The sequence below is a fragment of the Pseudomonas sp. B1(2018) genome (assembly GCF_003097365.1).
Taxonomy (GTDB): Bacteria; Pseudomonadota; Gammaproteobacteria; order Pseudomonadales; family Pseudomonadaceae; genus Aquipseudomonas; species Aquipseudomonas laurylsulfatiphila.
The window spans coordinates 1-57,671 of sequence record NZ_PYUK01000028.1 but is presented as its reverse complement, the minus strand read 5'-3'; the positions used below and the strand labels follow the sequence as shown (position 1 = coordinate 57,671).

Genomic DNA, 57,671 nt, shown 5'->3' with positions numbered 1-57,671 from the left:
GGGGCGCGTGGTATCCCTGGGGTTGGCCGAGCAGTTCGAGCCCCGGCAGCTGAGCATCGTGACGCGCCGCGATGGCGCTCTGAGCAATCCGGCAGTCTGCTTCACCGAGTGCCTGTTGCAGGTCATTCGGCGCCATGCGCGTTCGGCCAAAAAAGAAGACCGCGCGTTGTTTGAAACCTTGCGGCTGCGGTGAGGTGAGCCTGGCCGCGCTCAAGGCGTCATCGCAGACTATTCTTGATCTGGGTAACCCACCGGTCGCACCGAAGGAGGTCTCTCGTTGATGCACTGTGTCCTTTTCAAAATCCGCTGATCCAACGGTCTGGGGCACGGCCCCAGGCACCTTTGTCTGCCCCCTGAAACGGAGACGCCAGCATGAGCACCTTGCAACTTCACCCCGCACTGGACAATGGCATCCAACCCGCCGCCGCGAATTTCACCGGTGGCACCCTGCAATGCCTGTGTGCGACCGACAAGGTCGAAGTCAGGATCGACGCACAAACCCTGCATAACCACGCGTGCGGCTGCAGCAAATGCTGGAAACCACAAAACGCGGTATTCGCCGTCATCGCCGTGGTGCCTCGAGATAAGGTCAGCGTCATTGCCCACGGCGAAAAACTGGAGATTGTCGACGCAGCCGCCACCATCCAGCGCCACGCCTGCAAGCAGTGTCACGCCCATCTCTTCGGGCGCATCGAGAACAAGGACCATGCGTTTTATGGCCTGGACTTCGTCCACACCGAGCTTTCGCCACAGAGTGGATGGGCGGCGCCGGGATTCGCGGCGTTCGTGTCCTCCATCATCGAAACCGGCACACCGCCAGCGCAAATGAAGGCTATCCGCGAGCGCTTGCGCTCGATCGGCCTGGAACCCTATGACTGCCTGTCCCCGGACCTGATGGACGCACTGGCGACCCATGTCGCCAAACAGAGAGGCCTGCTGCCCGCCGCCTGATCGATCGGTCGCCGCGGTTTCTTTTCCGGACTGCGGCGCCGATTCACCTTGAGATTGAATCCAGTACCCCCGCCCCCGGAGGGACTCATATGCCCCCACCGATGTAACGAACTATTTCGTGGATATTTACCTATAGAGAGGATCCTTATACGATGAGGCCCGCATCCACTGCTCTCCCTCAGGCGCGAGTAAGCCATCTAAATTTAGTGCATGACAAAGCGACTTGAAAATTGAGCTTTACAGACGAAAAACATTGCGCGGGCAAATACGCGAAACCGGATACGGACTCAATCGCCCCCACCTATAAATACAATATCATTGAGCACCCGAACAATGAACAGCACTAGCCCCCCGACTGAATTCCCCAATAATTTCAGCATCGTCATCGTGAATTACAAGACACCGGAAATCACCAAGATATGCTTAGAGTTATTGCACCAGCACGTGGGTGGCCACAACGTCCCAGTCTGGGTGGTTGACAACTACTCGGCCGATGAAAGCACTGAATACTTGCGAACACTGGACTGGATCAACTTGATCGAGCGATCCGTTTCCGAACCGGAAGCAGGCCATATCGCGCACGGCAAGGCACTCGACATGGTGCTGGAGCGAGTCGACACCGATTACTTGATCCTGATGCATACCGACACGTTCGTTTTCGATAAAAATGTCTTTCCGATGATACTGAACAAGTGCATCAATAATAAAAAAGTCGCAGCCGTCGGGTGTGTAGAGCAATTAAATCGTGGCACCGCGAGAACGCTTTGGCGCTTTAGTTCGCGACTATTCAAACACCACTACAGACGCATTAAAACCTCCATGGGATTACGTTCCAGAGAACCAAAACCCTACAGGGAGGTCTATTTGAAGAGTTTCTTCACATTGTGGAACTGCAAACTCGTCAAACAGCACGGCATGCACTTCTCGATGGATGATCGTGTTCCTGGATATACCCTTCAAGACCGAATGACCCAACTTGGTTATGTCGTTGAAACTTTATCGCCACGTAAAATCTTCAGCTATCTCGATCATATCCAGGCGGGGACTGTTGCAGCGGCTGGCGGCTATGGAAAGACTCATAGACGAACCAAAATGTACAATAATATACTTAAGCGCCTGAACAAGGGTGACGGCAAGGCCTAAGCTACGCCGACACGTATAAGCCAGTCACCCGCAGGTCGTTATATCAAGTTATCGGAGCAATAATGGCAGTCATCACTCAGGCACTACCCATCACCCTCTCACCGGAGCTTGATTTCGACCAGAACGACGCCAGCGCCTTTGGTGAGTCATTGACTGGCCAATATGTACAGGCCACGCCATTTCCGCACATCGTCATCGACAACTTCCTGCACGAAGACCTGATTGCAAGCATTTGCTCGAATTTCCCGGTCGAGCCAACCAACAACGAAATGCTCTACGAGCGCGGCTATAAAGGGCAACGAAAGCGTCAAATCAGCCCCAACGAATGCTCTCCGTTTTTAAAGACTGTTTTCAATGCATTCAACTCGGCACCCATGTTGCAGTTTCTTGAGAAGTTAACCGGCATCGAAGGCTTGATACCTGACCCCTACTTTACCGGTGGTGGCTTGCATGAAACGAAAAGCGGTGGCTTCCTGGGGGTGCACTCGGACTTCAGGCTCAACAAGAAGCTTAACGTCGAGCGCAGACTGAATATCATTATTTATCTGAACGAAGACTGGAAAGACGAGTATGGAGGCAACCTGGAACTTTGGGATGTCAACATGAAAACCTGTCTTAAAAAGGTTTTGCCCATTTACAATCGCTGCGTCATTTTCAACACAGACAAAGACAGCAATCATGGGCACCCGGAGCCTTTGAAGACCCCAGAGCACATCACTCGCAGGTCTATAGCGCTTTATTACTATACCGCCGGCACCTTGGCGATCGATCCCGCGCAAAGAAACAAAACCCACTACAAACCAAGGCCCAAAGATCGTTTCAGCCTCAAGTACTACATGAACAAGTTAATCAAGAAGAAAAACTGAGCCATACCGCCAGACGATTGAGTTCGTGCTTTTCAGGCTTTAGCCCGATGCCCGGTCGCGATCAGCTCCGTCGGGCACCCGCACTCGGTGCACGCCAGCAAGCCGAAAGCCTCTGGATCGCTCCTGCTGCAAGGGTAACGGAACGGAAACGTGAACGAGGGTGTCAGCTGTTTAGACACCCCTGTTTCGTCCCTCAACCCAAATGAAGCGGTGAAGTCATGAACAATATCATCTACCTCGTTGGCGCCGTCGTGATCGTCCTGTTTATCCTGTCGTTTGTCGGCATGGTCTGATTCACACTGTCAGATGCCAAGGGCAAAAAAGCCCGCTCAATGGCGGGCTATCTGGAACAGCCCCAAGTAACCAAGGGCTCTCACCCCTGATGTCTCGAGGGGGCCTCGTTGTTTGGTGGCGCATACGTTCCCCTGTAGGAGCTGCCGAAGGCTGCGATCTTTTGATCTTGATCTTCAGCAATCTCCAGATCGCAAAAGCAAAATCAAAAGATCGCAGCCTTCGGCAGCTCCTACATTATCTGTTTTCCCCCGGGATGCCGTTACAAACCCTTGCGCAAATCGTCCTCCAGCTTTCGACAAACCTCTGCGATGATGCTTTTTCCGACTGCCGGGCCGGAGTAGCTCTCTATTTCCTCGCGGCATTGTTCGACGGCATCACGGGCCTGCATGCTTTCCCTGTCTTGCGATGTGTTGCTGACATAAAAGCCGACTGCCAGGTACAAGGTGATTGCGACAGTGATTCCGACGACGATCTTGCCGACCCGACCAATTTTCTTTTCTGACGGTATTGGCCATCCGGGCGAGATTCGTATTTTTTGCCTGAGGTCGGATTGGCAGTGTTTACATAAAATGGCTTCAGCCATGATGACTTCCGCGCAATAGGGGCAACTCTTTTTTCCAGCCTCCACAGATGAAACTCCTTTTTCAAAACGAGATTCTAACATTGGGTTCGGGGGCGAGAGACAGCGTTGCTGCTCACCCAAAGCGCCGGCATCTCCCCACCTGATTTTTTTGTTGAATAGTCTGTTTGAGGTATTACCGAGGGCTGAGTTTGATCAACCATGACGCCAGTATTTCCCCCACGTGTCTGCACGGTTGCTTCATCCAACAATCACAACGAGGCGCTTGATCGCTATGGAAAAAGTCATCTATCTGCTGTGGCGTGATGCTCAAGTCAGTCCTGATACCTTCAACCATCGCCTGCGCAGTGAAGTCGCCGGGCAATTGCTGGCACTCGGTGCCAGTAGCGTGCAACTGAACCTGTCCGATGTCGATGTGCAGCCCGCAGCCGGACTGCGCCAGGAAAACAACCGACCACTGCCCGATGCCAGCCTGTCGCTTTGGCTGGACAGTGCCAACGGGCCCGCTCGTCGTCCTTTCGACAGCGTCATCACGGCCGCAACGGCACGCATGGCTGCCTACCTGGTATGCGAGTCGGTAGCCATCGCCAATACTCGCTTCCCTTCAACGCCCGGTGAACGTACTCACGGGTTCGCCCAGTTGGCCCTGCTGACCCGACCTCCGCGTCTGACGCACGAAGCCTGGCTGGACATCTGGCGCAACCATCACACTGAGGTGGCCGTAGACACCCAGGACAACTTCCAATACGTGCAAAACCTGGTGGTGCTGGCGCTGTCGCACGGTGCGCCAAGGATCGATGCCATAGTCGAAGAATGTTTCCCACCCGCTGCCATGACCGATCCCCGGGCCTTTTTCGATGCAGTGGGCGACGAAGCGAAATTCCAGCGTAACCTGGCGACGATGATGGACAGCTGCAGCCGATTCCTCGATTTCGACAAGATCGACGTGCTGCCTACCAGCCAGTACTGTCTGTAGGCCCGACGCCGACTTAGGGCGAAGGGCTGATCTGCCCTTGGCCATCAGTCACCCATCGACCCCAGTAGCCACTGGCGAAATATCTCGGCGGAGGCAGAACGCTTGCGATGCTTGAGCGACACCAGGAATTCGCCATTGCCTGTCACGCATTCGAAAGGCGTCACTCGCTGCAATTCCCCCTTGGCCAGCGCCTCATCCGCCATGAACGTCCAGGCCAGGCCGATGCCCATGCCTTGTTGAACGGCCCGATACGCCAACGTCAGCTGGTTGAAGACCGGGGCTTTGTCCCGTGCGACGAAGTCGATACCAAAGTGGCCGAACCATTGATGCCAGTCCAGACACTGCCAGGCGCAGGTGTCGATCTGCACCAGGTTGGCTTGCGCCAATTGTTCCAGTGTCTCGACCCCCGAGACATCCAGTGAAGGATGAGCCACGGCGTAGACGATTTCCGGCAGCAGGAAATCGCTGTCCAGCGAGGGCCATTGGCCGGAACCATAGAGTACGCCCACGTCGAAATCATTGAGGCTGGCCTCATCGAACTCATTCATCGCGTGAACGTGCACGGCGATGTCGGGGTACGCCTTGTTGAATTCGATCAGTTTCGGGAACAGCCAGAATTGGGCCAGGGCATGGGTCGCCAGCACCGAGACGGCGTTGGACTGATGAACGTTGCGAATTCGCGTGACGCTTTGGTACATCGTGGTGAGGAGCACGTTGACCGTCATCAGCAGTTCATCCCCTGCGCTGGTCAACTTGACCCCTCGTGGTTTGCGCTCGAAGAGCGGGACGCCCATGCAGTCCTCAAGCTGGCGCATCTGTTTGCTCACGGCGCTCTGGGTCAGAAACAGTTCGCCGGCGGCGCCCGTGAAGCTGGCGTGTCGTCCCACGGCCTCGAACGTGATCAGGGTCTCCAATGGGGGCAAGGTACGCAGATAACGGTTGATGACGGTTCTCCGGGACTGGCGATTGCCGCAAGACATTCCCCTGCGGAATGGGTGACCAACTTTATATCGCAGGTGGCGCTTGTCTGCCATGGCTAGAATGCGGCTAAACAGCCTGCCAGAGCCGAGATGATGAACAGTGGAGTTGTATTTGCGATACTGGCGGGCGCCATCTGGGGTGGCGTGATTATCGGCCCTTCGTTGCTGCCGGAATTCAATGCCGTGCTGATCAGCAGTGTACGGTTTGCCCTGTACGGGATGATCTCGCTCCTCGTGGCCTTGCCCTTCGCGTCCCGCCTGCTGTCGCGTTTGACCCGCGGCGATGCCTGGATGCTGCTGCGTCTGTCACTGACCGGCAATGTCCTGAACTACGCGCTCCTGGGCGCTTCCGTACAACTGAGCGGGGTGACCGCGGCCGCCCTTATCAACGGCATCATGCCGGTTGCCATCACTTTTCTGGGGCGTAGCGATGCAGGGTCCCTGCCCCTGACCAGGCTCAAGCTTCCCCTGCTGCTGGTATTCCTGGGCATCGTATCGGTCAGTCTGGAACATACCGGCGTGCAGGTGGCGAGCACCTCGCTGTCTTCCCGGTTGCTGGGCCTGGCCTGCGGGTTCAGTGCCGTGGCCTGCTGGTCGTGGTACGCCACCCACAACGCCCGTTATCTCAAGCAAAGCCATTTCAACAGCAGCGAATGGTCGACGCTGACCGGCATCGTGACGGGCATCGTGGCGATCGTGTTCGGTATCGCGGCCTTGATGCTGTTCCCGAACCTGGTGCCCGCTGAAGTTGAAAGCAGCCGCTGGACGACTTTCCTGTGGGTTTGCCTGTTCCTGGCACTCTGTGGTTCATGGCTGGCCAATGGGCTCTGGAATGCTTGCTCGCGTCGCATGCCCGCGTCGTTGAGTGGCCAGATGATCGTGTTCGAAACGCTGTTTGCCTGCGTTTACGGCTTTCTGTTCAGTCAGCGAATGCCCGGCTTGATGGAAGTGGTCTCGATCGTGTTGCTGGTGGGCGGAGTCGTATGGGCGGCGAAACGTCATCGGATAATGCCGGTGAAACAGGCTGAACCCTGCGAGTGACACCCCATACCGTGGCGCAACGACTTCGAGACGACGGTCAAGGCAGAGGTTGCAGGCTGGTCTTGAAGGCCGTGACCACACGGTTACGGCCTTGGTGTTTCGCGTGATACAGGCGTTGATCGGCGGTACGCAGAATCGCCTCGATGGTGTCGCCATCGCGGCCGGATTGCGAAACGCCGATGCTCACTGTGACCACGGTTGGCCGCTGCAGGCCATGAAAAGAACTATTGGCCACGGTGCTTCGCAGACGCTCGGCGATTTCGTGCGCGCCTTCAAGTGAAGTCTGAGGCAGCAGTATCATGAATTCTTCTCCGCCCACTCGGGCTACGCCGTCATACGGCCGGATCGAATCGAGGCATTTCTCCACGAAACTCTTCAGGATGTCATCGCCCACCTGATGCCCGAAGCGATCGTTGATGGACTTGAAATTATCCAGGTCCAGTGCCAACACGGAGAACGGCGCATCGCCGCGTTTGGTCCGGCCAATTTCGCCTTCGACCCGCTCCATGAACCGACGCCGATTATCAGCGCCTGTCAGTGGATCGGTCGCCGCAAGGTGCCCCAGTTCCTGATTGGTGCGCTGGAGTTCCTGCAAGGCGTTCTCGGCATACGCCATCGCTTCGGCAAGACGCACCATCAACTCCTCCTGGCTGTAGATCCTGGAAAACGACCGCGTGGTGAGGAACGCTTGCACGACTCCATAGCTCAACATGAAGAACCCACCGGCGAAGATCGCGTGCGCGAGCCACCACATATGGTTCCACGGACGTGCAAGGATGAAGGCAAGGGAGGACAGCGCGAACGCGGTGACCGAGATGATGAAAATGCTCATCAGCGGCGAACGGATACGGCGCAGCAGAAGTATGGTCACGGTCAACGTGGAAAGAACGAGGGCTCCCCCCTCCATCGACAGGCGCACCGCGAGATTGCCGGCGATCGGCGAATTGGCGACGTACGCCACTGCTACGTCAACCAGCAGGAACAGTCCTATCCAGGTCAACCACGGGCGGGCCTTCATTCGCTGGTCCGCGGCATCCGGTGGGCGGTGGTACGACAGCATTCCGATCAACAGCAAGATCGACATGACCAGGCGAGAGGCCGGTCCATAAAGCAGGAAGAGCCAGATATTGTGGTGTGCAAGCCCGGTGAACGCACCATGCAACGCGTAGATCACGACAAAGCCGAGAAATCCAAGCGTCATCCATCGCAGCAGCGGCTCTCCGGATGACTGATAACAGCGCCACGTGACGTAAGTAACAAACAGGCCTGCCAGGGTGGCTGCCGTGATCGCAAAGATATGGAACAGGTGATTCTCGAATAAAAGCGTGGGGTCCTGAAAAAAGTACAAGTAGCCGATCAGATAGGCCGGAACCAGCGCAAACCCTGCGAGCAGCAAGCAGGCGTAAACCTTGACCATCAGGCGAACGGCTTCAGGTGGCTCGTCGGTGGCGATGAGATTGCTCATGGGTCCCTCCGGTTTCGATCCATTCATAGTTTTTTCAGGAAGCCCAGTAGCAGCTCATTGACCTCTGTCGCGCGCTCTTGCTGTATCCAGTGGCCGGCACCTTCGAGGATATGACACCCGCGCAGTTCCGGCAGTGTCTGCGCGAAGGCTTCGATCTGCCGCGGGGAACTGGGAAACTTCAGCACGGCGTCGCGGCTGCCGGCAATGAACATCGACGGCTGACGGATAATGCAACCGCGCCAGGGTGCCAGCAGTGCCCATGAGCGTGTCATGTTGCGGTACCAGTTCAACCCGCCGCGAAATCCGCTGCGGGTGAATTCGCGGGTGTAGTAGGCAATATCCTCCAGGCTTAGCCAGCCTGGCAGGGTTTCGGGCTCGATCATCGCGCCCAGGAAGCCCTGGCCCGGCTGCAGCCGGCCGAATACCAGCCCCTCGGGGCCATCCCCCGAGCCGCTGAAGTAGATGCGCCGGATCGACGACTCGACGTCCCTTTCCAGCTCGGCCTCGGCCACACCCGGCGCCTGGAAATACTGGATGTAGAAGTCGCTGATCCCCCGCGAGACCAGCGCACTGAGGAGCTCCACGCGCGCCGGCGGCGAGAACGGAACGCTCATGCCGACCACTGCGCGAAACAGATCGGGTCGCAGCAAGCCGGCGCTCCAGGCCACCTGCGCTCCCCAATCATGACCGACAATCACGGCTTGCCGTTCGCCGAGTGCGTTGACCAACTCGACCATGTCGCCTACCAGGTGCAGCGTGGTGTAGGCGTCGGGTTCGGCCGGCGCGTCTGTGCCGCCATAGCCGCGCATGTCGGGCGCTACCGCCCTGTAGCCGGCGGCCGCCAGCGCAGCGAGCTGGTTGCGCCACGAGTACCACAGCTCCGGAAAACCATGGCAGAGCAAGACCAGCGGGCCGCTACCTTGCGTGGCTATCCGCATGCGGATGCCATTGATGTCGAGCAGTTCGAAGTGTGGCTCGTTCATGTGCGCTTCCTGCGATTCAAGCGATGGCCTCCAGCAACCGTGGCAAGTTCGCCAGCGCCTGCTGCCTGCTGACGGAGAGCTGATGCAGCTGTGCCAGTTTCTCGGTGTCGGTTTCCTTAAGACCCCTGACCACCGCTGTCATAAAGAACAAACGCGACTGCTTGATCCAGCGGGACAAGCCTTCATGCTCTCCCCAGCGTAGCTGGTTACCCAGGTGGACCGCCCAGATTCTGATCCAGTCCGTGGGGAGGTGAGGCGCAGGGACCATCTTGCACAGCAAGTTCATTTGCGCTTGATCGACCAGGTGGCTTTCCACATAGGCAATCAAGGCGGCGCTGAACACGGGTTGGCAGCTGCTGACCATCAACAGGTTGATCTTGCCGCCGTCGAACACCTTCATTTCAGGCAGTGTCGGGATGGCACTGGCGCTGCAATCAATGTGCAGAGCATGTGGGCTGGTGGCGATGCTGCCCTGTTCGAACACGATGCGCGTTGGCTCGATAGCGCGCACTCTTCCCAGGCGCACGACGTTGTCGATGCGTCGAAGCTCGCATAATTCCGCTTGGGTGACGGTGGCGCAGCGGTACGCAGTGGGTTCGACGGACTTGTCCAGGCGCAAGAGCTGGCCCGTCGCCTCAAGCCTTAAGAACAGGTCCGGGATCGAGTCTGCGGCGGCGATGGCCTCGAACTGTGCCCTGAGGCCGCCGATGGTTTGTTCGAAGCTGTCGAGGCCGGGTTGCACATTGGCCCGGTCGATCAACCACGGATCGTTCGGCATGATCCAGCAGATGGTTGCGGGCGCAACACCGTTTTGCAGCAACCACAGGCAAGCGTCGATCCCGGTCTTGCCCGCCCCTACCACGACGTAACTGGCGTATGGGTGGCGGATTTTCGGCAAGTCGTTCAGTGGCACGCATTGCACGCCGGGTTCCACCCTGTACCTGGGCGGGTGGGTCGAGGGCACTGCGGTCTGGACATGGGTGGCGTCCACCACCTTTTTGCACACCCGCACCTGATAGTCTGCGCCGCTGACGAGCGAGGTAAACCGGTGATCGTCAAGGCGGTCGCCGGTGTAGTTGCACATGGGGAAAAAACGGACTCGCCCTGAGGGCAGAAACTGCTGATTCATCACCTGATCGAAGTAGCTCACCACCTCGGCGCCGGAGGCCAGCTCATACAAGCCCTCGTTCAGTGCCGTCGTGTCCTTCGTTCCACTGCCCAGCTCCCGTGAGTTGACGCCATAGCAGGTCGAGGGTTGGTGTAACCGTACGAACGGGTAGGCATCATTCCAGTGCCCGCCAGCTCGATCGTGCCGATCCACCATCACGATGCGTGCATTGGTTTCCTTGAGTAGCGTATCGACGAAGGCCATGGCCATCGCGCCAGCACCGATGACCAGGTAATCGGTTTCGATCGGATTTTCGTCCATACGGCTGCACCTTCCTGAAGGTTGCCCTCCTTCAACCTCCGTAGATTAGCCACCCATGCCACGGGCAATAGAACGAATGCTTCTGACCTCCATAACCAATGGAATTAATGGCTGCAGCCCGCATGCCAGACGGATGCCCCGCCAATTGCCGGGCTCTATGGTGGTGATCACCGGTTGAATCCACAGCCGATTGTGCCTGTCACGAAGGACTCGGCCGACTGACTTGAAGGCACTGATTCACCCTGCTTAAAAAATGGTTCATCACGCAATCCCGGGGGGGAATACGGATAACGAAATATCTGTAGGAGCTGCCGAAGGCTGCGACCTTTTGATTTTGCTTTTGCGATCTGGAGACTGCTGAAGATCAAGATCAAAAGATCGCAGCCTCCGGCAGCTCCTACAGGGATTTTTGTCCGTCCACGATATTCGCGGTGTACCCGGTCAATGTAGGAGCTGCCGAAGGCTGCGATCTTTTGATCTTCTTGCCCCCTCACGCCCTGAGCCTGTCCGTCAACCTGTGACGACCTCCATCGGCGCTTCTACCAACGTCGACCGGCTGCTCCTACAGAAGAGAAAGAGCAAAAAAAATCCGTCATGACATGTTATGACCTCCTTCAAAAACGGACTTTAACCAACAAATTCAGGGGTTTTAGGACGAATGGTCGAGAGGCGTCAAGCGCGGGGAATTGCAGAGAGTTTGCAGCCACTACAGGCTTTTCAGACGGGCACGTTCGTCGTGGTGAAGTGAACTTCACTTTCATCACGTGTCACATTAAGTCCTTGTCAAGTGAACTTCAGTGGAGGTACAGCCTTATGAGCATGGCCACGATAGTCAGTGCCGTGATTTCCAGTCTCGCACCCAGTGTCTTTGACCAGAACAACCTGCAAGACCCCGGTGCACATGTCTCAGCCGTCGAATACCACTACGGTATGGACATCGATGTGAAACGGGTGCTGCAGCGCACCGATACATCCGACAAGACCGGCGTCGTACCGGTGACCCTGGTCTACGAAGACAGCGAGGGCGAGATTCACAAGATCCGTTTCCTCGAATGGGGTGGAAGCCCTGCCGCCGAGCCTGCCAGCATTGCCTGATCAACGCGTCGATCGGGTTCCGGGCGTAGCCGCCCCCCAACAAGAAGCGGAAGTTAAACCTCCAGTGCACTCAGTGCGATTGAGGTTTTGTGTTACCTGAAAATGGACATATTCGAATGACTGAAAGTTCATTCGCGAAACTCACTATTATCTTGGCGGCGTATTGCCCCAGGATTAATTGATAACAATGGCTGGATCTGAATGGCAGTCAGCAACGGTAATCAAGCCGTGCCAAGAGCCAAGTTGATTCACTATTGAATAAAAGAGGTCACCATGGAACTTAGTATGTTTTCTTCGTCCACCGTGGAATATGTGCGTTTGGGCGTTGTCTATTTTCATCTCATCGCCTGTTGCGTGGCAATCGGGCTGGTCTTGACCAGTGACATTGCAATGGTCAAGCAACTCCTGAAGGGGGATGCGTCGGGTCACCACGATGACGCGCACATGGAAAGCCTTCAAAAAACCGTATCGCTTGCACTTGTGGCGCTTTGGATTACGGGCATTGGTATCGTCGGGATCGATTATGCCGGTAAGGGGATGGAGTATTTCCTCAATCCAAAACTGCAAGCCAAAATCGGCATCGTAGTGCTGTTGACCTTTAACGGCTTCCTTCTGCATAGCGCTGTATTGCCGGCGCTGAAAAAAGCCGGTTCGTTACTCAAACTCTCCTTCAGCCTGCGCATGCTGGCGCTGTTCTCCGGCGCACTCTCCGCCGTGTCCTGGTTCTATGCCGCCATGCTCGGTGTCGGTCGTCCGCTGGCCTGGAAATACTCGCTGGTCGAGTTGCTGGCAGCCTATCCGGTTCTCATCGTCGGCGGTTTCGGGATGATGGTCCTGCTCACTGCCTGGGCAAAAGACAGAGACACCGAAACGCGTATGGAGCAAGGCTTCAGGACTCCAGGAAACGCCGCCCTCGCTGGATGGTAAAACCAGGCTGAACAAGGACGTTCAGCTTTAGCCAATAAAGCCTGCTGTCAGTCAGCCGTTCGAAAACGGTGCTGCCAACGCCTCTATCGCTTCCCCTTCATGCAGACCACGGAAAGATAAGCCCCCCACAGAACACCACCCAGGGCAAGTATCAATTCCGGATTGAAAATACTCTGTTCAACCGGCGCCACCAGGATTTCGCTGTAAAGGCACATCGCGCCCGCGATCAATGCAATAAAGTAGCCCGTCCGGTTTCTGGTCCGGCGCAGCAGCAGAACCTTTTTCAGACCCTCTTCTTTCCATTCCTGACGGGGTATGAGTTGGATTTCCTCCAGCAGCACCACACCCCACAGCAATGCGCATAACCCATAACCTACCATCATGATGCCCTTCAGTTTGAACGTTGATTCAACATGACTGCAGCGTGCACTCAGTACTCAACTTGCGAATATCCATTGCGGAGTCTTTTCCCACTTGTTGACGAAGACAACGTCATTGAGCGGATCAAATTTTTCCGAGGGGTAAATATGCTTGATTGGGACGGCCCCCGCTATCGACGTTAGCAGGAGTTCCTTGTGGAGATATCGACCAAAAGTTTGTAGTGATTCCACTACAAACAGTCACCCTAGGTTAACAAGCCGTTTTCAAGTGCATAGCGGGCCAGTTTCGCGTTACTGTCCATCCCGGTTTTTTCCAGGATGCGTGCCCGGTACGTCGTGACGGTACTCGGGCTCAAGTGCAGTATCTCGGCGATGCGCACAATTCTTTCGCCTGCAGCGAGGAGCTTGAGTACTTCCAGCTCCCGGTCGGATAGCGCTTCGTGGGGTGCCTCGTCGCCTCTGCCGATAGCGTTGACCAGTTTTTCTGCCAACTCAGGGCTGACGTGCTTGCCGCCTGAGGCCACCTTGCGAACGGCCGCCACCAGGGTGGCGGCGGAAATATCCTTGGTGAGGTATCCCGCTGCGCCGTGCTTGATTGCGCGCAACGCATAGGCCTCGACCGAATGCATGCTCAACATCAGAACGGCGAGTTTGGGCTTGTGCGCACGCATGAGTTTGAGAAGTTCGAGGCCGTTCTTGTCGGGAAGCTGAATATCGACCAGCGCCACGTCGAACTCCTGCTCGCGGACCAGGAGCATGGCGTCTTGTGCCGTCTCGGCTTCCCCCGTTACGTCGATCTCGCCGGCTGTCTCCAGCATGCGTCGCACGCCGCTTCGCACGATGCTGTGATCATCCACCAGCAAGACTCTGATTTTGTGGTCAGTCATCGGTCTTTTCCATTCGCACCCGCAAGGCCCCGGCCGTATCGTGTCTCGATGTACAGATGATGTCGAACCCGCCGGCCCCTTCGACACAAAGGCGCGCGCTCATGCTTTTCCACACTCATCCTGCGGCCAGTGGCCAGCAAGCCAGGGAATCTGCTGCCGGGTTCTACGTTAGCAGGTCGGGATTGCACTGCAAGATGACAATTCCCCCCAGGATCCGGGGCATTGCGCCAACCTTGCTAGTATTTCGTAAGCCAGCGCTCAGTGTTCGACAGGGTAAACACTGCGAAGCCGGCTCCTGCGGCAAGGGTTGATGTCTTGCCTGCGGCATCCATTTTGACTGGACACAGACATGGCCACAGTGACGACACCGATCGAAGTATTGGACATGAAGACATTGCTGGCAGCGCTGAAATCGTTGCGCAAAGGTGACTTCACCACGCGTATGCCGGAAGACTGGACCGGCATGCCGGGCAAGATCGCCGACACGCTCAACGAGATCATCGACATGGCGGCCGAGACCACCACCGAATTCGAACGCGTGGCGCAACTGATCGGCAAGCAGGGCAAGGTCGACGAGCGTATCCAATTGCCGATGATGAAAGGCTCGTGGCAAAAGATCGTCAACTCCAGCAATGCGCTCACCAGCGACCTCATCAGCCCGATGAACGAGATCATTCGTGTGGTCGGTTCAGTGGCCGAGGGCAATCTGAGCCAGCAGGTACCGCCGGTACTCGACGGCCTGAAACTGCGGGGCCAGTTCCTCAAGTCCGCCGAGATCGTCAACACCATGGTGACGCGCCTGGGTTCCTTCGCCTCCGAGGTCACCCGCGTGGCGCGGGAAGTCGGCACTGAGGGGATTCTCGGTGGGCAGGCCAATGTCAAAGGGGTGTCCGGCACCTGGAAAGACCTGACCGACTCCGTCAACGACATGGCCGCCAACCTGACCACCCAGATGCGCAACATCGCTTACGTGACCACGGCAGTGGCCAAAGGCGATCTGGGCAAGACGATTACCGTCGAAGCCCGGGGTGAGATTCTCGAACTGAAAAACACCATCAACACCATGGTCGGCCAGCTCTCGAGTTTCGCCGCGGAGGTGACCCGCGTGGCGCTGGAAGTCGGTACCGAAGGCAAGCTGGGCGGTCAGGCGGAAGTCCGCGGCGTCTCAGGCACCTGGCGCGACCTGACCGAATCGGTCAACGGCATGGCAGCCAACCTGACCACCCAGGTGCGCAACCTCGCCCAGGTGACGACGGCGGTGGCGCGTGGCGACCTCGGCAAGAAAATCACTGTTGAAGCCAAGGGCGAGATTCTCGAACTGAAAAACACCATCAACACCATGGTCGACCAGCTCTCCAGCTTCGCCTCGGAGGTGACACGGGTCGCGCTGGAAGTCGGTACAGAAGGCAAGCTGGGCGGACAGGCCGAAGTGACCGGCGTGTCCGGTACCTGGAAGGACTTGACCAATTCGGTCAACGGCATGGCGGCCAACCTGACCACCCAGGTGCGCAACATTGCCGACGTGACGACGGCGGTGGCCAACGGCGACCTGTCGCGCAAGATCACAGCCGAAGCCAAAGGTGAAATTCTCCAGCTCAAGGAAACCATCAACACCATGGTGGACCAGCTCTCGACCTTTGCCGACGAAGTGACGCGCATGGCACGCGAGGTGGGAACTGACGGCAAACTCGGCGGCCAGGCCAAGGTGACGGGCGTCGGTGGCACCTGGAAAGACTTGACCGACTCGGTCAACAGCATGGCGGCCAACCTGACCAATCAGGTGCGCAACATCGCCGACGTAACGACGGCGGTGGCCAAGGGCAACCTGGGGCGCAAGATCACCGTGGAAGCCAAGGGCGAAATCATGGAGCTGAAGAACACCATCAACACCATGGTGGACCAGCTCAACAGCTTCGCCGCCGAGGTGACGCGGGTGGCGCGCGAAGTCGGCACCGAAGGCAAGCTCGGTGGGCAGGCACAGGTGCAAGGCGTGTCCGGCACCTGGAGGGATCTGACCGAAAACGTGAACTTCATGGCGGCCAACCTGACCAGCCAGGTGCGAGGCATCGCGAAAGTGGTGACCGCCGTCGCCAACGGCGACATGAAGAAGAAACTGACACTGGAAGCCAAGGGTGAGATCGCCGAACTGGCCGACACCATCAACGGTATGACCGATACGCTGGCGCTGTTCTCCGACCAGGTGACCTCGGTGGCGCGTGAAGTGGGCGTCGAGGGCAAGCTGGGGGGCCAGGCCAACGTGCCGGGTGCTGCCGGCACCTGGCGCGACCTGACTGACAACGTCAACGGTCTGGCGGCCAACCTGACCAACCAGGTGCGTGCAATTGCCGATGTGGCGACGGCCGTGACCAAGGGCGACCTGACCCGTTACGTGGAGGTGGAAGCCAAGGGTGAAGTGGCGGAACTCAAGGACAACGTCAACGAGATGATCCGCAACCTGCGCGAGACCACGCGGCAAAACGCGGAGCAGGATTGGCTCAAGAGCAATCTGGCGAAATTCAACCGCCTGCTGCAGGGCCAGCGCGATCTGGCGGCAGTCTCCAAGATGGTGCTGTCTGAACTGGCTCCGCTGATCAACGCCCAGCACGGTGTGTTCTACATGATGGACGAGAACCCGCCGGATCCGGCGAAACTCAAACTGCTGTCCGCCTATGCGTACAAGGGCAACATCAATGTGAACGATGAGTGGCGGCTCGGCGAGGGTCTGGTCGGGCAATGCGCCTACGAAAAGCGGCGCATCCTGCTTACCGATGTACCGGCCAATTACGTCGCGATCTCATCGGGACTGGGTGCTGCCGCCCCGCTGAACATCATCGTGCTGCCGATCCTGTTCGAGAACAAGGTCAAGGCCGTCGTCGAAATGGCTTCGTTCACGCGCTACAGCATCATTCATCAAACCTTCCTTGATCAGTTGGCCGAATCGATCGGTATCGTGCTCAACACGATCGAAGCCAATATGCGTACCGAAGAACTGCTCAAGCAGTCGCAATCGCTGGCGCACGAACTGCAAAGGCAACAGGAGGAATTGAGACAGACCAACGAGGAGCTGGAGGACAAGGCCGGCCTGCTGGCGGAGCAGAAAGCCGAAGTCGAGCGCAAGAACCGCGAAGTCGAAATCACCAAGCTGTCGCTGGAGGAGAAGGCGGAGCAGCTGACGCTGACCTCAAAGTACAAGTCCGAATTCCTCTCCAGCATGTCCCATGAACTCAGAACGCCCTTGAATAGCTTGCTGATCCTGGCCCGGCAGCTCAGCGACAACGCGGAACACAATCTCACCCCCAGGCAGGTCGAATATGCCAAGACCATCCGCAGCGCGGGCAAAGACCTGCTGGAGCTGATCGACGAGATTCTCTACCTGTCCAAGATCGAATCGGGTACGGTCACACTGGATCTGAATGAAGCGCTGTTCGCCGATCTGCACGACCAGATCGAACGCACCTTCCGGCCGGTCGCCGAAAGCCGGGGCCTGACCTTCACGATTGAACTGGCACCTACCCTGCCCCCCGTCTTGTGGACCGACGAAAAGCGCCTGCTGCAGGTGGTCAAGAACCTGCTGTCCAACGCCTTCAAGTTCACTGAGCAAGGCAGCGTCAAGCTCAGCATCGAGCCCGTTGTATCCGGGTGGAGTGTGGATCACAGCGAACTGAATCGCGCCGATGCGGTGGTCGCCTTCGTGGTCACCGACACCGGCATTGGCGTATCGGCCGGCAAGCAGAAGCTGATCTTCGAGGCGTTCCAGCAAGCCGATACCGGAACCTCACGAAAATACGGTGGCACCGGCCTCGGCCTGTCGATCAGCCGCGAACTCGCACACCGGCTGGGCGGTGAGCTGCGGCTGATTCCCGGTGAGATTGGCAAGGGCAGTACTTTCGCGCTGTACGTGCCCTTGCGGACACAGGACGCCCAGCGTCAGACCCTGGACGAACCCGCGACAGAGACAGCACCTGGCCAGGTCAGGCGCGACCTCCTGTCAGGCCCGTCTGCACAGATACTCGACGACCGCGAGTCGGTCCAACCCGGCGACCAGGTGCTGCTGATGCTCGAGGGCGACGCCCGATTCGCCGGCATCCTGCTCGAGGCCGCGCACCAGAAGGGGTTCAGGGCTATCGTCACGACCCGTGGCGCGGATGCACTGGAGCTGGTCGAGCGCTTCAAACCCGCCGCGATCACGCTGGACCCGGGCCTGACGGACATCGATGGCTGGTTGCTGCTCGAGCAGTTGAAGGGAAATTTCGCCACGCGTCACATCCCGGTCCAGATCATCTCGAACACCGACGACCGCACACGCGGGCTGCGCTATGGCGCTTACGACTATCTGCTCAAGCCGGTCACCGCCGACGAGATTCAACATGCGCTGGTCGGCATTGTCGCATTCGCAGGGCGCAACACCAGGAGCCTGCTGCTGATCGACGGCGACGAAACGAACCGCGCCCGCATCCTCGATCTGCTCGGCAACACCGACGTGAAGATCGAAACGACCGCCAGCGGCGCCGAAGCCTTGAAGAAACTGGCAAAGAAACGCTACGACTGCATGGCAATCCATCTCGAACTGCCCGACGCCTCCGGTATCAAGCTCATCGAGGCGTTGCAACAAGACCAGGCCATGCGTGAGTTGCCGATTGTGGTCTACGGTGCAGAGACACTGACGAAGCCGCAACACGAGCGTTTCAGGACACTGCTGGGCACGGGCGTGATCAAGGCCGTTCAGTCTCCCGAGCGCATACTCGACGAAACCGCGCTGTTTCTACACCGTGTCGTCGACAGGCTGTCGCAGACCCAACGCAGGATGCTGGAAAAACTCTATGAGGGCTCGGACAGCCTCGAGGGCAAAAAGGCCCTGGTGGTCGACGACGACGTGCGCAATATCTTTGCCCTGACCAGCGTGCTCGAGAGCAACAACATGCGGGTGGCCACGGCCGAAAACGGCCGGACCGCCATAGAACTGCTGCAGCAGCAGCCCGATACCGACATCGTGCTGATGGACATCATGATGCCCGAGATGGATGGCTTTGAAACCATGCGCCAGATCCGTACCTTCAAGCGATTTGAAGCCCTGCCCATGATTGCGCTGACGGCCAAGGCGATGATGGGTGACCGTGAAAAGTGCATCGAGGCAGGCGCCTCGGACTATGTCAGCAAGCCGGTGGATACTGACCAGCTGCTGTCACTGATGCGCAAATGGCTCTACCGATGAAGCAACCTCCGGTATTCAAAGAGAACGCCCAGGTGCGGCACCCTGCCCCGCCGGATGGCGTGCCAGCCTCCGTGTTGCTGGTGGATGACAATCCCGCCAAGCTCACGGCGCTCGCCGCGGTAATTACCGACATGGGCCTCGATGTCGCCACGGCGACGTCCGGACGCGAGGCGCTGCGCCTGCTATTGCAGCGCGACTTCGCCGTCATTCTGCTCGACGTGAAAATGCCGGCGATGGACGGTTTTGAAACCGCTGCACTCATTCACGGCCGCCCGAAGTCGGCCCATACGCCCATTATCTTCGTCACCGCGGAGGCCGACACGGATTCCGAGCGATTCCGCGGCTATACGTCCGGCGCCGTGGATTACATCTTCTCGCCGATTGTGGCCGAAGTGCTTCGCGCCAAGATCCAGGTGTTTGTCGACCTGTTCTACTTGCAGCGCAAACTGACGATGCAGACCGAAGAATTGCTGCAATCGAAGCGGCAGCTGCGTGAGCTGGCCTCCTATCAGGAGCACCTCAAGGAAGAAGAGCGAAAGCGCATCGCCCGCGACATCCACGACGAGCTGGGACAGAGCCTGCTGGCGTTGCGCATCGATGTCTCCATGCTGCAGGCGCGCACCGGTGCCATGCACCCCAGGCTCAACGAAAAGGCCAGCGATGCACTGCATCACCTCGATACAGCCATCCGCAGTGTGCGCAGTATCATCAATGATCTTCGGCCACCCGTACTCGACCTGGGATTGCAGGCCGCGATCGAGTGGCAACTTGAAGAGTTCCGCCAGCGCAGCGGGATCGAATGCACGATGTCGGCCAAAGACGAAAATTTCCGCTGCGACCTGAATGAAAAATCCGCCACGACGCTGTTTCGCATCGTGCAGGAATCACTGTCGAATATTGCCCGGCACGCGCAAGCGACACAGGTGCACATCGAACTCTCCAGGGAGGGTCGCCGGCTTTACCTGCAGATCAAGGACAACGGCGTAGGCATGACGGATCGCAAAAAACTGAACTCGTTCGGGCTGGTGGGCATGAAGGAGCGCATCAGCATGCTGGGTGGGGATTTCACGATCGACAGCGCACCGGACAAAGGCACGAAATTGAGCATATCGCTGCCCGTCGACTGAGCTGGATGGCGTTCGGGGCTTTGCAGTCAAAGCGCCTGATTCTACGGGAGCCCTTGTACACACCGCTTAATCGCCCTGCCTGCCTGCCCATAGCGTTCGTGGGACACATACAGCCCCGTCCAGTAACAATCGGGCCGTTCTCATCAGGCCGCAACTCGTTAAACGATCATGTTCGAAGCGCAGCTCTACGGTGAACTCTCCCGTGGGGTGTTCAACCGAGAGTTGCCTGATGTCGCCCCCACCGACACACGCCACGCCTGCCGCCACGCTGCCCTCGATCAAGCAGGCAACCGCCACGCTCACCGCACCGAACACGCCGATGCTGGTGTGGCAGCGATGGGGGATGAAGGTCCGGGTGCTCAGTGCTCCACCCGCTTGCGCGGGTGCAATCAGGCACATCTTGGGCACATTGCGTTGGCTGACATCCCCAAGGTTCATGGGTGGGCCGGCCTGCAATCGGATCGATTCGAGTCTGGCCTTGATTGCGCTGTCGGCATCCAGTTGTTCAGGGCGTTCATGACCGCTGAGGCCGAGGTCTTCTGCGCGGATCAACACCACCGGCATACCGTTGTCGACACAGGTGACTTCAACGCCGTCGAACAAATCGACCACGTTGCCTGTCGGCAGCAACGCACCACAACTGGAACCGGCGATGTCCTTGAACTCAACGATCAACGGCGCAGCGCAGCCCGGCACCCCGTCAATGCGTGCTTCGCCGGAGTAGCGCACGGTGCCGTTCGGTGTGGGCACATGAGCAATCGCGATCTGCCCGGTGTTCTCCATGAAAATGCGCACCGGAGTTACATCCCCCGTCGCGGCCACCAGTGCGCGCTCAATGGCGAAGGGTCCGACACCGGCAAGAATGTTGCCGCAGTTCTGGCCATAATCGACCCGCGGTTCATCGACCAGTACCTGTGCGAACAGGTAGTCCACGTCGGCGTCGGCGCGCGCGGAAGGCTTGATGATCGCCACCTTGCTGGTCAGCGAGTCGCCGCCACCGATGCCATCGATTTGCCGCGCATCCGGCGAGCCCATGACCGCCAGCAATACGCGGTCTCGAAGCGCTTGCTCGTCGGGCAAATCGCAGGCCAGGAAGTAGACGCCTTTCGACGTCCCGCCGCGCATCAAGAGGCAAGGAATACGTGTCTGGTCCATGTTCAATCTCCGAGGTCATCGAGGCTGTCGACATAGCGCAGGCCCTTTTCCGCGAGCCGTTGGCGCATGTTGTAGATGTCCAGCCCCAACTCGCCCCTGGCCAGGCGCAAGGCCTTCTGCTCCTCCAGGTCGGCGCGGGCACGACTGGCTTCGACAACCTGCGCGACCTCGCCCCGACGCACGATGACCACGCCATCGTCATCGGCGACCACCACGTCGCCCGGGTTGATCAATTGACCGCCGCACACCAGCGGCAGGTTGACCGAACCGAGGGTCTCCTTGATGGTGCCCTGGGCACTGATGGCACGGGACCAGACCGGGAAGCCCATCTCGCGCAAGGTATGGGTGTCACGCACCCCGGCATCGATCACCAGGGCACGCACGCCGTGGGCCTTGAGCGAAGTGGCAAGCAGGTCCCCAAAGTAGCCGTCGGTGCACGGCGAGCTGGGGGCAACCAGCAGAATATCCCCGGGGCGGCACTGCTCCACCGCCACATGGAACATCCAGTTATCGCCCGGTGCAACCAGCACCGTGACGGCCGAGCCGCTGACGACCGTCCCTCGTTGAATCGGGGTAATCGAAGACGCCAGCAGGCCTTTTCGCCCCTGGGACTCGTGGATGGTCGCGACGCCGAAGCGCCCCAGTTCATCGACCAGGGCCTGCTCGGCCCTGGGGATGTTGCGCACGACAACACCGGTTTTCCCGATCAGTTCGCTCATGCCAGATTCTCCGTCACGCGGGGGAAGAGGCTCTGGTAGCCCTCGCCATAAACGATGTCGCGGCTGGAGGTGATGCCAACGTTGCGCTTGGCCTGAACACCGCGTTGCAGGGCGACGCGAGTGTAGTACTCCCAGAGGTGTTCCTGACCGGCCATGCACTGGATGGCGGCGTACTTCTTGTCCCAGACCGAAGTGATGTCCAGCAACACATCGGGGCGCCATTCGCATTGCTCGGGCTGGTGCGGCTCGAAGCTGTAGACCGGTGGCGCACCGACAATTTTCTCCCCCGGCCTGTAGCCTTCGGCCTGGGCGATGATGCGGGCCTCTTGCGTCAGGTTCATGGCCAGCGGGTGATCGTAGTTGTAAGGGTCTTTCACCGAATGGCTGAGGACGAACTCGGGCTGGACGCGACGAAACACATCCGCCAGGCGAAACAGGGTGTCCTTGTCGGCGCGCATCGGGTAATCGCCGATGTCGAAGAACTCAACGCTGGCCCCCAGGATGTCGGCCGCAGCCTGGGCCTCTTCACGCCGTGCGGTTTTGACTTTCTCTTCGCTCATCTGGCCCTTGCGCCACAGCTTGGCGGACTCACCGCGCTCGCCGAAGGACAGGCAGACGATGTGCACGGCATAGCCCTGTTGCGCATGCAGCGCGATGGCACCGCCCGCGCGCCAGACGAAATCGGCAGAATGGGCGCTGACGACCAGCGCGTTTTTCGGTGAATCGATCATTGCGGATACTCCTCCTGCGTTTGCAACGAGCATCGCATCGCGACCCGCCACAGGAGTAATGCGTTGAAGTGTTGCAGGTATGCGTTTTTTTTATTGCCACTCGATCAAGGCAGCGGCATAGTCCAACCGGAATGACCCTTTGCAGAGCCCACGCACCATGGAAGCCACAGAACTGCCCAGCCTGATGCACGTCCGCGCCTTCGTCCGGGTGGCCGATCACGGGAGTGTTTCCAGGGCCTCTGTGGCGCTGTTTCGCGCTCAGTCAGTAGTGACCCGGTCGATTTCCGAGCTGGAGGCGCGGCTCGACGTGCCACTGTTCGAACGCCACGCCAACGGTATGCGCCTGACCGATTTTGGTGAGCGCTTGCTGCCGCGGGCACGTCGTGTGCTGGCGGAGCTGGACAGCGTGCCGAGGTTGCTGGGTGGCGGGGACAAACGAGCGGTCGAGCCGCTGTACCTGTTCCAGGCCCGGCGCCTGCAAGTGTTCGTCAAACTCTGCGAAACCCGGCACATGCAGACCGTTGCCAGCCTGCTTGGCCTGAGTCAGCCGGCCATCAGCTCGACCATCAAGGTGATGGAAAGCGGTTGCGGCCAACCGCTGTTCGAGCGCACGCCTCGCGGCTTGCAACCCACCCGCGCCAGCCACGAAATCCTCTTTGCGATCCGCCGGGCGCTGAACGAATTGCGCCACATCGAGACCGATATCACCGCTCTGCACGGCACCTTGCAAGGCGTGGTGCATGTCGGCGCCCTGCCCTTGGGCCGCACCCGGATATTGCCCGAAGCCATGGTACGCATGATGGCCGAACACCCGGGCATCCAGGTGATCACCAACGAAAGTCCGTTTGATCTGCTGGCCACAGAGCTGCGTGCCGGTGACGTCGATTTCGTCTTTGGTGCACTGCGCCCGGAGGCCTACGCCAGCGACCTGGTGGGCGAAGCACTGCTCACGGAAGACATGGTGGTATTGGCGCGGCACGGTCACCCGCTCTGTTCGACAGCCGTGGCGCACGATGAACTGGGCGCCGCCCGATGGGTGCTGCCTCGCGCCGGCTCGCCGGCCCGACAAATGCTCGATGAGTGTTTCGCCCGGTTCGGCATTGCGCCGCCCCGGCCTGTTGTAGAAAGCGGCGACATGGCGATCATTCGCGGCCTGTTGTTGCGTTCGGACATGCTCGCCGCCGTGTCCGCCCATCAACTGGAACAGGAGATCGCCTCGGGCGAGTTGTGCATCCTGCCCCTGCAACTGAACCAGACCACCCGGGCTATCGGTCTGACTTATCGCAATGGCTGCCTGCACTCCCCGGTGGCCCAGGCCCTAATGGACATGATTCGCCGGGTGATCCGCGAGCAGGCAGCGCAGGAATAAGGTAACGGCTTAAAAAAAGATCGCAGCCTGCGGCAGCTCCTACAGGGATATGTGAATATTGGTAGGAGCTGCCGATGGCTGCGATCTTTTGATTTTACAGCAGGCTGATCGGATAGCTGACGATCACCCGGTTCTCATCGAACTCATTGGTGCTGAAGCTCTTGCGAATACTCGAGTTGCGCCATTTGACGTTGAGGCTTTTAAGCGGACCGCTCTGCACCGTGTAGGCCAGTTCTGACTCACGCCCCCACTCCTTGCCGTCGGTGATCGCGCCGGTGTGCACGTTATCGCCGCTGATGTAGCGGTTCATCAGGGTCAGGCCGGGGACGCCGAGGGCGACAAAGTTGTAGTCGTGACGCACCTGCCAGGATTTTTCCCGGGCGTTGTCGTAGCTGCTGTTGTAGCTGTCGTTGGCCAGTGTGCCGCCGCTGGTGCCATTGACCCGCATCCAGGCATCATCACCCGTGAGTTTTTGCAGGCCGACGTAGAACGTGCTGCCGCCATGCCGGGCCGATAGCAGCGCCGAGACGGTACGGTTGTCCAGGTCGCCGGCACGGGCACTGCCATCTTCACTGCCCCAGAAGTAGCCGAGGTTGGCGCCCAGCGTCCAGTCACCCATGGGCTGACTGTGGACCAGTTGCAGGTATTGCTGCTGATAGATGTCCTTGAGCTCGGCGTTCCACAGCCCGATCATCGTGCGTTTGTCGTTGAAGCTATATTCGCCGCCGACGAAGTTGAAGCGATCAGAGGTGAACGCGGTTTTGCCCTGCATGAACATGTCTTCCATGCTCGCATCGTTGCGTGGACTGTTCTGCCGGAACTGTCCGCCGTACAGGGTCAGGCCGTCGATATCCTGCGAAGTGACCTGGCCACCACGAAAGGTTTGCGGCAACGAACGACCGTCGTCGGAACGCAGGATCGGCAACACCGGCATCCACTCCCCGACCTTCAGTTCGGTCTTGCTCACTTTCATTTTCCCGGCCACCGCAAGGCGACCGAAATCATCGGCGGGACGCCCATCGCCATGGATCGGCAACAGCTGAGTGCCGCCGGTACCCTTGCCGCCATCGAGCTTGACCGAGTAGAGCCCCAGCGCATCCACCCCGAAGCCCACCGGGCCTTGGGTAAAGCCGGAGCGGACGTCGAGAATGAAATTCTGGGTCCACTCTTCGGCCTTGCCTTGCGGGTAGGCCGGGTTGGTGAAGTTGCGGTTGATGTAGAAGTTGCGCAGGTTCAGGTTGGCGCTGGCATCTTCGACGAAGCCTGCAGCGGACGCTTGCAGCGGGAGTCCACAGACAACAGCCAGGGAACAGACGAATCGGTGATCAACGGTGATTTTCATTGTTATTGTTTTCCGATTTTCGGGTAATGAAATGCCCTGCGCCCGCCATAACCGGGCACAGCAGGATCAAGAAGAAAAAGAATGGATAGCGGCCCGGGACGAGCCGCTGCACTAACCGCTAGAAATCAGCGTGGGCCTTTGCCCGCCACCGAGTAGAGCACCTGCTGGTTCCGGGTTTTCATGAAGGCTTCCAGGCTCTGTCCACGCATGGCGGCATAGACCTGCAAGTTGGGAATCCCGAGTACCGCCGCGAGTTTCTCCAGCACGAAGAAGATTGCCCCGTACTGGATCAGCCCGCGCCAGTCACGGCGGCGCAACAGATCCCGCTCTTCGTCGCTCAGGCCCCCTTCGTCGAACAACGCTTCCGGCGCCTCGAGAAAACGCTGGCGCCATTGCGGCTCGATCATGCGATGCAGGAACTTGTTCAGGCGATACCCCTTGGCGCTGCGCTCCAGGGTGAATGGATAGGTGCCCTCGAGTTTTTCGATGCCGGCCAACTGGTGCTGCATATGCTGCAGGTGGCGTGCATTGACCTCGGCAGGCACCGCACGGTCCTGGTTTTCCAGCAACAGGGTCGCAATACCGGTCATGGATGGCAGGTAATAGTCCTGATGCAGATTTTTCACCGTGGCCGACAATGCACCACGCATGATCAGCCAGGTGATCACCTCCGAGCCTTCCATCCCGCCCAGAGTGGCATATTCGGCGTGGGTCATCTCGGTCAGGCGCTGCGGGTCGTTGACCAGCAAATCGATGAACTGCTCATCCCACTGCGGGTTGTTGAAACCGCAACGCTCGCCATGCACCTGATGGGACACGCCGCCGGTTGCGACAATGGCTACCTTCAGGTCTTCGGGATAGCTTTCAATCGCCCGACGCAGGGCCTGGCCCAACTTGTAGCAGCGCAATGCACTGGGGATCGGGAACTGCAACACCCCCACCTGCAGCGGCACGATTTGCACCGGCCACGCCGGATCACAGGGCAACAGCGCCGACATCGGCGAGAAGAACCCATGGTCCAGCGGCTTGTCGCGGAAGAAGCTCATGTCGAACTCATCGGCCATCAGGCTTTGCCCAATGTGCCGCGACAGCGCCGCATGCCCGCCCACTGCGGGCAGCGAGCGCGGATTGCCGCCTTCGTCGGCGACCTCGTAACGCTCATCGACACCGAGGGAGAACGCGCCATAGTGGTCGAAGAAGAACGACGTCACATGGTCGTTGAAGATGTAGAACAGCACGTCCGGCTGTTGCTCCTTCAACCACACTTTGATCGGTTCGAAGCCTGCGAAAATCGGCGCCCAGGCCGCTTCATTCTGTTTATCGTGATCGACAGCGAAGCCGATGGTAGGTGTATGGGAGACAGCGAGGCCACCGATGATGCGTGCCATGATGAGTTCCTGTGTTCGAAAAAGTTTATTGCGCCAGCAGCGCCCGGCTGACCCGGCGCCGTGCAAGACCGTTGGCCAGGATCGCCAGGGCGGCGATGAAGGCCGGCACGCTCAACAGTGCGAACAGCAACGGCAGGCCCAACCCGAGACTGAGCACCGCACCACCGATGAGAGAGCCAAAGATACCGCCGAAACGACCGATGCCGAGCATCCAGCTCACGCCTGTGGCACGGAAATCCGTCGGGTAGTAACCCGGGGCAAACGCGTTGAGGCCCGTCTGCGCGCCGCTCATGCAGAAACCGGCGGCAATCACGCCAAGCGCCAGCAGGCTCGACTCCAGGCTGAAGGCCCCCAGCAGCAGGATAAACACACCACCTAGTGCATAGGAGGTGGCGATCACGCCGTTCGGATTGCGTCGGTCCATGATCCAGCCCACCACGATCGCCCCGACCGTACCGCCGATCTGGAACAGGCCGGTGATGGTGGCAGCGCGCTCGATGGACAGACCGCCTTCGCGCAACAGGGTCGGCATCCAGCCCATGGTCAGGTAGATCACCAGCAGGCCCATGAAATAGGTCAACCACAGCGCCAGGGTGCCGGCCCGATAACGTTCGGTGAACAGCATGCGCACCGGCGCCTTGTGCTGGGCCTGGGGTTCGGCGAGGGTGAAATTCGTGGTTGGCGAAAATTTGCCCCCAAGCTTGTTCAGTACTTTGGCGATCTGGGCAGCCGGCGCATTGCGCGCTGCCAGGAATCGCGCGGACTCGGGCAGCAACAGCCAGAGGAAAGGCAGCAGCACCATTGGCAGAATGCCACCGGCGAGCAACACCGATTTCCAGCCGTACAGGGGAATCAGCCAGGCTGCCAACAAGCCACCCAGCCCCGACCCCATGTTGAACCCGGTAAACATGATGGTGATGAACAGCGAACGATTGCGCTCCGGCAGGTATTCGGCAAGCAGCGTGGTGGTGTTGGGCATCGCGGCGCCCAGGGCCACACCGGTCAATAGCCGCAAGGCCGCCAGCTCATAGGGGTTATGCGCAAACGCACACGCCAGGCTCAGTACACTGAACCCTGTCACCGCCAACAGCAGCACTTTCTTGCGCCCCACACGATCAGCGTAAGGGCCGGCGGTCAGGGCGCCGATGGCGAGCCCGATCATCCCGGCACTCATGACCGGGCCAAATGCCGCTTTGGACAACCCCCACTCCTGAATCAGTGAAGGCGCAATAAAACCCATGACCGCCACATCCAGCCCATCGAATAGAACAATGAAGAAGCACAGGCTCATGATGAGCCACTGGTACCCGGCAACCGGTCGGTTGTCGATCCACGCCTTGATGTCGACCGCTTCGTGACTCATGTTTTCACCTTCTTATTTTTGTAGAGATAGCGAACGGCCTGGAGATCGCTGCAGGCCAGAGGCTGCCCGACAGCCGAACGCTGGGCGTGACTTTAAAGCCGCAGTCGTCTGCGCCGCCTCTGGGAAATCCTTAAACGGGTATCTGTTTTTCTTATCGGAGGATTTGCAGCGCCCAGGAGCCCAGTCACATGGAAATGCCCATAACAAAAACCGATACCTGCTTAACGACTTCACAGAGGACGCTTGGGAAGCGCTTGTTCTAAGGTCGACGCAACTGCCTTGACGGCGGTTGCAGTGATGGACGCTCTGTAGCTGCACACACTAAAAACAAGGGTTTGAACATGACCACACATCTCGATGACACGGGCTTGTCCCGCCGCTCGCTGCTCAAGAAAAGCTCCGTCGTGCTCAGCGCCAGCGCCGCGCTTGGCATGCCGGTCCTGAGCCAGGCCTCCCGCAACAGCACCATGCAGCGCGCAGTCAATGAAGGCACCGATCAATCGCCAGGTACGGTTATGGACTCCCAACTACTCAGTCTGCTGTCGCAACCCAAGATCGATTGCCACCATCATGTGATCGACCCTGTCCAATACCCTTATCCGGCTGACTCTACCTACCAGCCGGCAGGCCCTGAGATCGGCCCCGCGGCGTATTACGAACAGGTCATGCAGGCCTATGGGATACGCCATTCAGTGATCGTGCAGCCGACCTCTGCCTATGGCTACGACAACCGTTGTCTCCTGGACACGCTGGCTCGCAACAAGGGCCGTCATAAAGGTGTGGTCGTGGTGCCGAACGACATCTCCAGCGAGACGCTCGCGCAGTACAAGGCGCAGGGTGTCGTCGGTGTGGCGCTCAATGCTGCGCTGCTGGGTCCTGAGCGCTTTCTGAAGATCGACACCCTGATGGGACGCCTGGCCGATCTGGACCTGTATGCCCAGATCCAGGTCAAGGACGATCAGTTGCTTGCGCTGTTGCCGCTGCTGCAGCGCACGCGATCCCGGCTGCTGATCGACCACTCCGGCCGACCCGATGCCAGCGCCGGCTTGCAGCAGCCGGCTTTCCAGGCATTGCTGTCGCTGGCCGGCAACGGACGGACCTTCGTCAAACTCTCCGGGCTGTCGCAATACTCCAGGGAGAGTTACCCCTTTGCCGATGCCAAGCCATACCAACTGGCACTGCTGCAGGCGTTCACTGCCGAAAACTGTATGTGGGGCACGGATTGGCCGTTCTTGCGCGCACACCAAAACATGGAGTTGGGCACCGTCCTGACAAACTTCGGCGAGATGTTCCCGAATGCAAGCGACCGCCACCAGATACTGTGGGAGACCCCAAAACGCCTGTTCGGCTTTAGTGCCTGACCCGCAAGGTCTCGGATAAATCAGACTGATGCCGCAATAGCCCGCAGCGCATGGACGAGGCGGCTGATCCAGCCATCCACGAAACCTAAGTATGGTTGCGCGATACCCATGGACGATGGTGCGGGCTATTGCCTGGGAATAGGGTTTGCGGACCGGTACTTCGGCCTCAATGCGAAAAGCCTTGCGCACTTCGCGAGACCGGCCGTACCGGTCCTCATTCGCCGCAACAGCGGTACCCAGACGAGAGCATTCACCATGACCGACGAAACCAAAGGAACCACCCGCCGCGCCCTGATGAACGCCGGCGTGGCGGCTGCCGCGCTGGCAGTGGCCGTGCCTGCCCTGGCGGGTCAATCGAGCACAGTCCAAACGCCATCGAGTGGCGGTTCACGCCGCCGGGATCAGGGCTCGGGATACTTCACGCTCAAGGACGGCACACGTCTTTTCTACAAGGACTGGGGCACCGGCCAACCCATCGTGTTCCATCACGGCTGGCCGCTGTCCGGCGACGACTGGGATAACCAGATGCTGTTCTTCCTCGGCAAGGGCTATCGAGTGATCGCCCACGACCGACGTGGTCATGGCCGCTCCAGCCAGTCCGCCGTGGGCAATGATATGGACACCTATGCCGCCGATTTTGCGGAACTGGCAACCCACCTCGACCTCAAGGGCGCCGTGCACATCGGCCACTCCACCGGTGGCGGCGAAGCGGCCCGCTACGTCGCGCGCCATGGCGGCGGTGGTCGTGTCGCCAAGGCGGTACTGATCGGTGCCGTGCCGCCCATCATGCTGCGCACGGACAAGAACCCGGGCGGCCTGCCGCTGAAAGTGTTCGACGGCTTCCGCGAGGCGCTTGCGGCGAGCCGCGCGAAGTTCTACCGGGACGTGGCCGCCGGCCCCTTCTACGGCTTCAACCGGCCGGATGCCAAGGTATCCGAAGCGGTGATCGACAACTGGTGGCGCCAGGGCATGGATGGCGGCGCCAAGGCGCAATACGACTGCATCAAGGCCTTTTCGGAAACCGACTTCACCGAGGATCTGAAGATGATTGAGGTGCCAACCCTGGTCCTGCATGGTGAAGACGATCAGATCGTCCCCATCGACGACTCGGCGCGGCTGACCATCAAGCTGCTCAAGCACGGAACGCTGAAAACCTACCCGGGCCTGCCCCATGGCATGTGCACCACCCATGCCGACATCATCAATGCGGACCTGCTGGCGTTCATCCAGGGCTGATGGATCGACCGTGGTAACGCAGAGCAGTTGCAGGCGAAAAGATCCGGAGGCTGCTGCTCCGGACCTTTTCCCCCGAATCGCTTCACTCAAGCTCAAGCGCCGCGCCCGTTGCGGGATGCGCCGGCAGTGTGAACTGCACCAGCGCACCTCGCGGCAGGTTCGCGTTGGCCCACAGGCGACCGCCATGGGTATCGATGATCGAGCGGCAGATCGACAAGCCCATGCCCAGGCCGGTGGCCTTGGTGGTGTAGAACGGCGCGAAGACCCGCTCGGCGCTTTCTGCGGCGAACCCTGGCCCGCTGTCGCCGACCGTCACCCGCATCCCGTCCGGCTCGTGCCCGGTGCTGATGAGCAGGTGACGCTCCCCATCGGGCACGCCGCCCATGGCCTCGAGGGCGTTGATGATCAGGTTGAGCAGCACCTGCTGCAGCTCCACCCGGTCTGCATTCACCTGCGGCAAACCGTCGGCGAGCCGAGTACGCACCACAGCGCCATGCTTGACGGCTTCGCCGCGGGTGAACTCGACCATCTCGCGCACCGCCGCGTTGACGTCCACCGGCTGCTTCTGCGGTGGCGTCTTGCGGATCAGCTCACGAATGCGCCCCAGCACATCCGCTGCACGATTGGCATCCTTGATGATGCGCCCCAGCCCCTGGCTCACCTCGCCCAGTTCCGGCGGTTGCGCGTCCAGCCAGCGCAAGGCCGCGTTGGCATTGGTCACCGTGGCGGCGATCGGCTGGTTCACTTCGTGGGCGATGGACGCCGCCAGTTGCCCCATGGTGGCTACACGGTTGGCATGAGCCAGTTCCGTCTGCACCTCGCGGTAGCGCCGCTCGCCATCGCGGACCTGCTCCTCGGCCTGTTTGCGTTCGGTGAGGTCGAGCACGAAGGCCACCCCTTCCTGCACGCTGGCCTCGAAGGCAGCCAAACCGACGATCACCGGCAGGCGACAGCCGTCCTTGCGGATGTACTCCTTTTCGAAGGGTCGTGCACGGCCGGTGCGCACGGCCGTGGCGAGGGCCTCTTCACTTTCCGCGCGCCGCTCCGGCGGGGTCATGTCGTGCCAGCGTACACGCCCGGAAACCAGGTCGTCGCGCTCGTAGCCAACCATGCGCAGGAAGGCATCGTTGGCCTCGATGATCTCGCCATTGGTACTCCAGACGATAATGCCGATGATATTGGCGTCCACCAGTCGGCGGATCTTCGCCTCGCGTTCGGCCACATCGCGGTACAGGCGCGCGTTCTCCAGCGAGATCGCCGCCTGCGACGCCAGCAGCCGCAAAACGGCGATTCGCGCCGGACTGAACGCGCCGGCCACGAGGTTGTTCTCCAGGTAGAGCGCGCCGGTGAGCTTGGCCTGATTCATCAGCGGCAGGCACAGGATCGACCGCGCCCCGCGCTGGTGGATGTAGGGGTCGGCGGCGAACGCGGGGTCGGTCGAGGCATCCTCCAGGCACAGGTTCTCCCCGGTTCGCAGCACCTGGTAGAGCACCGACTCCGCGAGCGCGGCCGCGCTTACCGGCCCATCGCGCAGCTGTGTGGTGCCATTACCAGTGTCGGCTTCGGCCGCGATGCGCGGTTCGCCGGCCTCGGCGAGAATGAGCAAGCCACGCTCCGCGCCGGCCTGCTCGATGGCCGTGCGCATGACCATGTCGATCAACTTTTCGAGGACGATCTCTCCCGAGGCCGCCTGGGAAACCTTGAGCACCGTGGCCAGGTCCAGGTGTTCCACCGGAGTAGCGATGGTAGTGGTCGGGCCGGGGGCCGGCTCCTCGTTGCGCAAGTGCCGGTGGCGTCCCTCCAACTGCCGGACCTTGCCGTCGGCGCCCCAGCGCAGGTAGCCATAGCGAGCATCCTGCAGGTACAGCCGGGCGATCTTGCCGAGGCCGCGCGCGCCGTAGAAGCGCGCCGCGAGCTCGTTGGCCAGCGCTTCCAGATGGACGAAGCCGCTATCCTGCGCCAACTGAATGGACTGCTCATAAAGCATTTGCGCCTCGATCAGACGCCCCTCGATGCGTGCGATTTCGGCGCCCACCAGTGCAACCCGGCAAGCGAAGGTTTCCGCGCACTGCTGCGCCCAGACTTGCAGCAGGCTATGGTGCTCCGCCAACGCCTGCAGTTGCGCAGCCGGCTCCCCGGAGGAGTCGGGATCAAAACGGGCGGCCAGGGTCAGTGCCGCGTAGAAGTGGTACTCGGCTTCCTCGAAGAATGACGAAGCGATCCACATCAGCGCCTTGGCCTGCGCCGCGCAGTCTGCCGCCACCGCGTAGTCACCGGCCAGGTAGCGTGCCTGCAGTTTGCGCACCCAGTACTTGCACGCTGCCAGCGCCAGGTCCGGCGTGCTGCCCAGGTGCGCCTCGAAACGCGCTTCATCGAACTGGCCATCGTCGAAGCAGCCAAACACCGGAGTCTGTCCCCGCAGCATGCGGATCAACGCCAGCTGGGTGCTGATGAAGTCGATGACCAGACCGAAGTGCACCTTCTGCGCGTAGGCCAGGCCGTGCTCGGCTTCGCCCTGTACTTCCTGCAGCGGTTCGCCGATGAACAGGAGGTCGGAGATCAGGCCATTGCCGGCATAGGCGCCATAAGGCAGGTCGCCGACCCGATTGGCCGCGACGAAGGCGCGATGCAGCAATTCCCGGCACTCGCGCACCGGTCTCATCCAGCGCGCAACGAACATCGAGAAACACAGGTAGGTGCTCGCCTCAAATCGTGTCAGGCCACGCCGGTCGACCAATTCGCAGCCCAGACGGCCGAATCGGTAGCCCGCCTGATAGTCGCCGAAGCGCCGACCGGCCACCCGCCCGACGTTGGCATAAAGCACGCAGGAAGCGTCGCAGTTGCCGCGCTCCAGACTCAGGCTGACCGCCTTGCAAATGGTCAGGCAGGCCAGGTTGGCGTCGGTCTGCAGAGCCGGTGCAAAAAGCTTGCTCAAGGCGTCGAGGGTGACCAGCGAGGCCGCGTCCTCCATCAGCGGCAGATCGATGAGCTGCTCGATGCTGCGCTCGCCCAGCTGTATCCAGATCTGCTCGTACTCGCGGCGCACCTCCTCGTCGTCCGGATGGAATGACCAATCGATACCGACCTGGCGCAAATACGCCAGGCACACCCCTACCGCACGGTCACTGCGATCGAGCAGCAGGCAGACGTCCATTTGCAGGCAGGCCACCGCCGCGCGATGTACCGTGGTCGTAGCGCGCTCCGCCAACGCGGTGAGGCGCTCGTCGGCCAGCGCCAGTTGACCGGTCAGGAACTCGCACTCCGCGCGATTGAGCTCCAGGGCGAAGCGCAGTTCGTGGCGGCGCTCCCAGCCATCCTCGTCGAGCAACTCAGCGCCGGCTCCCAGATATGCCAGCGCCGAGGCATAGGCAGTGGAAGCCTTGGCGCGCTGACCGGCCAGCAGGTTGAACTCGGCCAGTTGCTCACGCTCACCGCGCGCGTTCATCAGACTGGCGCCACGGTTCAGTTGGCCGACGATCTCGAAGATGGCTTCCTTGCGCCGTTCCGTTGGCGTCTGCGCGGCCAGGATCCGGCCGATCCGCAAGTGCGCCTCAGCCCGGGAAGTGTCAGCGATCAGCGAATAGGCGGCTTCATGGATTCGGTCGTGGACGAACGCACAGGCACCCTCCAGTTGCACGACCAACTCCTGGCGCACCGCCGCCCACAGCACCGCATGGACCCGAACCGGCGTCAGGTCCAGCACGGTAGCCAGGGTGTCGATTTGCGCCACGCTGCCCAGGCACGCCAGCTGCTGAAGCGCCTGCCGGGTCTCCGCTGGCAAGCGCGCGAGCTTGCCGACCATGAGATCGACGACGTTGTCGGTGTACCCCTTGGCGTGTATGCGCTCCGGTTCCCAGCGCCACCGGCGCACCGTATGGTCGTAGCTCAGCAGCTCCTCCTCAGCCAGGGCCTGAAGAAACTGGATGACGAAGAACGGGTTGCCAGCAGTCTTGTCCTGCACCAGCCGGGCCAGGGCCACGATGCCGGGTGGAGGGCAACGCAGCGCCTCGGCGATCAGCTGTTCAATGTGCGCCCGGGCCAGCGGTAGCAACCTGATCTCATCGACGCGCACGCCGGCATGGCGAATGGACTGGAGCTTGCGGGTCAGCGGATGGCTGGCATCCACCTCGTTGTCCCGGTAAGCGCCCACCAGCATCAGGTGGCGCAGTTCCGAATGGGTCAGCAGGTCTTCGAGCAGGTCGAGGGTCGCCGCGTCCAGCCATTGCAGGTCATCGAGGAACAGCGCCAGGGGGTGATCCGCGCGAGCGAAAACACCGATGAATCGGCGAAACACCAGCATGAAACGCCGCTGCGCCTGTTGCGGTTCCAACTCCGGCACCGGCGCCGGCTCGCCGATGATCAGCTTCAGCTCCGGAATCAGGTCGGTCATCAGCCGGGCGTTGGGGTCCAGCGCTTCCAGCAACGTGCTGCGCCAGTCAGCCAGCACCTCGTCGCTCTTGCCCAGCAGCGTGCGGACCAGGCCCTGGAAGGCCTGCACCAGGGTCGAGTAGGGGATGTCGCGTTTGTACTGGTCGAACTTGCCGGACGCGAACAGCCCGCGTGGCGGCACCAGTACCTTGTGCAGTTCGTTGACCACCGAGGACTTGCCGATTCCGGAGTACCCGGACACCAACACCAACTCCGGAGCGCTGCTATTGACGATGCGCGAGAAGGCCTCGACCAGGATTTGCACCTCGCGCTCGCGACCGTAGAGTTTCTCGGGGACCAGCAACCTGTCGGTCGCGCCCTGCTCGTCCAGGGAAAATGCTTCGATGCGCCCATCGCGCTGCCACTCGTCCACGCACCGGCGAAGGTCGTGCTCGACCCCGGCGGCACTCTGGTAACGCTCTTCGGCAGTCTTGGCCAACAGTTTCATGACGACTTGCGACAGCATGAGCGGCACACCGGACACCCGCTCGCAGGGTGGCAGCGGCTTGCGCGCGATGTGACAGTGCACCCACTCCATCGGGTCATTGGCGCTGAACGGCAGGACGCCAGTGAGCATCTGGTAGAGCGTGATGCCAAAGGCGTAGAGATCGCTGCGCGAATCGATGGAGCGATTCATCCGCCCGGTCTGCTCGGGCGCCATATACGCCAGGGTGCCGGCGATGGTCTCCGGTGGCTCGGGTGCCTGTCGTTCGCGTGGCAACCGGGAAGTCAGGCCGAAACCGGTCAGCCGTGTCTGGCCGTCGCGACAATTGACCAGGATGTGGTTGGGCTTGAGATCCTTGTGCACCAGGCCACGCTGGTGCAAGTGGCGCAGCGCTTCGGCAATGCTGATGGCCAGGCGCAGACAGGGCTCTACCTCCAGAGGGCTCAGCAACAGGTGCGACAGTGGTTCGCCGCCAGGGTCGTCGAGCAGCAGGCGCGTCTGCCCGCCTTCGCGCGTCAGCGCCAGTGGCCGCAGGGCCCAGGTGCTGTCCAGGTCATCCTTGAGGCTGTACTCGTGAGCCAGTCGGTCGAGGGTCGCGGGCAGCGGTTGTTCAGCGGACGGCTGCACCCGCAACTCACTGTCACCGCCCTGCCCCAAGCGCTGAACGCGGGAGAACACCCGCTCGCCATCGTCCCACAAGATCTGCTGTCTGCTCGCCATCGGCACGGGCACCGTTCATGAAGTTTCTGGTGCCGCTCGGAAGGGTGGCCTGCGGCGTGTTTGGCTATTGGGCGCGCGCCCCGCTCAGGTTGCCCGGCGCGCAGGTTCGACGCCCAGCGTTTCGGCCATGCGCACGAGGTCGGCAACAGAACGCGCGCCCAGCTTCTTCATCACCTGGCCGCGGTGGACCTTCACGGTCACTTCGCTCAGGTTGAGCTCCGCCGCGATCTGCTTGTTCATCAACCCCGCCACCACGAAGCGCAAGACCTCGCGCTCTCTTTGAGTCAGCGCCTTGAAGGAGGTGTGCAGGGCCGCGCCTGACTGCTCGGCGAGCAGGCGTTCGCTGTCACGGGCCAGGGCACTGGCGACGGCGTCAAGCATGTCCTGATCACGGAACGGTTTGGCCAGGAAGTCCACCGCGCCGGCCTTCATGGCCTTGACCGTCATGGCGATGTCGCCATGGCCGGTCATGAACACGATGGGAATGCGAACGCCGCTCTTCTCCATCTGCTCCTGGAATGCCAGGCCGCTTTCGCCGCGCAGGCGCACATCGAGGATCAGGCAACCGGGCACGTCGCGTTTGGCAAAAGTGAGGAAATCCTGAGAGGATTCGAAGGTCTGGACCTGCAGACCGATCGAGCGCAACAACCCATCGAGCGCAAGACGCATGGACTCATCGTCATCGACCACATAGACCACCGGTTCCTTGGGACCCCGCGGGCTTTGCGGCGGGTTGGGATTCGACCACGAAGTCATCTTGCCTCCTTAGCGGGACCGCATCATGGGCGGTGTGCAGGTCAAAAAAGATAGTCCATGATGACACCCGCAGCAATTCGCCAGCCAAACGGTCATCCGCAACCGGGGCGGTGTTTTCGGGAGTCGGCGTCAACACGCGCACGGTGGCGCAATGACTTGAGCTGCGAGCAAAGCTACCACGCCGATGCAAGCCGGCGTTAGGCCAGAAACCCCTGAAAAACGGCCAGCCGCGTGTGCTTGAAAACTCCCCTTGCAGGCCCTGGCTCAGCCGCCATTCGAACAGGCAGGATTCCATGACGAACGCCCCCACCCTGCACCACTCGACACACCACCAGTCCTGGACGAGCCAGCGTGAAGTGGTGTTCGTCGCCTACCCGCAGATGGGCCTGCTCGATCTCAGTGGCGCACAGACAGTGTTCTGGGCAGCCAGCAAGGCGCTCTCCCAGCGCGGGTTGCCCGGCTACCGGCTGCGCACGGCGAGTCTCGATGGCGGCCTGGTGAACACCGTCGAGGGGCTGGCGGTGGACACCTGTGCGCTTGGCGAGCTCGATCTCGCAGCCATCGATACCCTCGTCGTTCCCGGTGCTCCCGATATCTGCCAGACCCTGGACAGCCACGTCGAGCTGGTGGCGTGGCTACATCGCGAAGCGCCCACCGCACGCCGCGTGGCCTCGGTCTGCAGCGGCGCCTTCCTGCTGGCCAAGGCCGGCCTGCTCGACGGCTGCCGCGCCGCCACCCATTGGGCCATGTGCGACGCGCTGCAACAGCGCTTCCCCGCCCTGGAGGTGGACGCCGACGCGATCTTCATCCAGCAGGGCGCGGTATGGACCTCGGCGGGCGTGACCGCCGGCATCGATCTGGCACTGGCCCTGGTGGAGGCGGACTGCGGCCGCGAGGTCAGCATGCAGGCGGCCCGCGAGCTGGTGGTCTACCTCAAGCGTCCGGGTGGACAGGCGCAATACAGCACACTGTTGCAGATGCAGGCGCAGGACAGTTCGGTATTCGACGAATTGCACCTGTGGCTGGCCGAGAACCTGGACGACCCGAAGCTGACCGTGGAGCGCCTGGCGAAACAGGCGAAGATGAGCCTGCGTAACTTCTCCCGGGTCTACAAGCGGCATACCGGGCGCCCGCCTGCCAAGGCCATCGAGCTGTTCCGCCTGGAGGCGGCGAAGCGTCTGTTGGAGACCTCGCCGCGCAACATCGAGCAGATCGCCCGCGCCTGCGGATTCGCCGACGAGGAAAGACTGCGCACCACCTTCCAGCGTCACCTGACGATTTCGCCGCGCGAGTACCGCAGCCGGTTTACCCGTGAAAGCTGAAGCCCCGCCCTCAGGCCACGGCCAGCACCACCGGGCGCTCCGGCTGCTGCGCCAGATAGCGCGCGAAGCAGGCGCGCAACCAGCGCTCGCGCGGGTCCGCATGGCTGGCGCCACGCCAGGCCATGGACAGGTCCGGGCTCGACAGGGGCAGCGGCGCGTAATCGACACGCAGCCCTTCCAGGCGGACCATCGCCTGGGCCACATAGTCAGGCACGATAGCCAGCAGGTCACTGCTGTCCAGCAGTGCGGGCAAAACGCTGAACTGGGGGACCGTCAGAACCACACGGCGCTGACGACCATGGCGAGCCAGGGCGCGGTCGACATCGTCGGTCACATGTCCCTGCGTGGAGACCACCACATGCGGGCGCCGGCAGAACTCCTCCAGCGTTACGGGCCCAACCGCCGAGTCGGCACGCAGCAACATCGACTGCATGGGTCGCAAACGGCGGCAACGGGAGCTCGCCGGCAGGTCCCCGGTCAGGCTAATGCCCACGGAGATGTCCCCGCTGACCAGCAACTGCGGCAACTGCCACTGATCCACCCGATGGACCACCAGCGTGACGTTGGGCGCCTCGATGCGCAGGTGTTTCATCAATCCTGGCAGCAGCGCGTACTCGACATCGTCGGAGAGCCCGACATGGAAAGATGCTTCGCTGGTGCCCGGATCAAACGCCTGGCTGCAACTCAGGGCAAGGGCAATACCTTCGAGCGCAGGTGCAAGTCGTGCGTGGATTTCCTCGGCTCGGGCCGTGGGCTCCATCACCCGCCCGGTGCGGATGAACAGCGGATCATCGAACATGGAACGAAGCCGCCCCAATGCGCTGCTGATGGTGGTCTGACCCAGGAACAGGCGTTCGCCCGCCCGGGTGACGTTGCGCTCACGCATCATGGTTTCGAAGACAACCAGCAAATTGATGTCGGCATGCCGCAGATCGTTTCTGTTCATTTGAACACCCGCCTGGTGAAGTTGGATTCGAACAGCGCCTCGTCGCAACCGAATATGTGTTCGGGGTCTGCGATGTGATTGCAGCGTATTCAGGCAAGCCGGGCGAGTCTTTAGTACATGAGGCCAATGAAAGCATCCCTTGTATGCTCGAACTTATACTTGCGTATTCTCCTCTCGAACTTTGCGCGACAGTTCTCCCGAGCACCCGACTTCCAGTCAGGATTTCCACACTCAAGTCTTGTTCATTTATACCTAGGTATACTTTTCCGACTCAGGCGACGGCGTATCTTGCAAGTACGGCAGGCGCCGCCACGAGTGCCCCACATGATGCAACAGACTGAAATCCGCAACAGGGCTGTCATTGCAGTCGTCGACGACGACGAATCCATTCGCACTGCCCTGGAAGGCCTTCTACGTGCCTCTGGCTACCAGGCGCGCACCTACGACGGGGCCCGCGAGTTCCTCGACTCCGACGGTCCGGCGAACGCCCACTGTCTGATCTCCGACATCCAGATGCCCGGCATGTGTGGCGTTGAGCTATATGAGGCATTGCGCGCCCGCGGCCTGCACATCCCGGTGATCTTCATCACCGCCTACCCGGGCGAGAATCCGCGCATCACTTCGGGCATGCCCGGGGTGATCGCCTGCCTGCCCAAACCGTTCGCAGCCGAACAGTTACTGGCTTGTGTCGAAGCCGCCTTGCGACAAGTGCACTGAATACCCTGGCCAGATTCCTGACCGATACCTTCGTATAACTTTCTTCAACGGATGCGTAATTCCCGCACACCGATGGAGAAGTGCACCCCGAAGTTCGCTCCCATAGCATGAATCCACAGCGGACGACTGGAAACAGAACAACACCGCTTGTCTTTCGTGGCAGCCATTCATTGTCACGTCGAGCTTGAGGCCACTGCTTCAAGTTTCATTCATTCGAGTCAGGAGCACATCATGAAACAGCAACTTCTGGTTATTGGCGCGGGGTTCGGCGGTCTGTGGAGTGCCTTGAGCGCCGCCCGCCTGCTGGACATGCATGACCGCCAGGATGTGGAGATCACCCTGCTGGCGCCGCAAGCCGAACTGCGCATTCGCCCGCGCTTCTATGAAGCCGATGTGCATAGCATGTTCGCCCCGCTGGATGCCCTGCTCGACGCGGTGAACGTGCGCTTCGTCAAAGGCACCGCTGAACGCATCGACGAGCAGACCCGCCGCGTCGGCTATCGCGACGAGGCCGGCCGCCCTGCCGAACTGCCCTACGACAGGCTGGTGCTGGCCTCCGGCAGTCGGTTGTCACGTCCCCCGGTGCCGGGCCTGAACGAGCACGCCTTCGACGTTGACCAGATCGAGTCTGCCGCTCGCCTGGAGCGTCATCTGATGTCGCTCGGCAATCAACCTGCCAGCCGCGCCCGCAACACGGTGGTGGTCGCCGGCGGCGGCTTCACCGGCATCGAGACAGCCACCGAAATGCCCGCCCGCCTGCGCGCCGTGCTGGGTGCCGACCAGGAGGTACGAGTGATTATCGTCGATCGCGGTGAGCGCATCGCCGCCGCCATGGGCGACGGCATTCGTCCTTCCATCGTCGAGGCCTCCGAAGCGCTGGGCATCGAGTGGATCACCGGCGCAACGGTCGCTTCGGTAGACGCCAACGGCGTAACCCTCGCCGACGGCCGACACATCGAGAGCCACACGGTGATCTGGACCGTTGGTTTCCGCGCAAGTCCCCTCACCGAACAGCTCACTGGCGAGCGCGATGGCCAGGGCCGTCTGCACGTTGACGGCCACCTGAAGGTCCGTGGCCAGGACAACGTGTTCGCCGCAGGCGACGTGGCCTACGCGGCCACCGACGATATCGGCAATTTCGCCGCGATGTCCTGCCAGCACGCGATCAGCCTGGGCCGCCACGCCGGCAACAACGCCGCCGCCGACCTGCTGGGCGTCCCCCCGACCCCCTACCGCCAGCCCAAGTACGTGACTTGCCTGGACCTGGGTGCCTGGGGCGCGGTGTACACCGAAGGTTGGGATCGTCAGCTGAAGCTGGTGAAGGAAGAAGCCAAGGAACTCAAGACGCAAATCAACACCCTGTGGATCTACCCCCCGGCCCCCGACCGGCGCACCGCCCTGGCCGCAGCCGACCCCCTGATCCCGGTGGCCTGAACACCTCGCGCCATTTTCCTGCCGTCGCGAGAGCGACATTCGCCTGATGCATTCGACCCAAGCAATAGGAGAACGACCATGACCATGCCACTGAAATCCTTCCCACGGCAGCAAGCGGATGCCGAGGAACTGGTGCCTTCGCGCTACGCACTGCGGCTCGGCGAGATTGATGTACTGGTGGTCAGCGATGGCGTGCTGCCGCTGCCGACCGAAACCATGTCCACCAACGCCGACCCGGCTGCCCGCGCGGCCTGGTTCAAGGACATGTACCTCGGACCGGACATGTTCGACTGGGCACTGAACGTGCTGGTGGTGCGCAGCGGCGAGCAGACCGTCCTGGTTGACGCCGGGTTGGGCGGCCAGTTCCCCGGTTTTCCACGAGCCGGGCAGTTCCCCAAGCGACTGGAGGCCGCCGGTATCGACCTCGCGTCCATCACCGACGTGGTGATCACCCACATGCACATGGACCATATCGGCGGGCTGCTCGTCGATGAGGTGAAGAACCGCCTGCGTCCCGACGTGCGCATCCACGTCACGGCCACCGAAGTCGACTTCTGGACAACCCCCGATTTCTCCCAGACCTCGATGCCCCAACCGGTGCCGGACGTCCTGCGCAGAACCGCCAACCAGTTCATGGAGCAGTACCACAGCAAGCTACAGATCTTCGAGGATGAGCATGAGGTGGCACCGGGCGTGGTCGCCAAACTCACCGGCGGCCACACGCCCGGGCACTGCGTGGTCTACGTGACCTCCGGCGGCGAGCGCCTGACCTTCGCCGGTGACGCCCTGTTCCCGGTGGCCTTCGATCATCCCGACTGGCACAACGGCTTCGAACACGATCCCGAGGAATCGGTTCGCGTTCGAGTCCGCCTGCTACAGGAAGCGGCGGCGAGCGGCGAGCTGTTCGTCGCCACCCACCTGCCCTTCCCCTCGGTCGGCCGAGTGGCGGTCGACGGTGACGCTTTCCGCTGGATTGCAGCCTTCTGGGATTATTGATCGACTGCTGGTATCAGGCCTGCGCCTGGCCTGCTCAGATTACGCAATTGGATCGACTGAGAGCGGGCGAAGGCCCCCGCTGCAACCCCATGTAGTCAGGGCCCGGCATCCGGGCCCTGAGGCTCAGGCCTGCTTCAAGGCGCCATCGAACGCTGGCGTCAAACCCGACAATTGCAGCTTGCGGACAAAATCGCCAAGACGCTGCTGCTTGTAGGCTTCCACGTCCATGTCACGGTAGTCGTAGAAACCCTGGCCATCTCGCAAGCCATTGCGACCGTTTTGCATGTTGTCGGCGATCACCTGTGGCGATTCGAAGCGCGGTGACAGCGCTCCACTCAGGTAGCGCGAGGCGTAGTACAAAATGTCGCCGCCGCCCCAGTCGATGAATTCAAGCAGGCCCAGCACCGAGAAGCGCAGCCCGAAGCCGACGCGCACTGCGGTGTCGATATCTTCTGCGCTGGCCACGCCCTCCTCCACCATCCGTGCGGCTTCGTTCATCACCAATGCCTGAATGCGCGGCACGATGTAGCCAGCCACCGGATTGCACACCACGGGCACCTTGCCGATCCGCTTGAGCAGTTGCAGCAGCCGCTCGACGACCTGAGGGCAGGTCGCTTCGCTGCGGCTGACTTCCACCAGCGGCATCAGGTATGCGGGATTGAGCCAGTGCGCGTTCACGAAGCGCGCAGGCGTGCTGACCATTTCGCTCAACTCGGTGACGAGAAACGTCGACGTCGTCGAGGCGATGATGGTCGACGCCGGGACATGCTCGCTGACCCAGGCGAAGGTCTCCTGCTTGACCGCGATGACCTCCGGCACCGCTTCGAACACCAGGTCGCACTGAGGCATTGTCGCCGCGGCCTGGGACCGGGATTGCACCGTCAGCCGGGCTATCGCGATGTCCGCCTGATCTCCCTCGAGCACACCAAGGCGTACCAGCATCTGCAATTCGCTGCGGATGTTGTTGCGCACACGCTCGAAGTAGCCGTGCCGTTCCTCCTCGGAGCGATCCTTGATGTCGATGAGGGTGACCGGCAAGCCCGCATGGATGAACGCCAGGGCAATGCCCTCACCCATACGGCCGGCGCCGACCACGCTGACCTGGGGCTGCGCGGCGTTCATCAGTTGTAGCCCTTGGTCAGCAGTTCGGTCATCTGCGCTCGACTCAGTTTGGCCAGACCGAGGTTTTCCAGGGTGCGGCCTTCGGCGTAGAGATCCCGTGCAGCGACGACCGAAGCAATGCTCAGCAGACCCTGCGCGACCGGAGTCGGAACACCGGCCCAGCGACCGACGGACACCAGGAAGGACAGGCCCAGGCGGGTGTCTTCGAGCATGTAGCGGTGCTTCTGCAGGTCGATGTCTTCGCGCCAGTCGCCGCTGTCGGTCAGCTTGCCGTGGGCACCGCGACCGTACATCCACTCATCGCCTTCGGTGGTGTTGTAGTGGTCGGCCAGAGGGAAGTGCGGCGCGCCGTAGGTCAGTGCTTCGCGCACGGCCATGCGCTCGGCATCGAGCTGGTTGGTCACGCGGCGGATCGACGGTTGGGTACCTTCGTTATGAATGTCCCAGGCCTCGAAATGCTCCAGGGGACCGGCGTTCATCATGATCAGCGGCGGATGGATGATCGGGCCTGCGTTCATCAACGCACCGCTCAGGGCGTCTTCAATCGGCTCGACGCTCGGATAGGCCTCGCGCAGTACCGCAAAAGCATGCTCGGACAGGTTGCTGGGGAATACGCCGGTTGGCAGGCGGGTGGCGTAACCGCTGATCACCAGGTCGCTGGCGCCATGCTTGCGTACCAGATACGGCAACGTACCGGTTTCAGCGAAGGCGACCTTGCTCCGGTTGCCCGCATCGGCCATGGCCTTGGCGAACACGAAGCTGCCGAAAGTGCCCGGCGGCAGGAACACCACCTGACCGTCGTGCAGGTGCGGCGCAACATGTCTGGCCAGGTCTTCGTGGGAGGTCGACGGCAGCGGGATGATCACCAGCTGCGCATCGCCCAGGGCTTCGGCCAGGTCGTCGGTGAACGACAGCTTGTCGCCCTGCTGGCCGACGGACAACTGGCGAGTGCCCTTGTAGTCCTTGATGGTCAGGCTGCCGATGGCCAGCAGCTCCTTGAGCGCGGTGGAGTCTCGACGCCACAGGCGGGTCGAGTGCCCCTTTTCAGCCATTTCGACAGCAGCGGCGTAACAGCCGTGACCACCACCCAGCACAGTAATATTCATGCAGATACTCCTTTTTGTCAGTGACTCGATCCTATCGAGCCGCACCGTCGCGCACTTATCCGATTGCGCAGCCGACTGACGGATTGCGCAGGGGTCTCAATGCTTCTGCCGCCGCAGGGTGTCCGACGGCAGACAGCCATAGCGTTGCCGATAAGCGCTGGAGAAATGTCCGAAGCTGTTGATGCCGTGACGCAACAGGATATCGGTGACGGTTTCACCGGCCCTGCCCTGTTTGAGCGACTCGTGGATCACCGCCAGGCGACGGTCACGGATGTATTCGACCGGTGCCTGCTGAAGGAACTGGTTGAAACCGTTTTGCAGGGTGCGCACCGAGACGCCACACAGTTCGCTCAAGGTCGTCAGGCTGATCGGTTCGTCGAGGTGTTCCTCGATGTAGTCACGGGCCTTTTTCACGTGGTGCGGCAGCGGCGCGCGCGAGTCGATCAAAAGGTCCGCCGAGTAGTTGTGCGGCAGCTGTGTGAGCAGCAGTTGCATCAGGTATTCGGACAAGCCGCTGGCGAGACGCGAACCGTCCACGCCGCTGCCGTACAGCCGGCAGATGTAGTCCAGGGTGTGATAGAGGCTGACGACGCCCGCGCCCAGGTGGTCGACGCTGACATCAAAGATCACCGACTGCCGCAGGCTGCGGCCGAGCAGGCGTTGCAATTGTGTCTCCAGGGCATCACGGTCGACGCGCAGGATCAGGTTGCGGCACTCGCCATCGGTGACGATGCGGCTTTGCGCGAACGGCGAGGAAACGCTCAGGTAGCCCGACTGCATCGCCGCGCTGCGCCGCCCGTGGGCCACTTCGCAGTGCCCCTGCAAGGTAATGCGAAACAGGTACTGATCGGCAATGTCGCCGATGGTGATCTCCACCGGCGCGCCATAGCGCAGGTCGAGCAGTGCCGAATCGCCGAAAAACACCCCGTTGAGCCGAGTGTGGATGGGCTCGTCACGCAGCACGTTAAAGCTGTGGGGGCACAGGTATTGGCTGACCTTGTCCTTGATCTCGCGGTAATCGGCCGAGCTGAGCAGGCTGTGCCGTTCCAGCAGGTGTACATCATTCAACATCACGGGTTCTCCTGTCCTGAAGCACCTCGGCCCCGCCCCCCTTCAAAAGGAGCGAGGCCGGGGCGCCGAACGTGGACTATGACCAATCAGGCCCGGGTCGGATACTCCCGGGCATAGCTTTCCCGAAAACGACGGCAGCCACGCCAGAGCAGTAGCACCGTCAACACCGATGCACCGGCGATCACCAGCGACATCGACGACCCCACCGCCGCAGGCGATCCGAAGTAGCGGTCGGTCAACAGCGCCACCAGCGTGGTGCCCAGGCCCAGGCCCAGCAGATTGCTGATCAGCAGGAACACCGCCGAGACCTGTGCGCGCACCTGGTTCGGCGCGAGGATCTGCATCGCCGCCGTGGACGCCGGCATCGGAAACGAAGCGAAGAACATCGCCGGCACCAACAGCGTCACCGACAGCCACAGTTGATCGACTTGCGGGAACAGCACGGCCGGCACCGCCATGCCGAGAGCACCGATGACGCCGGTGCGCATGGCGGCATCCTGATGACCTTTCTTGGCCAGGTAGTCGGTGAGCCATCCGCCGAACAGCACGCCTGCGGTATTGGCCACCAACAGCACGGTGCCGAGCATGTAGCCGGCCTCCATTGGCGACAGGCCGAACTTGCGGATGTACAGCGCCGGGCTCCAGCTCATCATGCAGAACAGGGCCATGGCGTAGAACGAAAAGCCCAGGTAATGGCAGGTGAAGGTGGCACGGTGACGACCGAGGAAACGCAAGCCATCGCTCATCGCAACCTTCTTGGCCTGACCCTGTGCATCGACCTGCAGCCCCTTGCGCGCCGGGTCGCGCACGGTAAGCCAGATCAACAGGCCGACCACGATACCGGGCAGGCCGACAATGAAGAACGCCAGTTGCCAGGCCTTCATCGCACCGAGAACGGCGACTTCGATGGTGTTCATGTCCTTGAGCATCGCGATCACATAGCCACCCACCAGGAAGGCCAGGCCACCACCGACGAACGAGCCGATCGAGTAGATGCCCACGGCGCGGCCAAGTTTTTCCTTGGGGAACATGTCGCTGAACATCGAGTAGGCCGAGGGCGACAGGGCCGCTTCGCCGACACCGACGCCAATGCGGGCGAGGAACATGTGCAGGAAGTTCTTGCTCATGCCGCAGGCAGCCGTCGCCAGGCTCCAGAACACCACGCCGACGGCGATGATCTTCGGCCGGGAGAAGCGATCCGCCAGGTAGGCGATGGGCATGCCCATGAAGGCGTAGAACAACGAAAAGGCCAGCCCATGCAGCAAGCTGAACTGAGTGTCGCTGATCTGCAGGTCGGCTTTGATCGGTTCGATCATCAGCGCCAGGATCTGCCGATCCACAAATGAAAAGATGTAGGCGATCATGCACAGGCCGACCACGTACCACTCGTAAATGTAGGTTTTCTTCTTCTGCTGTTGCAGGACCGCGTTATCGACCTGGATATTCACTAGTGTTTGCTCCTCTTGGAATCCGCTCATGGGCGCAGCGCGCCGGGTGACGGTGCGCTGCGCACCGACTGGGAAGTTGCGGGGCAGAGGTAAAGGACAAAGGGTTCGAACATGGTCAGGCCTCTTATTGTTATGGGGTCAAACTCCCGGTGGACCGGGCTTACCAGAACTTCCAGGTGTAGGTCGTGGCGAAACGGAATTCGTTGTAGTCGTAGCCGTACTTCTGTTTCACGTCGATGTTGCGCAGGTCCAGCCCCAGGCCTTGCAGCGCCCCGCTCTGCACCACGTAGCTGAGCCCCAGGAAGCGTTCGCTTTCCTGGTTGTCGCTCAGGTTGGCGCCACGGTCCCAATTGGTTCCCTTGATGTAGCGGGTGTAGAGCTTCAGCCCCGGCATGCCCATCCCGGCAAAGTCATAGCTGTAGCGCGCGCCCCAGGACTTTTCATCCGGGCGGACAAACCCCAGGGACGACCAGTGCACCAGATAAGGTTGCGGGATAAAACCGTTCATCGTCGGGAACACGCTTTCACCGAGCATGCGCTGGTAACTGAGGCCAAACATGTGGGCGCCTTTGAGCAAGGTGAACAAGCCACCGTAGGAACGGTTGTCGATCTCACCGTTCAAGGCACTACCATCTTCATTGTTATTGAAGTAGCGCAAGTCGGTCTTGAGTTTGTAGCCATTACCCAAGTCAGCCATATGCATCAGGCCGAAATAGTGCTGCTGATAAATATCGTGCAACACGCCATAGAAATAACTGGCTTGCAGGTTCTTGGTAATGTCGTAAGTGGCGCCGCCGAAGTCCAGGCCGTCACTGTCGAGATTATCGGTGGAGCCAAACTTGTACAGTTTCTCGTGGTTGGAAGATTCCCGTGTCACGGCAGACCAGAACCGGCCACCGGTCATCGTCAATCCATCGACTTCCCTGGACTCGACCACCGCCCCTTGATAGATCGTATCCAGTTGCCGACTGGTGTCATCGTACGCCACCGGCAATTGAGGGCGAAGGTCACCGACCTTCAACTCGGTCTTGCTGTAGCGCATTTTGAAGGTTGCACCGGCGCGACTGTAGTCATCCGCCGTCTGCTGGTCACTGACGCTGTAAGGCAGCGAACCATCGTTGCCCGATGAATCCAGGCGCACTGCGTATTGCGCATCCACATCAAGGCCGATCGCCAGGGCCGTGTCGGTGTAACCGGACGTAAACTGTGCATCGAACCCCTGAGACCAACTATGCACTTCAGAAACCGGCGCATTGTTATTGGTGTAATTACGGTGCAAGTAGAAGTTACGCGTATCCACTTTCAAGTGACTATCATCGACAACATCGGCATAGGCTGCCAACGGCGAACAGATCATTCCCAATACGCCGGCAATACCAAGCCCACGGTAAGATTGTTTTACCTGAAGCATCTAACTTCTCCACATCTGTATGTGCTGGGCACTGTATTTATAGGAGCAGATTCGAACTAAAAGTTAAAAATGCCGGCAACCGAACACCGAGCCTTCCTGCGCAGGAAGGCGAATTGCATCAGGGATATAAAGAACGATGGGTTCGAGCATTGTCAGGCCTATTGTTGTTATGGGGTAAGACGCCAGGCGGGCTCAATGCAGCAGCCAGCCAAGACGACACTCCTCTTGTCTACCCAAGGTAAGTCAGTAGGCGCCGCGCCGATATCGAGATGAACAGCATCCGTTGGGGGGAAAACTTCAACCCGGCTAAAGGTTTCCCTTAGTCGACTCAAGCGCGCAGGGCACACAGAGCGAGATGGCAAGCCTGTATTGCATAAGCCTTCCTATAGCGAGGTCTTGTTGTTGGATGGGCCCTAAACTAGCGATTGCGCTGCCTGCCAACCTCCCCGATTGCGCAGGCGATTCTCCAATTACGCAGCCTGATGCAGCCCTTGGATGACAGGCAGAGAACGGCCTGAGCAGCCAGTCGCAAATGTCCACGAAACCATGGGCGTTTCACTCTGGGGTACACAGGCATTCAGCTTCCCTGCGCTCCCGGTTCCCGACTGGGAGCGCGGCGCCTACAAAGTTGCCATTGTCATTGGTCGTCCATCTTTGTCGACGATTGTGGCCGGCGCTCAGTGCTCTCTTCGGCGTTGGGCGCTTCTGGAAAGGTCCCTGGCGTGAACACATGGGTCTGCAGGTCGCTGGCATCGACTTCGGCGACACCATGAACCGAACGGGCCAGTTCAATGGCCTGTTCACACTGTCTATGAGTGTTGACGCGGCCGCTTAACCCCACTATGCCCGCATGGGTTTTGACATTGATATGCAGGCTAAGGGTCGGATCGGAAAATGCCAGGGCCGACTTCACCCTGGCGGTAATCCATGCATCGTGAACGGCCATTTCCAGACCATGAGAGTAATGCTGGAAGGAGTGAATTTTCATGGCTGAACCCTCTCTCGAGTAATCAGACGTATTGTCCATCCCTTTTGCTGTGCTGCCCTCTGCCTGTCAGGTGAACGCTATGGATACCTGATTCGTTTTGGAGCGCTCGCCACACAAACATTGACAGACATTAATTATAGTACGGCCGTTGCCTGCGGTCAGAGCGCTGTCCCCGTGAACGTCCGCCCTGGTCGCTTTGTGTCAGGCGCAATACCTATAGAGCCTCCAAACAGTCCTTGCTTGGCCGATTGCTACCTGTCGCCAATACCTCATGGGTTTCACTGACGCCCTCCCGGGCGGTGCTGACCGCCGTGTTAATGCGAAAAGTTTGCTCAAAAACCTGCACATTTTTATTCTTCAAACCAAAGTCGTGGTCGGGCGCCCTCTCACACCCGCAAACATTGCCGGAGGAAGAAGGTGCATCGCACGACGCAATCAACTGTCCGGAATGTGCTTTTTTCGAGGGAAAAATGGCAGTGCATTGACCTGGTTTTTTACCCCGACCAGGGCTTTTTTGATGGCCGATTGGCTTATAACCCCCGATTTTTACCCTGGAATATGGAAAAAAAGACGAAAAAATCGACGGGGCTTTCATGCGCCTCCCGACTCGCCGAAAGCCAGTCATGGTGCTGGCTGCGTCCTCCGGTGATAGCAATATGCGACCAGTTTCGGCACTGCCGTTGGTCAGCAAAATTGATCAAAAAATGAACGCAGACGGATTTTTTCGTTCAGAATACGCAACAGGTCACACGGGCTCCGATGCTCAGCTGACTCAAGAAGCGGAAGTTAAACCTCATATAGACGCCCAGTGCGAATGAGGTTTTTTGTTACCTGAAAATGGAACTAACCGAATGATCAAAAAGTTCATTCGCTAAACTCGCTTTTTTCTTCGCAGCACAACGCCGCAAGATTAAATAATAGAAATTGCTGGATCCTGACTGCAGTCAGCAACGGATAAATTCAACTAGCCGTGCTGAAGTCATGTTGATCCACTAAGAGTACAAAGAGGTAATCATGGAACTTGGTATACTGACTTCGCCAGCCGCGGAATATATTCGCCTGGGCGTTGTATATTTCCATCTTATCGCCTGCTGCGTGGCAATCGGGCTTGTGTTGACCAGTGACATTGCAATGGTCAAGCAACTCCTGAAGGGGGATGTGTCGGGTCACCATGATGACGCGCATCTGGAAAGCCTTCAAAAAACCGTATCGCTTGCACTGGTAGCGCTTTGGATTACGGGCATTGCTATTGTCGGAATAGATTATGCCGGCAAGGGGATGGAATATTTCCTCAATCCAAAGTTGCAAGCCAAAATCGGCATCGTTGTGCTGTTGACCTTTAATGGTTTCCTGTTGCATAGCGCTGTATTGCCGGCACTGAAGAAAGCCGGTTCGATACTCAAACTCTCTTTCAACTTGCGCATGCTGGCGCTGTTTTCCGGCGCGCTCTCTGGTGTGTCGTGGTTCTATGCCGCCATGCTCGGTGTCGGTCGTCCGCTGGCCTGGAAATACTCGCTGGTCGAGTTGCTGGCAGCCTATCCGGTTCTCATCGTCGGTGGCTTTGGAATGATGGTGCTGCTCACCGTCTGGGCGAAAAACAAAAACGCTGAAGGCCGTATGGAGCAAGGCACCTGGGGAACCGGGAACGCCGCTCTGGCTGGCTGGTGAAGTCAGGTTGAACAAGCCCGTTCAGCCTTTGCCAATGAATTCCGTTTTTAACTGTTTACCCATCTCACTTTCTCACTTGAGGATATCCAAATGAAATCCATGAAAGCTCTCTTCGTCATCGCCGCTCTGACCGCTTCTTCTCTGGCGATGGCCACCGGTGGTGGTGACAAGACATTCAATCGCATGGAATCGGCCCGCAAGGTCTCGATGGAAGCCTTCCAGGTTGCGCAGAAGCAGAAGGCTGAAGCCGCTGTAGCTCAAAGCAAGGCCAAGGCAAGCAATCGCACCAACGGCTGATCGGTGTAGCGCGACCGCGCAACACGATGGCAAAAAAGGGACTTCACGGAATCCCGGGGTACACAAATAACGAAATATCCGTGTAGGAGCTGCCGCAGGCTGCGATCTTTTGATCTTGATCTTCAGCAATCTTCTGATCGCAAAAGCAAGATCAAAAGATCGCAGCCTGCGGCAGCTCCTACAGGTATCGGTGTTCCCCGCCATTACGTGAACGACCAAAAAAAAGTCGCAAACCCTGCAGGGTTTGCGACTTTTTTCGATACGTCCTTCAAATTCCCGGGACGTTTTCTACGGGTATGCCTGACGTTGCGTAGCGTGCAGGCCTAGTTCTGTACCTCAACCACGTCGACATCCGGCGCGTCTGGAGCATCCTCGGCATCTGGAGCGTCCGGGGCATCCGCCACATCCTCTCTGGCTTCCCTCGCCTTGGCCTTGGCCGCCTCTCTGGCCGCGTTCGCATCAGCTTTGGCGTCGTTCCGGGCAGCATCTGCAGCAGCCCGGGCTGCATCTCTGGCTGCATCTGCATCTGCCTTGGCAGCGTCCCGGGCGGCATCTGCAGCGGCCCTCGCAGCATCTCTGGTTGCATCTGCACCCGCTACACCTGCAGCTTTTGCAGCGTCACGAGCAGCATCCGCCGCAGCTCTGGCGGCATCTCTGGTTGCATCTGCATCCGCTCTCGCAGCATCCCGGGCTGCGTCTGCATCAGCTCTGGCAGCGTCTCTGGCTGCATCTGCGTCATTTTTGGCAGCATCCCTGGCTGCATCCGCGGCATTGTTGTCAGCCCTGTCAACCTTATCGGCCTTGTCAGCCCTATCAGCCTTGTCAGCCCTATCGGCCTTGTCAGCCCTATCGGCCTTGTCAGCCCTATCGGCCCTGTCAGCCTTATCAGCCTTATCAGCCTTGTCAGCCTTGTCAGCCTTGTCGCCACGTGCATTGCCTGGGCCTGCGTTTCCGGCAACACCACCATGGTCAGCATCACCGCGCCCCATGCCGCCATGTCCTGCGCCACCATCGCCGCCACCATCGCCATGGCCACCGCCGGCGTTACCGCCTGCGCCATTACCACCGTGACCACCGCCTCCGGAGCCTCCATTGCCGGAGCCACCGCCGCCGCTACCACCAGCGCCGCCGCCACCGCTACCACCAGCACCGCTGCCACCGTGGCCGCCTCCGCCGTCACCACCATGACCGCCGCCTCCGGAGCCACCGCCGCCACCACCGTGACCGCCACCGCCTCCGTTACCGCCACCACCGCTGCCGCCATCTTTGGCATGCACGCTGGAGAAGCTACCGACGTAATCGGGCACCAGCACAGTCGATGCAGACAGGACTGCGCCAATTGCCAGGGCCAACAAACATTTTTTGAGAAGCATGATGCACCTCCGCTTGGAGTTGCGTAGTCATGTCCGTATCGAACGCAATGTCCAGTGAGTTCCCGGCCGCCCATTGGAGCGGCCAGCCAACCGGCACGGCCATTAATTTGCAGCAAAAACAAGCAACTGCGGTTCCGAACGATCCTTCAGAGCCAGTCGGCATCTGTGCGTGGGAAATATTCCCACATCTTTAGAGTAGGCCTGTCAGCCCCTGTGTCAACGACCGAACATCCGGACTGAAGCAGGCGCAGGCCCGGGTTGAGGCGACGAAACCCATCAGGGCCGGGAAACAGGCGGGTATCAGTAGGTGTGGGTGAACACCAGTCCAGCCTCGCCATCCGGGCTGGCATCGGAAAACCCCTTGACGGCATATAACTGAAACTTCCAGTTCTGATTGAGCTTGTGGGTGAGGAAGAGAGTGAGTTCCTTGATCTCGTCGCCCGTGGAGACGACCTTCTGCCGCCAGTCGTAAGACACCCCCGCCGTGGTGCGCGCGAACACGGGCATGGCGAAACCGAGGCCGGCGAATATCGGGTTGTCGAAATCGGAGCCCGACGGATCGCCGTATTTTTTCCAGCCCAGGGTGGCGAACCCGGTCACCCGGCCGAAGGCCTTGGCGACATCGACCTGGGCGGAGTAGTCGGTTTTGCCGGTGCCCAGGCACTTGTCTTCGTCGGCGGTGGGCAACTTGACCTTGCCGATCAGGTCAACGAACAGCCCGCCAATGTTGCCGTCAAGCACGGCGTAGTCGGCACCGGCGACAGTGTCGCCCAGACCGCTTTCCACTTTGCCGCAACCGCCGGGCAACGGCTCACCGTCAGGGCCCACCGAAGGATTGGTGATGCGCAACCAGGGCACAGTGAGCTTGTAGGTCATGGGACCGGTTTCGTATTTGCCCACCAGCGGGACGTACCAGGTTTCGGAAGTAGTGCCGGTGCCATAATCGCCCCGGGAGTAGTCGGTTCCGATCGAGGTCGAGAAGGTATCGGCCAGGGCCGGCAAGGCCAGGCTGGCCAGCCAACCGATGAGCAGGATGCGCTTGGGGTCCATGTTCACCTCGTGTCTTGCGTCATCGAAGTCCACACGCAGGCTTTGTTGCGTGACTAACACAGCCTAGTGACTTATGGCGCAAGTGCATCATGCCTTCACGGTTTATCCCGACTTGCCAGAGCGGTCGACCTTTTCAACCTTCTCGATTTTTTCAACTTTTTCAACTTTTTCGACCTTCTCGACTTTTTCCGGCCGATCAACTTTCTCAACCTTTTCTGGCCGATCGACTTTCTCGACTTTCTCCGGACGTTCGACCTTTTCGACTTTCTCTACCTTCTCTACCCTCTCCACTCTCTCGACCTTGCCGGATTGCTCGACCTTCTCGACACGCTCTGACTTGCCGGACTTGTCCACGTCCACGCGTTCGATATTGTCGCCACCACCATGACTGTCATTGCCCCCGTGGCGAGTATCGTCGACAACGCTCTCGGAGCGGCCGCTCCTGTCACTGCCCGAGTTCCCCGAATCCCCCGAGTGACCGGAGCCGTTGGAGTCGCTTGAGCCGCTCGAGTCGCCGGAGTTGTTGAAATCGTCCGAGCTGCCCGAATGGCCCGAGCCACTTGAGTCGTCCGTGTTTTGCTCACTGTTTCGAAGTTGCCCGTGCCGGTTGCCGGCTGGTGAATCGGAACGCTCGCGAGGCAATTCGATACGCGTGGCCTGTACCTCCCGTGCGCCGCTGAACACGCCGGTGATCCGCACGCGTCGATCCAGTGTCAGCTGCGAAGACTGCACACCGACAAACACGGTGTCGCTCGCCATCGTCACATTAAAGCCACCCACCACCAGGCGACGGTCCTGCCGACCCTGTACCAGGCCCTCGATCACTGCATTGTGCGCCCGGCCAATGAAAGGCAGGCTCGGGTCGGGGCGACTCTGGCTCACCTCCAGCTCGCGGCCCGACCACTGGCCACGCACCAGCATTTCCTGCGCCGGTCCCGGATGGTTGCCGAGTTTGAGCCCCTGCAGATAACCGCTGCGATCGACCGGGCCGATGGCGCTGGCCTCCTTGAGGCCGGGCGCGCGGTCGATGCGGCTGGCCACCACTTCACCCCGGGCATCGCGCAGCCCGCTGACCCGTACGGGATCACCCGCACGCAGGCCGGGAGCGACTTGAGCACCGTTGGCCAGGCGTACCGGTTGGCCCATGACGCGCATGGGCATGGAGTCTCTGGGCAGGGCTGTCAGAGGGCCTTCGTAGACATGCAGGATAGCAATGCGTCCGGCCTCCAGACCGCGCCGGGAATTGAACGCCTCCACGGCAACCACCTGGCCTACTGCCAGGCGGGTGCTGGTGGCGGCAATGCCGTTCTCGCTGACAGGCACGTTTTTGTTGAAGTGCACTTCCACGCCATTGACGCAGATCGAGGCGAACCCGGTGATGGTGCCGACAATGCCGGTGCCGCCGATACCGCCGTTGTCGTTGCTGATGCCCGTGCCACCCACGCCGCCGGCAATTGCACCGGTGCCGCCAATGCCGCCTGGACGCTTGTTCAGGGGCGCGCCGGTACCGCCCACCCCGCCGTTGTCGGTGCCGATGCCCGTACCGCCCATGCCGCCAGGCGCCGCCCCCGTACCGCCGGTGCCACCCGGAGCCTCCATGAGCGGCACTTCACTGCTGCCCGCCTCATTCTGGCTGACACAGGCCGGCGCGGCTTGCAACACAATCGGAAGCCCGAGGCCCAGAGCGAGGGCGGCTGCTCGAATCAGGCGCAGATTGACAGTCATGGCTTGGGAGCCGTCGGTGAGTTGGGATCGGAAGTTTCAGTGTAGAAGTACAGGCCGACCGTGATGCGCTGACGCGGTTCGGGGCTGGGCAGGTCGCGAAATTCCAGCTCGGCGGCGAGTCGGTTGAAGCTCAACAGGGCCTGCATCCCCTCGCTGGCAACGGCCTCGCGCAGCGCCTCGACGCTCATCGGGGCCAGTGCGTCATAGTGGACGCTGCGTTCAAAAAAGGCCGGACCTTCGCCGCTCAAGTTGTGTACCGCTGCGCAGGCATGATCGTGCAGGTTGTGCCCCAGGTAAGCCGCTTTCTCATCGAAGCCCTTTTGCGGCACGAAGGCCTGGGCTTCGAGGTGCACACGCTCTTGCTCGTCAAGGCGCACGACGCCCAGGCGCAGCCATTCGTCCAGCACCACCCGCGCCCGGATGTCCGTGCTGACCTTCGCCACCAGGGCATCAAAGGAGCGGTCGCCGCCGACGCTGGCCAAACGAGGCAGCGGCAATGGCTGGCCGGCGTCGTTGCAGAAGGGTGCGCGCGTCCAGGCATTGACCAGTTGCGCACCGAAGGTGATGTTTTCCGGAAGCGTGGAAGTGGCGGGGTCGCCGCTGTTGCGCAAACGCCGTACGTCCTTGCGGTGCACGCCGGTGAGCAGGCTGATGCGGCTGTCGGTCGGTGCCTTGTCGTCCAGACGGAACTCTCGGTCCGCCACATCGACGAACACCTCCTTGAGCAGGTCAGCGAAAACCAGGTACGTGACGCCTTTGCGCAGCATCAGACGTACCAGCGGCCGCATGACATGGCGCAGGGCTTTGAGGAGCGAGGTGGGCAAGGTAGATGATTGCATTCAGCGCATTCCCGGATAGTTAACCCCAGTATAGCTGCGTGGGAAATAATCCCATGAATGCAGGCTGTTTTTTTTGCGTGCCCCCATGCAAAACCGGTCTCCCGGGTTTTGCATGGGGCATCAGGCCGCTTCAGGTCCGGCTGTTGTCGTCGCCGGGTTCGCCGCCAGTGTGAACGCCATTGTCGTCACCCGGTTCGCCGCCCGCGTGAACACCCTTGTCGTCGCCCGGCTCGCCGCCGACATGAACACCATGGTCGTCACCGGGCTCACCACCAACGTGAACGCCGTGATCGTCACCTGGCTCACCGCCAACGTGAACGCCATGATCGTCACCCGGCTCGCCGCCTACGTGAACGCCATGATCATCACCCGGCTCACCGCCTGCGTGGACACCATGATCGTCACCCGCTTCTGCATGGGTACCACTGCGACCGGAGTTCGAGTTTCCGGTACCGGCATGGCCCGAATTCCCATTGCCATTGCCATGGTCGCTGCCGCTATGGCCACTGTTGCCGCCATTGCCACCGCTGTTACCACCGTGGCCTCCACTGTTGCCACCGCCGTTACCACCGTGGCCTCCACCACCGTTACCGCCACCGCCGTCGCCACCGTGGCCTCCACCACCATTACCGCCACCGCCGTTGCCACCGCCTCCACCACCGTTACCGCCACCACCGTTGCCACCGTGGCCTCCACCACCGCCGCCGTTGCCGGTCGAACTTTTCCGGGCGTTCGAAGGCCGGACCGGGGTGAAGATCCTCGAAGGTTATGGACTCACTGAGGGCGCGTGCGTCTCTTCGGTCCACCCG

The 57,671-nt window shown here is 60.5% G+C and carries 46 protein-coding genes and 1 pseudogene (1 of these 47 running past the window's edge); 19 read left to right on the top strand and 28 right to left on the bottom strand.

What is annotated here, in order from left to right; translation table 11 throughout:
• From C9422_RS29840 to C9422_RS29825, 4 genes are all read left to right on the top strand, one after another.
• Positions 1-193, top strand: the 3' portion of a protein-coding gene (locus C9422_RS29840) for a LysR substrate-binding domain-containing protein (protein WP_007978198.1). It extends 758 nt beyond the left edge of the window; 193 of the gene's 951 nt are visible here — the last part of the coding sequence; its start codon lies beyond the left edge, outside the window; the stop codon is at positions 191-193.
• A gap of 179 nt (positions 194-372) precedes the next feature.
• Positions 373-951: an S-(hydroxymethyl)glutathione synthase gene (gfa, locus tag C9422_RS29835; protein WP_116583120.1), complete on the top strand. Its 579-nt coding sequence runs from the start codon at positions 373-375 to the stop codon at positions 949-951.
• 333 nt (positions 952-1,284) lie between these two features.
• Positions 1,285-2,094, top strand: a complete 810-nt coding sequence (locus tag C9422_RS29830) for a glycosyltransferase family 2 protein (RefSeq protein ID WP_116583119.1) — start codon at positions 1,285-1,287, stop codon at positions 2,092-2,094.
• A 62-nt stretch (positions 2,095-2,156) separates the two neighbouring features.
• Positions 2,157-2,960 (top strand): 2OG-Fe(II) oxygenase, encoded by an 804-nt coding sequence (locus C9422_RS29825; RefSeq protein ID WP_116583118.1) that lies wholly within the window; start codon positions 2,157-2,159, stop codon positions 2,958-2,960.
• A 553-nt stretch (positions 2,961-3,513) separates the two neighbouring features.
• Here the strand turns inward: C9422_RS29825 and C9422_RS29820 are convergent.
• A complete protein-coding gene (locus C9422_RS29820) occupies positions 3,514-3,837 on the bottom strand; it encodes a hypothetical protein (protein ID WP_256590045.1) in 324 nt (107 codons plus the stop codon).
• A 271-nt stretch (positions 3,838-4,108) separates the two neighbouring features.
• Here C9422_RS29820 and C9422_RS29815 point away from each other — a divergent pair, with 271 nt between their 5' ends.
• Positions 4,109-4,810, top strand: a complete 702-nt coding sequence (locus C9422_RS29815; protein ID WP_116583116.1) for an EthD domain-containing protein — start codon at positions 4,109-4,111, stop codon at positions 4,808-4,810.
• Positions 4,811-4,854: 44 nt separating this feature from the next.
• Here the strand turns inward: C9422_RS29815 and C9422_RS29810 are convergent, their stop codons facing one another.
• Positions 4,855-5,790: a LysR substrate-binding domain-containing protein gene (locus C9422_RS29810; protein ID WP_116583115.1), complete on the bottom strand. Its 936-nt coding sequence runs from the start codon at positions 5,788-5,790 to the stop codon at positions 4,855-4,857.
• A 90-nt stretch (positions 5,791-5,880) separates the two neighbouring features.
• On the opposite strand from C9422_RS29810, the gene C9422_RS29805 reads away from it, so the two are divergent.
• Positions 5,881-6,831, top strand: coding sequence for a DMT family transporter (locus C9422_RS29805; RefSeq protein WP_116583114.1), 951 nt, complete (start codon positions 5,881-5,883; stop codon positions 6,829-6,831).
• A 37-nt stretch (positions 6,832-6,868) separates the two neighbouring features.
• Here the strand turns inward: C9422_RS29805 and C9422_RS29800 are convergent, their stop codons facing one another.
• Genes C9422_RS29800 through C9422_RS29790 form a run of 3 tightly spaced genes read right to left on the bottom strand, consistent with a single transcriptional unit; the run spans position 6,869 to position 10,708 of the window.
• On the bottom strand, positions 6,869-8,296 hold the full coding sequence (locus C9422_RS29800) for a GGDEF domain-containing protein (protein ID WP_116583113.1): 1,428 nt from the start codon (positions 8,294-8,296) through the stop codon (positions 6,869-6,871).
• A 23-nt stretch (positions 8,297-8,319) separates the two neighbouring features.
• Positions 8,320-9,279 (bottom strand): alpha/beta fold hydrolase, encoded by a 960-nt coding sequence (locus C9422_RS29795; protein ID WP_116583112.1) that lies wholly within the window; start codon positions 9,277-9,279, stop codon positions 8,320-8,322.
• A 16-nt stretch (positions 9,280-9,295) separates the two neighbouring features.
• Entirely contained in the window at positions 9,296-10,708 is a 1,413-nt protein-coding gene (locus C9422_RS29790; RefSeq protein WP_116583111.1) for an NAD(P)/FAD-dependent oxidoreductase, read from the bottom strand.
• 813 nt (positions 10,709-11,521) lie between these two features.
• Between C9422_RS29790 and C9422_RS29785 the strand changes: the two genes are divergently transcribed.
• The gene (locus C9422_RS29785) at positions 11,522-11,803 is read left to right on the top strand and encodes a DUF2790 domain-containing protein (protein WP_007971216.1); all 282 of its coding nucleotides are present in this window, start codon (positions 11,522-11,524) and stop codon (positions 11,801-11,803) included.
• Positions 11,804-12,076: 273 nt separating this feature from the next.
• Positions 12,077-12,730, top strand: a complete 654-nt coding sequence (locus C9422_RS29780; protein WP_116583110.1) for a hypothetical protein — start codon at positions 12,077-12,079, stop codon at positions 12,728-12,730.
• 83 nt (positions 12,731-12,813) lie between these two features.
• Here C9422_RS29780 and C9422_RS29775 read toward each other — a convergent pair whose 3' ends face one another.
• The gene (locus C9422_RS29775) at positions 12,814-13,113 is read right to left on the bottom strand and encodes a hypothetical protein (RefSeq protein WP_007971219.1); all 300 of its coding nucleotides are present in this window, start codon (positions 13,111-13,113) and stop codon (positions 12,814-12,816) included.
• A 242-nt stretch (positions 13,114-13,355) separates the two neighbouring features.
• Positions 13,356-13,997: a response regulator transcription factor gene (locus C9422_RS29770; RefSeq protein ID WP_007971220.1), complete on the bottom strand. Its 642-nt coding sequence runs from the start codon at positions 13,995-13,997 to the stop codon at positions 13,356-13,358.
• A 349-nt stretch (positions 13,998-14,346) separates the two neighbouring features.
• Here C9422_RS29770 and C9422_RS29765 point away from each other — a divergent pair, with 349 nt between their 5' ends.
• Together C9422_RS29765 and C9422_RS29760 are read left to right on the top strand one after the other, a co-directional pair.
• Entirely contained in the window at positions 14,347-19,209 is a 4,863-nt protein-coding gene (locus tag C9422_RS29765; RefSeq protein ID WP_116583109.1) for a response regulator, read from the top strand.
• Positions 19,206-20,336 (top strand): response regulator, encoded by a 1,131-nt coding sequence (locus C9422_RS29760; RefSeq protein ID WP_116583108.1) that lies wholly within the window; start codon positions 19,206-19,208, stop codon positions 20,334-20,336. The genes C9422_RS29765 and C9422_RS29760 overlap by 4 nt, the downstream gene beginning before the upstream one ends.
• A gap of 66 nt (positions 20,337-20,402) precedes the next feature.
• Here C9422_RS29760 and C9422_RS29755 read toward each other — a convergent pair whose 3' ends face one another.
• From C9422_RS29755 to galB, 3 genes are read right to left on the bottom strand one after another with little or no spacing between them, the layout of a single operon-like run.
• A complete protein-coding gene (locus tag C9422_RS29755; protein WP_116583107.1) occupies positions 20,403-21,491 on the bottom strand; it encodes a 4-oxalomesaconate tautomerase in 1,089 nt (362 codons plus the stop codon).
• 2 nt (positions 21,492-21,493) lie between these two features.
• Entirely contained in the window at positions 21,494-22,210 is a 717-nt protein-coding gene (locus C9422_RS29750; RefSeq protein ID WP_116583106.1) for a 4-carboxy-4-hydroxy-2-oxoadipate aldolase/oxaloacetate decarboxylase, read from the bottom strand.
• Entirely contained in the window at positions 22,207-22,941 is a 735-nt protein-coding gene (gene galB / locus C9422_RS29745; RefSeq protein ID WP_116583105.1) for a 4-oxalmesaconate hydratase, read from the bottom strand. Before galB ends, C9422_RS29750 begins: the two co-directional genes overlap by 4 nt.
• A 157-nt stretch (positions 22,942-23,098) precedes the next feature.
• On the opposite strand from galB, the gene C9422_RS29740 reads away from it, so the two are divergent.
• Entirely contained in the window at positions 23,099-24,310 is a 1,212-nt protein-coding gene (locus C9422_RS29740) for a LysR family transcriptional regulator (RefSeq protein WP_116583104.1), read from the top strand.
• Positions 24,311-24,404: 94 nt separating this feature from the next.
• Here C9422_RS29740 and C9422_RS29735 read toward each other — a convergent pair whose 3' ends face one another.
• From C9422_RS29735 to C9422_RS29725, 3 genes are all read right to left on the bottom strand, one after another.
• Positions 24,405-25,652 (bottom strand): OprD family porin, encoded by a 1,248-nt coding sequence (locus C9422_RS29735; protein WP_116583103.1) that lies wholly within the window; start codon positions 25,650-25,652, stop codon positions 24,405-24,407.
• 125 nt (positions 25,653-25,777) lie between these two features.
• Positions 25,778-27,040 carry a gallate dioxygenase gene (locus tag C9422_RS29730; RefSeq protein ID WP_116583102.1) on the bottom strand — a complete coding sequence of 421 codons (1,263 nt, stop codon included), beginning with the start codon at positions 27,038-27,040 and terminating at the stop codon, positions 25,778-25,780.
• A 25-nt stretch (positions 27,041-27,065) separates the two neighbouring features.
• Positions 27,066-28,403, bottom strand: a complete 1,338-nt coding sequence (locus tag C9422_RS29725; RefSeq protein WP_116583101.1) for an aromatic acid/H+ symport family MFS transporter — start codon at positions 28,401-28,403, stop codon at positions 27,066-27,068.
• Positions 28,404-28,744: 341 nt separating this feature from the next.
• On the opposite strand from C9422_RS29725, the gene C9422_RS29720 reads away from it, so the two are divergent.
• Both C9422_RS29720 and C9422_RS29715 read left to right on the top strand, forming a co-directional pair.
• On the top strand, positions 28,745-29,764 hold the full coding sequence (locus C9422_RS29720; RefSeq protein ID WP_218279157.1) for an amidohydrolase: 1,020 nt from the start codon (positions 28,745-28,747) through the stop codon (positions 29,762-29,764).
• Positions 29,765-30,019: 255 nt separating this feature from the next.
• On the top strand, positions 30,020-31,000 hold the full coding sequence (locus C9422_RS29715) for an alpha/beta fold hydrolase (protein WP_116583100.1): 981 nt from the start codon (positions 30,020-30,022) through the stop codon (positions 30,998-31,000).
• 82 nt (positions 31,001-31,082) lie between these two features.
• Here the strand turns inward: C9422_RS29715 and C9422_RS29710 are convergent, their stop codons facing one another.
• On the bottom strand, positions 31,083-36,593 hold the full coding sequence (locus C9422_RS29710; protein ID WP_116583099.1) for an ATP-binding sensor histidine kinase: 5,511 nt from the start codon (positions 36,591-36,593) through the stop codon (positions 31,083-31,085).
• Positions 36,594-36,677: 84 nt separating this feature from the next.
• On the bottom strand, positions 36,678-37,349 hold the full coding sequence (locus C9422_RS29705) for a response regulator transcription factor (RefSeq protein WP_116583098.1): 672 nt from the start codon (positions 37,347-37,349) through the stop codon (positions 36,678-36,680).
• Positions 37,350-37,642: 293 nt separating this feature from the next.
• Here C9422_RS29705 and C9422_RS29700 point away from each other — a divergent pair, with 293 nt between their 5' ends.
• Positions 37,643-38,671 carry a GlxA family transcriptional regulator gene (locus tag C9422_RS29700; RefSeq protein ID WP_256590044.1) on the top strand — a complete coding sequence of 343 codons (1,029 nt, stop codon included), beginning with the start codon at positions 37,643-37,645 and terminating at the stop codon, positions 38,669-38,671.
• Positions 38,672-38,681: 10 nt separating this feature from the next.
• Here C9422_RS29700 and C9422_RS29695 read toward each other — a convergent pair whose 3' ends face one another.
• Entirely contained in the window at positions 38,682-39,617 is a 936-nt protein-coding gene (locus C9422_RS29695) for a LysR family transcriptional regulator (RefSeq protein WP_116583097.1), read from the bottom strand.
• 324 nt (positions 39,618-39,941) lie between these two features.
• Between C9422_RS29695 and C9422_RS29690 the strand changes: the two genes are divergently transcribed.
• From C9422_RS29690 to C9422_RS29680, 3 genes are all read left to right on the top strand, one after another.
• Entirely contained in the window at positions 39,942-40,334 is a 393-nt protein-coding gene (locus C9422_RS29690; protein WP_116583096.1) for a response regulator transcription factor, read from the top strand.
• 231 nt (positions 40,335-40,565) lie between these two features.
• Entirely contained in the window at positions 40,566-41,768 is a 1,203-nt protein-coding gene (locus tag C9422_RS29685; RefSeq protein WP_116583095.1) for an NAD(P)/FAD-dependent oxidoreductase, read from the top strand.
• 78 nt (positions 41,769-41,846) lie between these two features.
• Positions 41,847-42,764, top strand: coding sequence for an MBL fold metallo-hydrolase (locus C9422_RS29680; RefSeq protein ID WP_116583094.1), 918 nt, complete (start codon positions 41,847-41,849; stop codon positions 42,762-42,764).
• 123 nt (positions 42,765-42,887) lie between these two features.
• On the opposite strand, the gene C9422_RS29675 is transcribed toward C9422_RS29680, so the two are convergent.
• The 7 genes from C9422_RS29675 to C9422_RS32110 all read right to left on the bottom strand — a co-directional run bounded on the left by C9422_RS29675 (position 42,888) and on the right by C9422_RS32110 (position 50,505).
• On the bottom strand, positions 42,888-43,886 hold the full coding sequence (locus tag C9422_RS29675; RefSeq protein WP_116583093.1) for a 3-hydroxybutyryl-CoA dehydrogenase: 999 nt from the start codon (positions 43,884-43,886) through the stop codon (positions 42,888-42,890).
• Entirely contained in the window at positions 43,886-44,992 is a 1,107-nt protein-coding gene (locus tag C9422_RS29670; RefSeq protein WP_116583092.1) for an NAD/NADP-dependent octopine/nopaline dehydrogenase family protein, read from the bottom strand. Before C9422_RS29670 ends, C9422_RS29675 begins: the two co-directional genes overlap by 1 nt.
• Before the next feature lie 96 nt (positions 44,993-45,088).
• Positions 45,089-46,063, bottom strand: coding sequence for an AraC family transcriptional regulator (locus C9422_RS29665; RefSeq protein ID WP_095967115.1), 975 nt, complete (start codon positions 46,061-46,063; stop codon positions 45,089-45,091).
• 86 nt (positions 46,064-46,149) lie between these two features.
• Positions 46,150-47,511: an MFS transporter gene (locus C9422_RS29660; RefSeq protein WP_007971242.1), complete on the bottom strand. Its 1,362-nt coding sequence runs from the start codon at positions 47,509-47,511 to the stop codon at positions 46,150-46,152.
• Positions 47,512-47,671: 160 nt separating this feature from the next.
• Entirely contained in the window at positions 47,672-48,922 is a 1,251-nt protein-coding gene (locus C9422_RS29655) for an OprD family outer membrane porin (RefSeq protein ID WP_116583091.1), read from the bottom strand.
• A 637-nt stretch (positions 48,923-49,559) separates the two neighbouring features.
• Positions 49,560-49,910, bottom strand: a complete 351-nt coding sequence (locus C9422_RS29650) for a BON domain-containing protein (protein ID WP_116583090.1) — start codon at positions 49,908-49,910, stop codon at positions 49,560-49,562.
• Positions 49,911-50,124: 214 nt separating this feature from the next.
• Positions 50,125-50,505 carry a hypothetical protein gene (locus tag C9422_RS32110; RefSeq protein WP_133249047.1) on the bottom strand — a complete coding sequence of 127 codons (381 nt, stop codon included), beginning with the start codon at positions 50,503-50,505 and terminating at the stop codon, positions 50,125-50,127.
• 419 nt (positions 50,506-50,924) lie between these two features.
• Here C9422_RS32110 and C9422_RS29645 point away from each other — a divergent pair, with 419 nt between their 5' ends.
• Positions 50,925-51,578 (top strand): hypothetical protein, encoded by a 654-nt coding sequence (locus C9422_RS29645; RefSeq protein ID WP_116583089.1) that lies wholly within the window; start codon positions 50,925-50,927, stop codon positions 51,576-51,578.
• Between the two features lie 90 nt (positions 51,579-51,668).
• The gene (locus C9422_RS29640) at positions 51,669-51,875 is read left to right on the top strand and encodes a co-regulatory protein PtrA N-terminal domain-containing protein (protein ID WP_116583088.1); all 207 of its coding nucleotides are present in this window, start codon (positions 51,669-51,671) and stop codon (positions 51,873-51,875) included.
• A gap of 923 nt (positions 51,876-52,798) precedes the next feature.
• Here the strand turns inward: C9422_RS29640 and C9422_RS33030 are convergent.
• The 5 genes and pseudogenes from C9422_RS33030 to C9422_RS32705 all read right to left on the bottom strand — a co-directional run.
• Positions 52,799-53,248: pseudogene (locus C9422_RS33030) on the bottom strand (hypothetical protein); the annotation flags it as partial.
• Positions 53,249-53,548: 300 nt separating this feature from the next.
• The gene (locus C9422_RS29625) at positions 53,549-54,298 is read right to left on the bottom strand and encodes a hypothetical protein (protein ID WP_116583085.1); all 750 of its coding nucleotides are present in this window, start codon (positions 54,296-54,298) and stop codon (positions 53,549-53,551) included.
• Between the two features lie 102 nt (positions 54,299-54,400).
• A complete protein-coding gene (locus tag C9422_RS29620) occupies positions 54,401-56,023 on the bottom strand; it encodes a DUF5666 domain-containing protein (RefSeq protein WP_116583084.1) in 1,623 nt (540 codons plus the stop codon).
• The gene (locus C9422_RS29615; RefSeq protein ID WP_116583083.1) at positions 56,020-56,862 is read right to left on the bottom strand and encodes a DUF6502 family protein; all 843 of its coding nucleotides are present in this window, start codon (positions 56,860-56,862) and stop codon (positions 56,020-56,022) included. Before C9422_RS29615 ends, C9422_RS29620 begins: the two co-directional genes overlap by 4 nt.
• Before the next feature lie 130 nt (positions 56,863-56,992).
• A complete protein-coding gene (locus C9422_RS32705) occupies positions 56,993-57,619 on the bottom strand; it encodes a hypothetical protein (RefSeq protein WP_371924941.1) in 627 nt (208 codons plus the stop codon).
• Positions 57,620-57,671: the final 52 nt, after the last annotated feature.

Excerpts from the sequence above, each read along its gene's own strand:
- C9422_RS29735 (WP_116583103.1), bottom strand. The coding sequence starts at position 25,652 with ATGAAAATCACCGTTGATCACCGATTCGTCTGTTCCCTGGCTGTTGTC.
- C9422_RS29830 (WP_116583119.1), top strand. The coding sequence starts at position 1,285 with ATGAACAGCACTAGCCCCCCGACTGAATTCCCCAATAATTTCAGCATC.
- C9422_RS29800 (WP_116583113.1), bottom strand. The coding sequence starts at position 8,296 with ATGAGCAATCTCATCGCCACCGACGAGCCACCTGAAGCCGTTCGCCTG.
- C9422_RS29785 (WP_007971216.1), top strand. The coding sequence starts at position 11,522 with ATGAGCATGGCCACGATAGTCAGTGCCGTGATTTCCAGTCTCGCACCC.
- C9422_RS29770 (WP_007971220.1), bottom strand. The coding sequence starts at position 13,997 with ATGACTGACCACAAAATCAGAGTCTTGCTGGTGGATGATCACAGCATC.
- C9422_RS29795 (WP_116583112.1), bottom strand. The coding sequence starts at position 9,279 with ATGAACGAGCCACACTTCGAACTGCTCGACATCAATGGCATCCGCATG.
- C9422_RS29700 (WP_256590044.1), top strand. The coding sequence starts at position 37,643 with ATGACGAACGCCCCCACCCTGCACCACTCGACACACCACCAGTCCTGG.
- C9422_RS29710 (WP_116583099.1), bottom strand. The coding sequence starts at position 36,593 with ATGGCGAGCAGACAGCAGATCTTGTGGGACGATGGCGAGCGGGTGTTC.
- C9422_RS29645 (WP_116583089.1), top strand. The coding sequence starts at position 50,925 with ATGGAACTTGGTATACTGACTTCGCCAGCCGCGGAATATATTCGCCTG.
- C9422_RS29650 (WP_116583090.1), bottom strand. The coding sequence starts at position 49,910 with ATGAAAATTCACTCCTTCCAGCATTACTCTCATGGTCTGGAAATGGCC.
- C9422_RS29755 (WP_116583107.1), bottom strand. The coding sequence starts at position 21,491 with ATGGACCAGACACGTATTCCTTGCCTCTTGATGCGCGGCGGGACGTCG.
- C9422_RS29675 (WP_116583093.1), bottom strand. The coding sequence starts at position 43,886 with ATGAACGCCGCGCAGCCCCAGGTCAGCGTGGTCGGCGCCGGCCGTATG.
- C9422_RS29620 (WP_116583084.1), bottom strand. The coding sequence starts at position 56,023 with ATGACTGTCAATCTGCGCCTGATTCGAGCAGCCGCCCTCGCTCTGGGC.
- C9422_RS29680 (WP_116583094.1), top strand. The coding sequence starts at position 41,847 with ATGACCATGCCACTGAAATCCTTCCCACGGCAGCAAGCGGATGCCGAG.
- C9422_RS29705 (WP_116583098.1), bottom strand. The coding sequence starts at position 37,349 with ATGACTTCGTGGTCGAATCCCAACCCGCCGCAAAGCCCGCGGGGTCCC.
- C9422_RS29805 (WP_116583114.1), top strand. The coding sequence starts at position 5,881 with ATGATGAACAGTGGAGTTGTATTTGCGATACTGGCGGGCGCCATCTGG.
- C9422_RS29725 (WP_116583101.1), bottom strand. The coding sequence starts at position 28,403 with ATGAGTCACGAAGCGGTCGACATCAAGGCGTGGATCGACAACCGACCG.
- gfa (WP_116583120.1), top strand. The coding sequence starts at position 373 with ATGAGCACCTTGCAACTTCACCCCGCACTGGACAATGGCATCCAACCC.
- C9422_RS29720 (WP_218279157.1), top strand. The coding sequence starts at position 28,745 with ATGACCACACATCTCGATGACACGGGCTTGTCCCGCCGCTCGCTGCTC.
- C9422_RS29825 (WP_116583118.1), top strand. The coding sequence starts at position 2,157 with ATGGCAGTCATCACTCAGGCACTACCCATCACCCTCTCACCGGAGCTT.
- C9422_RS29715 (WP_116583100.1), top strand. The coding sequence starts at position 30,020 with ATGACCGACGAAACCAAAGGAACCACCCGCCGCGCCCTGATGAACGCC.
- C9422_RS29695 (WP_116583097.1), bottom strand. The coding sequence starts at position 39,617 with ATGAACAGAAACGATCTGCGGCATGCCGACATCAATTTGCTGGTTGTC.
- C9422_RS29665 (WP_095967115.1), bottom strand. The coding sequence starts at position 46,063 with ATGTTGAATGATGTACACCTGCTGGAACGGCACAGCCTGCTCAGCTCG.
- C9422_RS29765 (WP_116583109.1), top strand. The coding sequence starts at position 14,347 with ATGGCCACAGTGACGACACCGATCGAAGTATTGGACATGAAGACATTG.
- C9422_RS29780 (WP_116583110.1), top strand. The coding sequence starts at position 12,077 with ATGGAACTTAGTATGTTTTCTTCGTCCACCGTGGAATATGTGCGTTTG.
- C9422_RS29775 (WP_007971219.1), bottom strand. The coding sequence starts at position 13,113 with ATGATGGTAGGTTATGGGTTATGCGCATTGCTGTGGGGTGTGGTGCTG.
- C9422_RS29615 (WP_116583083.1), bottom strand. The coding sequence starts at position 56,862 with ATGCAATCATCTACCTTGCCCACCTCGCTCCTCAAAGCCCTGCGCCAT.
- C9422_RS29815 (WP_116583116.1), top strand. The coding sequence starts at position 4,109 with ATGGAAAAAGTCATCTATCTGCTGTGGCGTGATGCTCAAGTCAGTCCT.
- C9422_RS29740 (WP_116583104.1), top strand. The coding sequence starts at position 23,099 with ATGGAAGCCACAGAACTGCCCAGCCTGATGCACGTCCGCGCCTTCGTC.
- C9422_RS29820 (WP_256590045.1), bottom strand. The coding sequence starts at position 3,837 with ATGGCTGAAGCCATTTTATGTAAACACTGCCAATCCGACCTCAGGCAA.
- C9422_RS29730 (WP_116583102.1), bottom strand. The coding sequence starts at position 27,040 with ATGGCACGCATCATCGGTGGCCTCGCTGTCTCCCATACACCTACCATC.
- C9422_RS29685 (WP_116583095.1), top strand. The coding sequence starts at position 40,566 with ATGAAACAGCAACTTCTGGTTATTGGCGCGGGGTTCGGCGGTCTGTGG.
- C9422_RS29760 (WP_116583108.1), top strand. The coding sequence starts at position 19,206 with ATGAAGCAACCTCCGGTATTCAAAGAGAACGCCCAGGTGCGGCACCCT.
- C9422_RS29810 (WP_116583115.1), bottom strand. The coding sequence starts at position 5,790 with ATGTCTTGCGGCAATCGCCAGTCCCGGAGAACCGTCATCAACCGTTAT.
- C9422_RS29670 (WP_116583092.1), bottom strand. The coding sequence starts at position 44,992 with ATGAATATTACTGTGCTGGGTGGTGGTCACGGCTGTTACGCCGCTGCT.
- C9422_RS29640 (WP_116583088.1), top strand. The coding sequence starts at position 51,669 with ATGAAATCCATGAAAGCTCTCTTCGTCATCGCCGCTCTGACCGCTTCT.
- C9422_RS29625 (WP_116583085.1), bottom strand. The coding sequence starts at position 54,298 with ATGGACCCCAAGCGCATCCTGCTCATCGGTTGGCTGGCCAGCCTGGCC.
- C9422_RS29750 (WP_116583106.1), bottom strand. The coding sequence starts at position 22,210 with ATGAGCGAACTGATCGGGAAAACCGGTGTTGTCGTGCGCAACATCCCC.
- C9422_RS29655 (WP_116583091.1), bottom strand. The coding sequence starts at position 48,922 with ATGCTTCAGGTAAAACAATCTTACCGTGGGCTTGGTATTGCCGGCGTA.
- C9422_RS29790 (WP_116583111.1), bottom strand. The coding sequence starts at position 10,708 with ATGGACGAAAATCCGATCGAAACCGATTACCTGGTCATCGGTGCTGGC.
- C9422_RS29690 (WP_116583096.1), top strand. The coding sequence starts at position 39,942 with ATGATGCAACAGACTGAAATCCGCAACAGGGCTGTCATTGCAGTCGTC.
- galB (WP_116583105.1), bottom strand. The coding sequence starts at position 22,941 with ATGATCGATTCACCGAAAAACGCGCTGGTCGTCAGCGCCCATTCTGCC.
- C9422_RS32110 (WP_133249047.1), bottom strand. The coding sequence starts at position 50,505 with ATGAAAGCCCCGTCGATTTTTTCGTCTTTTTTTCCATATTCCAGGGTA.